Origin of the sequence: Amycolatopsis sp. GA6-003 (assembly GCF_046267895.1) — a bacterium.
Taxonomy (GTDB): Bacteria; Actinomycetota; Actinomycetes; order Mycobacteriales; family Pseudonocardiaceae; genus Amycolatopsis.
In genome coordinates this window covers 7,213,434-7,271,104 of the sequence record NZ_CP176499.1, presented here as the reverse complement: position 1 = coordinate 7,271,104, position 57,671 = coordinate 7,213,434, and the positions used below count along the sequence as shown (strand labels likewise).

The 57,671-nt window shown below is 71.9% G+C and carries 18 protein-coding genes and 1 pseudogene (2 of these 19 cut by a window edge); 8 read left to right on the top strand and 11 right to left on the bottom strand.

The features are described 5' to 3' along the window. The 5 genes and pseudogenes from F9C12_RS33015 to F9C12_RS32995 all read right to left on the bottom strand — a co-directional run. Positions 1-2,646, bottom strand: the start of a protein-coding gene (locus tag F9C12_RS33015; RefSeq protein ID WP_409462973.1) for an SDR family NAD(P)-dependent oxidoreductase. 7,692 nt of this gene lie to the left of the window's left edge; the window shows 2,646 of its 10,338 coding nt (coding positions 1-2,646); the start codon lies at positions 2,644-2,646; its stop codon lies off the left edge, out of view. Positions 2,647-2,679: 33 nt separating this feature from the next. Beyond that, positions 2,680-7,389 (bottom strand): type I polyketide synthase, encoded by a 4,710-nt coding sequence (locus F9C12_RS33010; RefSeq protein ID WP_409467116.1) that lies wholly within the window; start codon positions 7,387-7,389, stop codon positions 2,680-2,682. Positions 7,390-7,430: 41 nt separating this feature from the next. Continuing rightward, positions 7,431-12,668 (bottom strand): annotated as a pseudogene (locus tag F9C12_RS33005) (type I polyketide synthase); the annotation flags it as partial. 265 nt (positions 12,669-12,933) lie between these two features. Further along, on the bottom strand, positions 12,934-13,824 hold the full coding sequence (locus tag F9C12_RS33000; protein WP_409462972.1) for a nucleotide disphospho-sugar-binding domain-containing protein: 891 nt from the start codon (positions 13,822-13,824) through the stop codon (positions 12,934-12,936). A 209-nt stretch (positions 13,825-14,033) separates the two neighbouring features. Continuing rightward, positions 14,034-14,450: a hypothetical protein gene (locus F9C12_RS32995; protein ID WP_409185653.1), complete on the bottom strand. Its 417-nt coding sequence runs from the start codon at positions 14,448-14,450 to the stop codon at positions 14,034-14,036. A gap of 130 nt (positions 14,451-14,580) precedes the next feature. Between F9C12_RS32995 and F9C12_RS32990 the strand changes: the two genes are divergently transcribed. After that, on the top strand, positions 14,581-15,345 hold the full coding sequence (locus F9C12_RS32990) for a TetR/AcrR family transcriptional regulator (RefSeq protein WP_409185652.1): 765 nt from the start codon (positions 14,581-14,583) through the stop codon (positions 15,343-15,345). Positions 15,346-15,611: 266 nt separating this feature from the next. On the opposite strand, the gene F9C12_RS32985 is transcribed toward F9C12_RS32990, so the two are convergent. Next, positions 15,612-24,014 carry a beta-ketoacyl synthase N-terminal-like domain-containing protein gene (locus F9C12_RS32985; RefSeq protein ID WP_409462971.1) on the bottom strand — a complete coding sequence of 2,801 codons (8,403 nt, stop codon included), beginning with the start codon at positions 24,012-24,014 and terminating at the stop codon, positions 15,612-15,614. A 296-nt stretch (positions 24,015-24,310) separates the two neighbouring features. On the opposite strand from F9C12_RS32985, the gene F9C12_RS32980 reads away from it, so the two are divergent. Continuing rightward, entirely contained in the window at positions 24,311-25,126 is an 816-nt protein-coding gene (locus F9C12_RS32980; RefSeq protein WP_409462970.1) for a thioesterase II family protein, read from the top strand. Positions 25,127-25,229: 103 nt separating this feature from the next. After that, positions 25,230-25,493 (top strand): hypothetical protein, encoded by a 264-nt coding sequence (locus tag F9C12_RS32975; protein ID WP_409462969.1) that lies wholly within the window; start codon positions 25,230-25,232, stop codon positions 25,491-25,493. 60 nt (positions 25,494-25,553) lie between these two features. Here the strand turns inward: F9C12_RS32975 and F9C12_RS32970 are convergent, their stop codons facing one another. Beyond that, positions 25,554-30,878, bottom strand: a complete 5,325-nt coding sequence (locus F9C12_RS32970) for an SDR family NAD(P)-dependent oxidoreductase (protein WP_409462968.1) — start codon at positions 30,876-30,878, stop codon at positions 25,554-25,556. A 303-nt stretch (positions 30,879-31,181) separates the two neighbouring features. Between F9C12_RS32970 and F9C12_RS32965 the strand changes: the two genes are divergently transcribed. From F9C12_RS32965 to F9C12_RS32950, 4 genes are all read left to right on the top strand, one after another. Further along, positions 31,182-32,435, top strand: coding sequence for a nucleotide disphospho-sugar-binding domain-containing protein (locus F9C12_RS32965; RefSeq protein WP_409186917.1), 1,254 nt, complete (start codon positions 31,182-31,184; stop codon positions 32,433-32,435). Positions 32,436-32,803: 368 nt separating this feature from the next. Next, positions 32,804-33,487 carry a PIG-L deacetylase family protein gene (locus F9C12_RS32960; RefSeq protein ID WP_409462967.1) on the top strand — a complete coding sequence of 228 codons (684 nt, stop codon included), beginning with the start codon at positions 32,804-32,806 and terminating at the stop codon, positions 33,485-33,487. 64 nt (positions 33,488-33,551) lie between these two features. Beyond that, a complete protein-coding gene (locus tag F9C12_RS32955; protein WP_409185647.1) occupies positions 33,552-34,844 on the top strand; it encodes a nucleotide sugar dehydrogenase in 1,293 nt (430 codons plus the stop codon). 78 nt (positions 34,845-34,922) lie between these two features. Beyond that, positions 34,923-35,882, top strand: a complete 960-nt coding sequence (locus tag F9C12_RS32950; protein WP_409462966.1) for an NAD-dependent epimerase/dehydratase family protein — start codon at positions 34,923-34,925, stop codon at positions 35,880-35,882. A 53-nt stretch (positions 35,883-35,935) separates the two neighbouring features. Here F9C12_RS32950 and F9C12_RS32945 read toward each other — a convergent pair whose 3' ends face one another. Together F9C12_RS32945 and F9C12_RS32940 are read right to left on the bottom strand one after the other, a co-directional pair. Next, positions 35,936-36,100 carry a LuxR C-terminal-related transcriptional regulator gene (locus tag F9C12_RS32945; protein ID WP_409462965.1) on the bottom strand — a complete coding sequence of 55 codons (165 nt, stop codon included), beginning with the start codon at positions 36,098-36,100 and terminating at the stop codon, positions 35,936-35,938. Then, the gene (locus F9C12_RS32940) at positions 36,097-38,685 is read right to left on the bottom strand and encodes a helix-turn-helix transcriptional regulator (RefSeq protein ID WP_409462964.1); all 2,589 of its coding nucleotides are present in this window, start codon (positions 38,683-38,685) and stop codon (positions 36,097-36,099) included. Before F9C12_RS32940 ends, F9C12_RS32945 begins: the two co-directional genes overlap by 4 nt. Before the next feature lie 478 nt (positions 38,686-39,163). Between F9C12_RS32940 and F9C12_RS32935 the strand changes: the two genes are divergently transcribed. Next, positions 39,164-39,433: a hypothetical protein gene (locus tag F9C12_RS32935; protein ID WP_409185643.1), complete on the top strand. Its 270-nt coding sequence runs from the start codon at positions 39,164-39,166 to the stop codon at positions 39,431-39,433. Between the two features lie 1,144 nt (positions 39,434-40,577). Here the strand turns inward: F9C12_RS32935 and F9C12_RS32930 are convergent. Next, positions 40,578-56,405 (bottom strand): SDR family NAD(P)-dependent oxidoreductase, encoded by a 15,828-nt coding sequence (locus F9C12_RS32930; RefSeq protein ID WP_409462963.1) that lies wholly within the window; start codon positions 56,403-56,405, stop codon positions 40,578-40,580. Between the two features lie 96 nt (positions 56,406-56,501). Then, positions 56,502-57,671, bottom strand: partial view of a cytochrome P450 gene (locus tag F9C12_RS32925; RefSeq protein ID WP_409462962.1) — the 3' portion only. Its footprint extends 27 nt past the window's final position; only the last 1,170 of its 1,197 coding nucleotides appear in the window; its start codon lies off the right edge, out of view; it ends in the stop codon at positions 56,502-56,504.

The following is a 57,671-nucleotide window of genomic DNA, read 5'->3' as shown; positions in this document are numbered from 1 at the left end:
ATACGGCGGCAGGTCGACCCGCTGCGCGCCACGGTCGGCGAAGACCGCGGCCCAGTCCGGAGTCAGGCCGCTGACGAACAGCTCGGCCAACGCGGTGAGCGCCGCCCGCGGCTCCGGCCGGTCCTTGCGCAGGACCGGCACGACCACCGCGTCGAAGCTCTGCCGGGCGAGCGCGGACAACACCCCGTCCGGGCCGACCTCGACGAACCGGGAAACGCCCTGCGCGCTCAGCGCGGTCAGCCCGTCGTGGAACCGGACCGCGGCGCGGACGTGCGAGACCCAGTACTCCGGCGTGGCGATCTCCGCCCCGGCGGGTGCGCCGGAAACGTTGGAGAGCAACGGAATCGTGGGCGAGGAGTAGGTGAGCGTGCGGGCGACAGCGGCGAACTCCGCCAGCATCGGCTCCATCAGCGGCGAGTGGAACGCGTGCGAGACCTTCAGCTTCGAGGACTTCCGCCCCTCGAACTCCGCCACCACCGCAGCGACCGCGGCTTCGGTACCAGAAAGCACCACCGAATCCGGACCGTTGATCGCAGCAATGCTGACCTCGGCGGTCAAATGCGGGACGACCTCGTCCTCGGTCGCCTGCAAAGCCACCATCGACCCACCGGACGGAAGCGCCTGCATCAACCGCGCCCGCGCCGCGACGAGAGCACAGGCGTCGGCCAGCGACAACACACCCGCGACGTGCGCGGCGGCCAGTTCGCCGACCGAGTGGCCGAGCAGGAAGTCGGGCTTGATGCCCCACGACGCCAGCAGTCGGAACAGTGCCACCTCGATCGCGAACAGCGCGGGCTGGGTGTAGCCGGTCTGGTCGAGCAAACGCGGCTTCTCGAAGATGACTGTCTTCAGTGGACGGTCGAGGTGCTGGTCCAGTTCCGCGCAGACCTCGTCCAGCGCCTGGGCGAACACCGGGAACGCGGCGGCCAGCTCGGCCCCCATCCCCGCGCGCTGCGCGCCCTGACCGGAGAACAGGAACGCGGTCAGCCCTTCGACCTGCGTGCCGGTAATGACGTCCGGCGAGGCGACGCCGTCCGCGAGGGCGGCGACCCCGGCCTTCCCGTCGAGCACGACGGCGCGGTGGCTGAGCGGCGACCGGGAGGTCGCCAGGGAGAATCCGAGGTCGAGCGGGGTGACACCGTCCACAACGGACAGCAGCTGGGCTGCCTGCGCCTTCAGCGCCGCGGCACCATGCCCGGCGAGCGGCCACGGGACGGGGACGTCTTCGGGCCAGCTCGGCGTCGCCTCGTCCGCTTCGACGGCGGGAGCTTCCTCGACGATCACGTGTGCGTTGGTGCCGCTCACGCCGAACGACGACACCCCGGCGCGGCGCGTCCGCCCATCCGCGGCCCACGGACGCTCCTCCGTGAGCAGCTCGACGTTCCCGGCCGACCAGTCGACCTCAGTGGACGGTTCGGTGATGTGCAGCGTGCGCGGCAGCAGACCGTGTCGCAGCGCCTGCACCATCTTGATCACCCCGCCGACGCCCGCCGCGCCCTGCGCGTGCCCGATGTTCGACTTGATCGAACCGAGCCACAGTGGACGGTCCCGGTCCTGGCCGTAGGTGGCCAGCACGGCCTGCGCCTCGATCGGGTCGCCCAGCGTGGTGCCCGTGCCGTGGCCCTCGACAGCGTCCACATCGGACGCCGACAGCCGCGCGTTGGCCAACGCCTGCCGGATCACCCGCTGCTGCGAAGGACCATTCGGTGCGGTAAGGCCATTCGACGCACCGTCGGAGTTCACCGCCGAACCGCGCACCACCGCGAGCACCGGGTGCCCGTTGCGCTGCGCGTCGGAAAGCCGTTCCAGCAACAGCGTTCCGGCTCCCTCCGCCCAGCCCGTTCCGTCGGCACTGTCGGAGAACGCCTTGCAGCGGCCGTCCGCGGCGAGCCCGCGCTGCCGGCTGAACGCCAGGAACGGCCCGGGGCGCGACATCACCATCACGCCACCGGCCAGCGCCAGCGAGCAGTCGCGCTGCCGCAGGGCCTGCACGGCGAGGTGCAGCGCGACCAGCGACGACGAGCACGCAGTGTCCACGCTCAGGGCCGGGCCTTCCAGACCCAGCGCGTAAGCGATCCGGCCCGAGATCACCGAAGCGGCGTTGCCGGTGCTCAGGTAGTCCGCCACCTCACCCGCGAGCACGGACGGCGGCAACTCGTCGTAATAGTCCTGCTCGCCGCTGCCGACGAACACGCCCACCTGCTGCTTGGCGAGCGAATGCGGGGCGATGCCGGCTCGTTCGAACGTCTCCCACGCCAGCTCCAGCAGCAGCCGCTGCTGCGGGTCCATCGCGAGCGCCTCGCGCGGCGAAACCCCGAAGAACGGCGCGTCGAACTCGCCCACGTCGTGGACGAAGCCGCCTTCGTTCACGTAGCTCGTGCCCGGGCTGTCCGGGTCGGCGTCGAACAGGGTGTCCAGGTTCCAGCCGCGGTCCGTCGGGAACGCGCCGATCGCGTCCCGGCCGTCGGCCACCAGCTCCCACAGGTCTTCCGGCGAGCGCACGCCGCCCGGGTAGCGGCAGCCCATCGCCACGATCGCGATCGGCTCGGCCTCCGCCGCCTCGACCTGACGAAGCCGCTCACGCGTCTCCTGCAGGTTCGCGGTCACCCGCTTCAGGTAGTCGACCAGCTTGCTTTCGTCAGTCATCGCCAGAATCCTCTTGTCGCTGGGTGGGTGCGCTCAGGCGCCGAGTTCGTTGTCGATGAGGGCGAACAGCTCGTCCGTGGTCGCGGTTCGCAGGACGTCGGTGGCCTTGGTGCCGGCCTGGGTCTTGTGCAGGGCGGTCACGATCGCCTGCAGGCGGGCGATGATCCGGGACCGGTCGATCTCCGCGGCGTCCAAAGTGGACGTTACCGCCTCGAGCCGGTCCAGTTCCGTTTCCAGCGGGACCGCCGCTTCGCCGCCGCCCAGCTGCGTCCACAGGTGCTCGGCGAGCGCCCGCGGGTTGACGTGGTCGAAGGCGACGGTGGCCGGGAGCTTGAGCCCGGTGGCGGCGCCGAGCCGGTTGCGCAGGTCGACCGCGGTCACCGAATCGAACCCGAGTTCCTTGAACGCGCGGGCCGGTTCGACCGCCGAGCCGTTGTCGTAGCCGGCGACCACGGCGACCTGGCCGCGGACCAGGTCCAGCAGCGTCCGCTGCTGTTCGGCGGGCGTCAGCGAGGCCAGCTTCCCCTTGAGGTCGCCGGTGTCCTCGGCCGGGCCGGTCTCCTCCTCGGCGACCTCGGCCAGCGCGCGCAGCAGCGGCCGCGGCCGGGCGAGCTGGTACACCGGGGCGAACGTGGCCCAGTCGATGTCGGCGACCACCAGGTGGGCCTCGTCGCGGTCCAGTGCCTGGCCCAGTGCCTCGGCGGCGAGTTCCGGGGCCATCTCGGCCAGGCCGATCCGCCGCAGCAGGTCGCTCGCTTCGGCGCCGACCATGCCCCCGCCGCCCCACGAGCCCCACGCGACCGCGGTCGCGGTGCGTCCGGCGGCGCGGCGACGGCGGGCGAGCGCGTCGAGGTAGGCGTTGCCCGCGGCGTAGGCGGGCTGGCCGGAGGTGCCCCACACGGCAGCGCCGGAGGACATCAGCACGAACGCGTCCAGTTCGGTGTCGCCCAGCAGCTCGTCGAGCAGGGCTGCGCCGGTGATCTTGGCGCGGGTGGCGGCAGCGAACTCCGCGGGCGTGACGTCGGCCAGAGCGGGTTCGTCGGTCAGCACCCCGGCGGCGTGCACCACCGCAGTGGGCGGATGCTCGGCCAGCAGCTTGGACAGTGCCGCCCGGTCGGTGACGTCGCAGGCCGCGACCGTGACGCGCGTGCCGGAAAGCTCCTCCACCAGCTCACTCGCGCCTTCGGCTTCGAGCCCGCGACGACTGGTCAGCACCAGATGCTCCGCACCCCGTCCGGCCAGCAAGCGCGCGACGTGCGCGCCGACCGCGCCGGTGCCGCCGGTGATGAGCACGGTGCCGCGCGGCCTCCATTCCGTTTCGGTCGCCGCCAGCGGCGCGCGCACCATCCGCTTCGCGAACACCCCGGACGGCCGGATCGCGACCTGGTCCTCGTTGTCCGCTCCGGACACCACCGCGGCCAGCCGCGCGGCGTCCGCGGGACCCTCGACGTCGACGAGACCGCCCCAGGTAGCGGGTTGGTCGAGCGCGACGACCGTGCCGAGGCCCCACACCGCCGCGGCGGCCGGGTCGGCGCTGGAGAAGGCGTCCACCGCGACCGCGCCACGGGTGACCACCCAGGCCGGGGCGTCGATCCCGGTGTCGCGCAGGGCTTGCAGCAGCGCGATGGTGGCGGCGACCGCGGTGCTGAGCGCGGGGTGCTCCGGGTGTTCGCGGGTGTCGAGGGCGAGCAGCGACAGCACGCCGTCGAACGACCGCTGCGCTGTCGCCTCGGCGAGCAGCCCGGCCAGTTCCTCGCGGTCCGCCGTCGCGGTCACCCGCACGACGTCGCCCAGCGCGTCGGCCAGTTCGGCCGCCTCGGGAACATCGGCGGGAACGACGACCAGCCAGCTGCCGGACAGCTCGCCCGCGACGCTCACCGGCGCCCACGAGACGCGGTAGCGCCACGATTCTATTGTGGACAGTTCGCTGCGGCGGCTGTGCCAGGCGGCCAGCGCCGGGACGACCTCCGCCAGCGGAGCCGCTTCGATCCCGAGCCGGGCGGCGAGCGCGTCGACGTCGCCGCCGGTCACGTCCTGCCAGAAGTCCTGGTCGGCTGCCGGAGCGGAGGCCGCCGTCGCGGTGCCAGTTTCTTCCTCGTGCCAGAAACGCTTGTGCTGGAACGGATACGTCGGCAGGTCGGCAATCCGGCCGCCGGGGACCAGCGAGAGCCAGTCGACCGAGCCGCCGCGGACCGAGTACTCCGCCATCGACGTCGCGAACCGGGTCAGGTCGCCCTCGTCGCGGCGCAGCGTGCCGACGACCGAGCCGGTGCGGCCCGTTTCGTCCAGCGTCTCCTGGATGCTCATGGCCAGCACCGGATGCGGGCTGATCTCGATGAACCGCGTGTAACCCGCCTCGGCGAGCTGCGCGACCACCGGCGCGAACCGGACCGTCGTGCGCAGGTTGGTGAACCAGTACCGGGCATCCACAGTGGACTCGACCACCGGCTCCCCGGTCACCGTGGAGGTCATCGCGACCGTCCCGGCGCCGGGAGCGACCGGGCCGAGGTCGGCCAGCAGCCGGTCGGCGAGGTGCTCGACGTGCGCGGAGTGCGACGCGTAGTCCACCGGCACCCGCTTGGCGCGGAAGCCCTCGGCGACGAGCTGGTCGCGCAGTTCGTCGAGGGCGTCGCCGTCTCCGGAGAGCACCGCCGAGGTGGCGCCGTTGTCCGCGGCCACCGAGATCCGGCCGTCCCAGGCTTCGAGCCGGGCGCCGAGGCCGGAGGCGGGCAGTCCGACGGCGAGCATCCCGCCGCCCCGGCCGCCGAGGACATCGCCGATCGCCTTGCTGCGCAACGCGACCACCCGGGCACCGTCCTCAAGCGACAGTGCACCCGAGACGCTCGCGGCCGCGATTTCGCCCTGCGAGTGACCGATCACCATGTCCGGCTCGACGCCGTGCGCCCGCCACAGCGCGGCCAGCGAAACCATCACCGCCCACAGCATCGGCTGCACCACGTCCACGCGGTCGGCCGGCGGGGTGCCCGGCTCGCCGCGCAGCACCGCGATGACCGACCAGTCCACGAACTTCCGCAGTTCCGCGTCGCATTCGGCCATCCGCGCGGCGAACACCGGCGACTGCTCCAGCAACGCGGTCGCCATGCCGGTCCACTGCGAGCCTTGGCCGGGGAACACGAACACGGTCTTGCCGCGTACGTCCGCGGTCCCGGTGACGACGTCCGGACGCGATCCGCCGGCGGCCAGCTCGCGCAGCGCCTCGGCGGCCTGCGTGCTGTCTCCGGCGAGCACCACGGCGCGGTGGTCGAACCGGGCTCGCCCGGCGGCGAGGGTGTGCGCGATGTCGGCGAGTTCGGCGGCGTGACCGTCCACATGGGACGCTATCCGGCCGGCGGCCGCGGCCAGCGCGGCCGGGGTTTTCGCCGACAGCACGAGGGGATGGACCACCGGCGCGGGCGGTTCTTCCCGCTCCTCGCTCGGTGCCTGCTCCAGGATCACGTGCGCGTTGGTGCCGCTGACGCCGAACGAGGACACCGCCGCGCGGCGCGGACGGGAGACCTCAGGCCACTCGCGCGCCTCCGTCAGCAGCTCGACCGCACCGGAGGTCCAGTCGACGTGCTTCGACGGCGTACCGACGTGCAGCGTCTTCGGCAGTTTGCCGTGCCGCAGCGCCTGCACCATCTTGATCACGCCCGCGACGCCGGCGGCGGCCTGCGGGTGACCCATGTTCGACTTGATCGACCCGAGCAGCAGCGGCTCCCCCGTCGTGCGCTGCCCGTAGGTCTCCAGCAACGACTGGGCTTCGATCGGGTCGCCCAAAGCGGTTCCGGTGCCGTGCGCCTCGACCGCGTCCACATCGGACACGGACAGTCCAGCGTCGGCCAGCGCCGCCTCGATCACCCGGACCTGCGAAGGACCGTTCGGAGCGGAGAAACCGTTGCTCGCGCCGTCCTGGTTCACCGCGGTCCCCCGCAGCACCGCGAGGATCCGGTGGCCGTTGCGGCGCGCCTCCGAAACGCGCTCCAGCACGAGCACGCCGACGCCCTCGGCCCACGACGTGCCGTCCGCGTCGTCGGAGAACGACTTGCTGCGGCCGTCCGCGGCCAGACCGCGACGGCTGGAGAAGTCGACGAACATCTCCGGCGTGCCCATCACCGCGACGCCGCTGACCAGCGCGAGCGTGCAGTCTCCGCGACGCAGGCCCTGCGCCGCCATGTGCAGTGCCACCAGCGAGGACGAGCACGCGGTGTCCACCGAAACCGACGGTCCCTCAAGGCCGAGCGTGTAGGACACCTGCCCGGAAACCAGGCTGCCCTCGGGGCTGCCGCCGCTGTAATCGTGGTACATCACCCCGGCGTAGACCCCGGTCGAGCTGCCCTTCAGCGCCTGCGGATCGAGCCCGGCGCGCTCGAACGCTTCCCAGGAGGCTTCCAGCAAAATCCGCTGCTGCGGGTCGGCGCGGCGGGCGTCCCGCGGGCTGATGCCGAAGAACTCCGCGTCGAAATTCGCCGCGTCGTAAAGGAAACCGCCGTGCCGGGTGTAGGTCTTGCCGGGCCGCTCGGGCGTCGGGTCGTAAACGCCTTCGATGTCCCAGCCGCGGTCGGCGGGGAACTCGCCGATCACGTCCCGGCCCTCGTCGACCACGTCCCAGAGGTCGTCCGGCGTCGCGATGCCCCCGGGGTAACGGCAGCTCATGCCGATGATCGCGATCGGCTCGGTGTCGCGCGCCTCCAGCGCGTGCAGCTGGCGGCGGGCCTGCTTCAGGTCGGCCGTCGCACGCTTCAGGTAGTCGCGGAGCTTGTCCTCGTTGCTCATGGTCTGCCCGTTCATGAGATGCCCAATTCGTCGTCCAGGACGGCAAACAGCTCGTCGTCGGTGGCCTCGTCCAGATCGGCTTCGGTTTCTGCTCCGGCGTGCGCGTCGGCCCACTTGCGCACCAGGGCGTCCAGCCGCGCGGCGACCTTCGCGGTCGACCCGTTCAGCGTTCCGGCCGCGCCGCCGAGCAGCGTTTCCAGCCGGTCGATCTCGCTCAGCAGCGGTTCGGCCGGACCCCGGCCCGCGCCGAGCAGTTCGTGCAGGCGGCGGGCGAGCGCGGCCGGCGTCGGGTGGTCGAACACGATGGTCGCGGTCAGCTTCAGTCCGATCAGCGCGCCGAGCTGGTTGCGCAGCTCGACGGAGGTGAGCGAGTCGAAACCCATCTCCTGGAAGGCCCGCTCGGGCTCGACCGCCGCGGCCGAAGCGAAGCCCAGCACCGCCGCGACCTGCTCGGCCACCACGGTCAGCAGGTAGGCCTCGCGCTCGGTCTCGGGCAGCGTGCCCAGCCGGGCGGCGACCGCGCCGCCGGACCGGGCGGCCGGGCGGCGGCTCGGTGCGGGCCGGACCAGTCCGCGCAGGACCGGCGGCAGCGCGTCGCCGCGGGCGCGCAGCGCGGTGAGGTCGAGCCGCACCGGCGCGAGCACGGCGTCCTCGGCGGTGAGGGACGCGTCGAGCAGGGCGAGACCTTCGGCGGTCGCCATCGGCGGCGTGCCGAGGCGGCGGAGCCGGCGGAGGTCCGCTTCGGACAGTTCGCCCGCCATGCCGCCCTCTTCGGACCACGCGCCCCAGCACAGCGAAGTCGCCGGAAGTCCTTGTGCCCGACGGTGTTCAGCCAGATCGTCGAGGAACGCGTTGGCTGCCGCATACCCTGCCTGGCCAGCCGCGAGGACGGTGCTCGCGGCCGAGGAGAACAGGACGAACGCGGCCAAGTCGCGGGTCATCTCGTGCAGGTGCCACGCGCCGTCGACCTTGGGGGCGAAGACGCGGTCCAGCTCGTCGTCGGCGAGATCCTCGACCCGGCCGGCGGCGGGGACGCCCGCGGCGTGCAGGACGGCGGTCAGCGGCGCTTCGGCCGGAACCGTGTCGAGCAGCGACCGCACGGACGCCGCGTCGGTGACGTCGCAGCTCGCGATCGTCACCTCGCCGCCCAGTTGCCGGAGTTCTTCGCGCAGTTCGGCCGCGCCGGGCGCGTCGGCACCCCGGCGGCTGGTGAGCAGGAGGCGGCGCACGCCGTGCTGCGTCACCAGGTGCTTCGCCACGACCGCGCCGAGCCCGCCGGTGCCCCCGGTGATGAGGACCGTCCCGTCCGGATTCCAGTTCAGCTCCCCGGCCTGCGAGGTCGCGGGGGTCAGCCGCGGCACGAGGACCTTGCCGCCGCGGACGGCCGACTCGGGTTCGCCGGTGGCCAACGCGGCCTCGACGGTGCCGTCCGCGTCGAGGTCGACGAGCGCGAACCGGCCCGGGTTCTCGGCTTCGGCCGCCCGCACCAAGCCCCAGGCCGGCGCGAGGGCCGGGTCGACGTCCTCGCCTCCGACCGCCACCGCACCCCGCGTGACCACCGCCAAACGGGTCTCGCCGTCCTCGGCGAGCAGTTCCCGCACCGCGGTGAGCACCTGCCGGGCGACCGCGCGAGCCGCGGCGGGCGGCGGACCGTCCGGAGTGAACACTTCCAGCACCTTGGCGGCACCGGCGTTCCCGGTGGCCGAAGCGGGTTCCCAGGCCACGCGGAACAGCGAATCCCGGCTCGGTGCCAGCTTGTCCAGCGAGATCGGCCGCGCGGCCAGTGACTCGACGGACAGCACGGGCGCGCCAGCGTCGTCGGCAATGCGCAGCGTGATGGTGTCCGGGCTGGTCGGCGAGACGTGCACCCGCAGCGCCGCCGCACCCGCGCGGTGCAGGGTGGTGCCGGTGAAGGCGAACGGCAGCATCGGCTTCGCTTCGCCGTCCTCGGGCTCCGGGCCGAGCAACTGGGCGTGCATCGCCGCGTCGAGCAGCGCCGGGTGCAGGCCGTAGCCGACGGCGTCAGCGCTGTCGGGCAGGACGACGTCGGCGTAGATGTCGTCCCCGTGGCGCCACATCGCCCGCAGGCCCTGGAAAGCCGGGCCGTAGTCGTAGCCCAAGGAGGCGAGAGTCGCGTACGGATCGGCCAGCTCGACCTTGGTGGCACCGGACGGCGGCCATTCGGCGAGGTCGAACGACGGCGTTTCCTCCGCCGGGGCAACGAAACCGCTTGCGTGCCGGATCCAGGCGTCCTGGCCGTCGAGTCGCGAGTGGACAGTGAGCTGACGGCGGCCGTCGTCCTCGGCGTCCACCGAAACCTGGATCGCCGCGCCCCCGCCCTCGGGCAAGGTCAGCGGAGCGTGCAGCGTCAGCTCTTCGATCCGGGCGCAACCGGCTTCGTCGGCGGCGCGCTGCGCCAGCTCGAGGAAAGCCGTGCCGGGCAACAGGATCGTGCTGAGGACAACGTGGTCGGCCAGCCACGGCGCGGTGCTGGCGGACAGCCGGCCGGTCAGCACCAGCAGGTCGGAGTCCGGAACTCGCACGACGGCGCTGAGCACGGGGTGTCCGGCGGGCTGCAGGCCGTGGTCCCCGGCGTCCCCGGCGGCGGTGGTGGCGGGCGCCCAGTAGCGGGTGCGGCGGAACGAGTAGGTGGGCAGCGCGACCCGCCGGGCACCAGCGTAGAACGCGGCCCAGTCGACCGGAATCCCCCGGGCGTGCAGGGTCGCGAGCGCGGTGACGACGGTGTGGGCCTCGGCGCGGTCCTTGCGCTGTGCCGGGACGAACGCGAGGGTGTCGTCGTCGAACCCGTTCTGGGCGGCGGCGGTGAGCACCGCGGCCGGTCCAATCTCGACAAACGTCCGAACGCCTTCGTCCACCAGCGTCTGAACCCCGGCGTGGAACCGAACCGCGGCGCGGACTTGACGTACCCAATAGTCCGAAGTGGACAGCTCCTCGCCGGAACCGACCGTGGAGATGATCGGAATCTGCGGCTTCGCGTAGGCGAGTTTCTCCGCGACGACCGCGAATTCGGCGAGCATCGGCTCCATCAGCGGTGAGTGGAACGCATGCGACACCTTCAGCTTCGAGGACTTCCGCCCCTCGAACTCCGCCACCACCGCAGTCACCGCGGCTTCGGTACCGGAAAGCACCACCGAATCCGGGCCATTGATCGCAGCAATGCTGACCTCGGCGGTCAAATGCGGCGCGACCTCGTCCTCGGTCGCCTGCAAAGCCACCATCGACCCACCGGACGGAAGCGCCTGCATCAACCGCGCCCGCGCGCCGACCAGCGCCGCCGCGTCCGGAAGCGAAAGAATCCCGGCGACGTGTGCCGCGGCCAGCTCGCCGATCGAATGGCCGAGCAGGAAGTCGGGCTTGATGCCCCACGACGCCAGCAACCGGAACAGCGCCACCTCCACCGCGAACAACGCGGGCTGGGTGAATCCCGTGCGCTCCAGCTCGGCGGCATCGTCGAGGACTGTCTTCAGTGGACGGTCGAGGTGCGGGTCCAGCTCAGCGCACACCGCGTCGAAAGCCTCGGCGAACACCGGATACTTCGCGGCAAGTTCCGTGCCCATCCCGGCGCGTTGCGCGCCCTGACCGGTGAACAGGAACGCCGTCCGGCCGCTGCCCCGCCGGTCGCGCACCACGCCGGGTACGTCGGTGCCCTCGGCGAGCGCGGTCAGCCCGGCGAGCAGCTCCGCGTGGTCAGCGCCGACGACGACGGCCCGGTGGTCCAGCGCGGAACGGGTGGTGGCGAGCGAGAAACCGAGGTCGGCGGGCGAATCGGCGGTATCGACGTGTTCGGCGAGCCGCTGCGCCTGCGCGGCCAGGGTGTCCGCGGAGTCGGCCGACACCGGCCACGCGAAGACGGGCAGCGCGGGCGGGGTCACCGGCTCCTCCGGGACCGCCTCCGCCTGCTCGACGATCACGTGCGCGTTCGTGCCGCTGATGCCGAAGGACGACACCGCGCCGCGCCGCGGCCGGGACACCGCGGGCCATTCGCGGGACTCGGTGAGCAGCTCGACCCGGCCCGCCGACCAGTCGACGTGCGGCGAAGGTGCGTCCACGTGCAGAGTTTTCGGCAGCACGCCGTGGCGGATGGCCTGCACGACCTTGATCACGCCGCCGACCCCAGCCGCCGCTTGCGCGTGCCCGATGTTCGATTTGAGCGAGCCGAGCCACAGCGGCTCTCCGGCCGCCTCGGGGCGCTGGCCGTAGGTCGCCAGCAGAGCCTGCGCCTCGATCGGGTCGCCCAGCTTCGTTCCGGTGCCGTGCCCTTCGACAAGGTCTACGTCCGATGTGGACAGACCGGCCGCCGCGAGCGCCTGCTGGATGACCCGCTGCTGCGCCGGTCCGTTGGGCACGGTGAGCCCGCTGGAAGCGCCGTCCGAGTTCACCGCGCTGCCGCGCACGACGGCGAGCACGTCGTGGCCGAGCCGACGGGCGTCGGACAGCCGCTCGACGACGAGCACGCCGACGCCCTCGCCCCAGCCGGTGCCGTCGGCGCCCGCGGCGAACGCCTTGCAGCGTCCGTCGTCCGACAGGCCGCGCTGCTCGGCGAAGTCCACGAACGTCCCCGGCGTGGCCATCACCGTGACCCCGCCGACGAGGGCCAGCGAGCAGTCGCCGCGGCGCAGCGCCTGAGCGGCCCAGTGCAGTGCGACGAGCGACGACGAGCACGCGGTGTCCACCGTCACGGCCGGACCCTCCAGCCCGAGCGCGTACGCGACCCGGCCGGAGACGACGCTGCCGGCGGCCTCGTGGCCGAGGTAGTCGTGGTACATCACGCCGGCGAACACACCGGTGCTGCTGCCGCGCAGCGTCTCCGGCACGATGCCGGCCCGCTCCAGCGCGGTCCAGGACGTCTGCAGCAGCAGCCGCTGCTGGGCGTCCATCGCGCGTGCCTCGCGCGGCGAGATGCCGAAGAACTCGGGGTCGAACTCGGCGGCGTCGTAAAGGAATCCGGCCTCGCGGGTGTTCGTGGTGCCGGGCCGCTCGCCCGACGGGTCGTAGAGCGCCTCCAGCGCCCAGCCGCGGTCGACGGGGAACGGGCCGATGGCGTCGGTGCCGGTCGCCACCAGCTCCCACAGGTCCTCCGGGGAGCCGACGCCGCCGGGGTACCGGCAGTCCATGCCGACGATCGCGATCGGCTCGGAGCCGGCCTGCCGCTCGTCGCGCAGAGCCTGCTTCGCCTCGCGCAGTTCGGCGGTGGCGCGCTTGAGGTAACCGAGGAGCTTGCCCTCGTTTTCCGTGCTCACGTCATTGCCCCCAGTTCGGCTCCGGCGTAGCGGGAATTGGCACTCACGTCATCGACCGCCTCGGGAAGTCGCCGCGATTTTCCGGATGATTCCGGGAAAAACGCTATCCAGATGTGTTCTCCCGCCCCACCCCTAACCGGCGGAGTCCGGGTGGGTTCCGGCCCCGGACGCCCGTGAGGGGAACCCCGAGAGACTTTGATTCCCTCCGGGTTCCCCTCACGGACAGTGGTTTCGCGCCGAGAAGACTCCTCAATCAGCGGGTCAGTTCGGCGACGACGGCGCGCGGGGCGGGCAGCGCGGCGATCTCTTCCCGCAACGCCTTCGCGGCGCGACCCAGTTCCTCGTCGGCCGTCAGCGTGCGGGCCCCTTCGGCGGAGCCGGTCTTCCCGGCGCCGACCGCCGCGACGCGCGCGGTGATCGCCGATTCCGCAAGGGAAAGCTGGGGCAAGCCGTTCGCCGCCGCGGCGAGGGCGAGGGCCGCGTCGCCGTCGTGGATGACCGCCGCGCACGTCGACAGCAGCGCTGCCGGTGGCGCGGAGTCGACGAGCCGGACGTTGGCCGGCAACGTGACACCCGCCGGGACGCGGGCCGCGCACACGAGTTCGAAGTCCGCTCCCGCGACCGCGTCGAACAGCGGGGCGAACAGCGTCTCGTCGGTGAGGGAGAGCAGCACGCGGGCGCGCCGGGCCTTGCGGCGCAACCAGTTCGGCACCACCACGGGTCCGAAATAGGGCACGTGCCGCATCGCGCGGACGGAACCGCTCCCGTTCCGCAGCGACGGCGGCACGGTGTCCAAGGTGACGTCCGCGGAGTCGTCCGCGTCCGGCTCGTCCAACGCGCCGAGGACGCGGACCGCGACGGCCCCGACCGCTCGCGCGGCGGCCGTTCCCGCCGGAGCGAGGGCGTCGGAGACCACGACCTGGGGACGCCACAACTCGGCGAACTCGGTTAAGGCGCCGGACTCGGCGAGCGCGGCTTCGCTTTCCAGCTCGACCGCCACGCAACTGGTGCGGAGGATCTCCTCGACGAACGAAGAACTTCCGGCGATTTTCACTTCATGGCCCGCCGTCCGCAATGCCCACGCGAGTGGCGCGAGATTGTGCAGCCGGGCGGGCGAAGACGGGGCGGCCATGAGCACACGCATGGAATCCACTCCAGAAAAAGAAACCGGGGAACCCCGGCGCGAATGTTGATCCGAGATTAACCGGGCCCGAGTCGCCCCCATACCCCTATTGCGGGCCGCGAAGCGCGGTCGTTCGCCCACGCCCGGCGGGGCCCGCGGGGTTCGCCGATACTTTCCGGCATGGAGTCACCCGGCAGCCGCGCTTGGCAGGCATACCTCGGACGACCGTGCTACCCGCCCGCCCCAGCGACCGCGCGCAGACGACGGTCCCACTCACGCGCGGCCCACACACCACCCGCCAGCACCCCACCGCCGAACAGCACCCAAAGCAGCCACGACGGGTCCCATTCCTCCCCGAGCAGACCACCCGTCAGCCAGATGACGACGTGCACGACGCTGACGACCAGCCACAGCGCGGCCGCGATCCGCGGAGCCGCCTCGAGCGCCGGCGGGACGGCGTCCGCGGCCCGGCCGGCGACCGCGACGCGCAGCGCGGCCTGCGTGGTCGCGGTTTGGACCAGCGCCAACCGCCGGGCTGCCTCGGCGACGTCGTATTCGCCCTCCGAACGGGCGTGCTCGATCTCGGTCGCCGCCAGCTTCCGGTCCAGCTCGGTCACCCGGCCCGCGAACCGGCGGGTCGCGCTCACGACAGCGGACCTTCGGCCAGGACGCGTGCTGGGGCAGGCTTGGATGCCGCCACGACCATTTCCCGTAGCCTCTCAGCTTGTTTAGTGTAGGGCTTGCACAGTTTACTCGAAGGACCCCGCGGAGCGAAAGATGACGACCGAGCCCGATAGTGCCGACCTCCGGCAGCTGCCCCCCGGGCTGACCCCCGCCTGGGGCGCCGCGCCGCGCGCCCGCCGCGGCCCGAAGCCCTCGCACAGCGTGGCGCAGGTCGTCGAGGCCGCCGTCGAACTCGCCGACGCCGACGGGCTGGCGGCCGCGTCCCTGCCCAACATCGCCGCTTCGCTCGGCCTGACCACCAACGCGCTGTACCGCTACGTCAGCTCGAAGGACGAACTCCTGGTGCTCCTGGCGGACGCCGGGTTCGGCCCGCCGCCGGACCTGCCGGACGACCTCGGCTGGCGGGCCACCGCGCGGGCCTGGACCCACGCCGCGCTGGAGCGCTACCGGGCCCGCCCGTGGCTGCTCGACGTCCCGGTCCGCGGCGATGCCGTCACCCCTCACCTGCTCGGCTGGACGGAACTGCTGCTGTCTGCGCTGTCCGCCGCCGGTCTGTCCGATGTGGACGCTCTCGGCTGCGCGAGACTGGTGACGGACGTCGCCCGCGGAACGGCCGAACGCCTCCGCGCCGTCGCCGACCCGGACTCGGCCAGTTTCCCCGGCCACGCCGCCGGGGTCCGCGCGTTCCTGCACCCGTTGCTCGCCGACCGCGGCTACCCCCGGGTGGCCGCCCTCACGGCCGAACGGCAGTACCCTGCGGCCGCGGACGCGGACTTCGGGCTGGACCGGGTGCTTGACGGGATCGCTGCTCTTCTCGAAGGGACTCGCTCCGGGCGCCACCACGGCGGGGGTGCCTGACTGTCGGGCACCTCCGCCGCCGGGATTCCGCAACTACCGCCGACCACTCACGAACCGAGCCCACCGCGGCCGCTCTCCTCGAAGGATCCCGCTCCAGGCATCGAAACGGCGAAGGCCCTGACCACCAGACACCCCCGCCGCCCGGGCCCTCATCACCGACCCCGCGCGGACGCCCTCCTCGAAGGGACTCGTTCCGGGCACCGAACCGGCGGAGGCACCTGACCAGACACCCCCGCCGCCGGTATCCCGCAACTACCGCGAACCACTCACGAACCAAGCCACTCCTCGACCGCCCGTGCCGTCGTCTCGGAGCTGTCCTCCACCAGGCTGAAGTGGTCGCCCGGGACCACCGCGGTCTCGTCGGCCAGGCTCCATGCCGTCCGCCACGCTTCCGAGTCCTCGGTTCCGGCCTCGGGCGCGTCGAACCGGTCCTCCGGGCGCACCAGCAGGCTCGGGGCGGCGATCTCCGGCAGGACGACCTCGGGGAGCACCTCCAGGTACCGGGCGAGCGCGGTCAGCTTCGTCCGGTCGTACGGGCCGTACCGGTCCTCGTTCGCGAGCAGTCCGGAGACCAGGCCGAGCGTGGCCTTGTCCCGTTCCTCCTGGTCGCTGCGCTGGATGTCCTCTCCGCTGGCCGCGTAGGTGTCCAGCAGGACGACCCCGGCCGGGCCGGTGCCCGACTTCTCCAGCAGGCCCGCGACGGCGTGCGCGAAAATGCCCGCCGACGAGTACCCCAGCAACGCGAACGGCTCGTCGCCCACGGCCTCGCGGACGCTCTCGGCGAGCACGTCCAGGATGGCCTCGGCCGACTCCGGCAGCAGCTCGCCGGCCAGGAATCCCGGCATCGGCAGTGCCGACAGCGTGCGCACGCCGCGGAAGTGCGCGGCGAACCGCGCGTACTGGTACGCGCCGCCCATCGCCGCCGGGGTGGACAGGCACAGCAGGTGCGTCCGTCCTGGTCCCTCGGCCATCCGGACCGGTACCGGGAGCTGGCCGATGCCCGCCGCCGACTGGAAGGCCGGGCGCAGCCGGGCCGCCGCGCTCAGCAGGCCGAGCCCGTCCTCCGTCTGTCCCGCGCGGACGGCCTCGGAGAACATCTGCTTCAGCCCGTCGGAAGCCGGGTCCTCCGGCGAACCCGCGGCCGCACCGTCCAATTCGGACAGCAGGTGCGCGGTCAGCGCCACCGGGTTCTGGTGGTCGAAGATGACCGTCGGGGACACGGTCAGCCCGGTCGCCTCGTTAAGGCTGTTGCGCAAGCCCACCGCGGACACCGAGTCGAAGCCCGATTCGAGGAAGTGCCGGTTCGGGTCGACCGCGTCGGCGTCCGCGTACCCGAGCACGGCCGCGGTGTGCTCCAGCACGACCTGCAGCAGGATCTTCTCGCGCTGCACCTGGGTGTGCCCGGCCAGCCGCTCGCGCAGCACGTCCGGGTCGGCCGCGACGGCGGTGCTCGCCGTGCGGCGCACCACGACCGGTGCGGCCTTGGCGGTTTCCACCGGCGCGGCAACGGTTTCCGGCGCCTCCGAGACGGGACGCACCGTCACGGCCTCGATCGAGGCCACCGGCTTGCCCGCCTGGTCGGCCAGCGTCACCGCGACCGCGTCCTCGCCGACCGGGGTCATCCGCACGCGCAGCTTCGCCGCCGCGGTGGCGTGCAGTTCGACGCCCGCCCAGGCGACCGCGAGCCCCGCCTCGCCGCCGGGACGCAGGCCGAACGCCTGGATCGCGGCGTCCAGCGCGGCCGGGTGCAACCCGAACCGGCCGGCCTGCGGGCTCGTCTCCTGGCCGAGGCTCACCTCGGCGAACACCTCGTCGCCCCGCAGCCAGCCCGCGCGCAGGCCCTGGAACGCGGGCCCGCGACCGAGCCCCGGCGCCTCGTACCGGCCGTGCACCGGCACCGGTTCGGCTTCGGCGGGCGGCCAGTCCTCGAGCCCCTCCGGCCTGGCCTTCCCGCCGGTCAGCGACCCGCTCGCGTGCCGGATCCACCCGGCGATCGGGTCGTCCGGGCGCGAGTACACCGTCAGCGACCGCGCGCCGGACTCGTCCCGCGCCCCGACCACGGCCTGCACCTGCACCTTCCCGCGCTTCGGCAGCACGAGCGGCGTGTGCACGGTCAACTCCTCGACCCGCGAGCAGCCCGCTTCGTCGCCGGCGCGGACGGCGATCTCGACGAACGCCGCGCCGGGCAGCACGATCTCGCCGCCGACGGTGTGTTCGGCCAGCCAAGGGTGGGTGCCGGCGGAGAGCCGGCCGCTGAGCACGATCCCGTCCGAATCGGCCAGCCACATCGCCGCGCCGACGAGCGGGTGCCCGGTCGATTCAAGCCCGGTGGAGCCCAGATCGCCGCTCGCCCGGATCGCCTCCATGTCGACGTCCGGCCAGTACCGCTTGCGGTGGAACGCGTACGGCGGCACCGGCACCCGCCGCACCTGCAGACCGGCGAACAACCGCGCGCCGTCGAGGGTCAGACCGTCCACATGAGACTGTCCGGCCGCGCGCAGCACCGCGGTGGTCTCGGCGAGATCGCCGGGCAGCACGGGCAGTTCGGTTACGTCCTCGCCCGGCCCAGTCAGACCCGGCCGCACGGCGCGCGCGAGCTCGCCGCCGGGACCGAGGTCCACGAACCGGTTCACCCCCATCGCCTCGAGACCGCGGACCGCGTCGAGGAAGCGGACCGGCTGGCGCAGCGTGGCGACCCAGTGCGCGGGATCGGCCAGTTCGTCCCCGGCCGGGGCGCCGGTGACCGTCGAGAGCACCGGGACGCGCGGGGCGCCGTACGACAGCTCCCCGGCGATCTCGGCGAGTTCCTCCAGGACCTCGTCGACCCGCGGCGAGTGCGCGGCCTGGTGCACCGGCAGCCGCCGGGTCCGGCGTCCGCGTTCCTCCCACTGGGCGGCGATCGCGAGCACCGGTTCCTCGTCGCCGGAAAGGACGACGGAGGCCGGTCCGGCGACCTCGGCGAGCGCCACCCGGCCGGTCAGCAGCGGACGGATTTCCTCCTCGCTCGCTTCGATCTCGACCATCGCGCCGCCGGTCATCTCCTCCAGCAGCTGCGCGCGGGTGGCGACCAGTTTGACCGCGTCAGGCAGCGAAAGCACGCCAGCGACGTGCGCGGCGGCCACCTCGCCGCCGGCCCGGCCCAGCACGCAGTCGGGCCGCTGCCCCCAGAATTCGAGCAGCCGGAACAGCGCGACCTGCACGGTGAACAGCGCCGCTTGGGTGAACGACGTCCGCGCGAGCAGCTGCGCGTCCACCGAATCCTCCTCGGCGAACAGAACGTCCAGCAGCGGCCGGTCCAGATACGCCCCGAACTTCTCGCTCACGTCGGTGAATTCCCGGGCGAACGCGGGGAAAGCCGCGCAGAGGTCCTTGCCGGTGCCGGGCTGGACGACGGCGTGCCCAGCGAACAGGAACGCCGTCTTCGCGCCCGCCCGGACACTGCCGCGCAGCACGGCGACGGCGGGCTCGTCGTTCGCCAGCGCGGCGAGCCCCGCGCGCAGTTCCTCCCGGTCCGCACCGACCACCACCGCGCGATGCGGGGCCGGGGCCCGGAAAGTGGCCAGCGAGTACGCGAGGTCCGGCAGGCCGGGTGCGTCGTCAGCGGTCAGCCGGGACAGCAACCGCTGTGCCTGCAACGGAAGGGCTTCCTTGCTGCGCGCGGAAATCAGCAGCGGCAGCGGCCCGTGCGGCTCGGCGAGCGGCGTGGGTTCGTCCTTCTCCTGCGCGGGCGCCTGCTCGATGATCACGTGCGCGTTGGTCCCGCTGTATCCGAACGAGGAGACCCCGGCGCGGCGCGGACGTCCGGCGTCCGGCCACGGGATCGTCTCCGCCAGCAGCCGGACCTGCCCCGCCGACCAGTCGACCTGCGTGGTGGGGTTGTCTGCGTACCGGGTCATCGGCAGCTGCTCGTGCCGCAGTGCCATCACCATCTTGATGACGCCGGCGACCCCGGAAGCGGCTTGGCTGTGGCCGATGTTCGACTTGACCGAACCCAGCCACAGCGGGCTGTCCTCGGCCCGGTCCTGCCCGTAGACCGAAAGCAGTGCGCGCGCCTCGATCGGGTCGCCGAGGGTGGAGCCGGTCGCGGACGCCTCGACGACGTCCACCTCGGACGGGCGCAGCCCGCCGAGCGCGAGGGCTTTGCGGATCACGCGTTCCTGCGACGACCCGCTCGGCGCGGTCAGCCCGTTGGACGCGCCGTCCTGGCCCACCGCGCTCGACCGGATCACCGCGAGGACCTCGCGGCCGTCGCGCAGGGCGTCCGAAAGCCGCGCGACCACGAGGACGCCGACGCCCTCGGACCAGCCGATGCCGTCCGCGTCCGCGGAGAACGACTTGGACCGGCCGTCGGCGGCGGTGCCGCCTGAATCGAAGTGGGCGAACGGGCTCGGCGAGGTGAGCGCCGAAACCCCGCCGACCAGCGCGAGCGAGCAGTCGCCCTGGTTCAGCGCCTGGCTCGCCGAATGCAGGGCCACCAGGGACGACGAGCAGGCCGTGTCGATCGAGACCGACGGGCCCTCCAGGCCGAACGCGTAGGACACCCGGCCGGACACCACGCTGCCGAGCACGCCGGTGCTGCGGAACAGGCCGTTGGTCTCCAGGTCGCCGCCCGGCCCCGGGTCGTAGTCCGACTTCATCACCCCGGCGAACACGCCGGTGTCGCTGCCCTTGAGCGAGACCGGGTCGATCCCGGCCCGCTCCAGCGCCTCCCAGCAGGTCTCCATCAGCATCCGCTGCTGCGGCTCGATCATCGGGGCCTCGTTGGGGCTGATCCCGAAGAAGGCCGCGTCGAAGCCGGTGAGGTCGGGCACGAATCCGCCTTGCGGCACCCGCCCGCTCGCCTCGACCTGGCCGAGCCAGTAGTCCAGGTCCCACGACCGGTCGGTGGGGAAGTCCGAGATCCCGTCCCCGCCGGAGGACGCGAGCCGCCACAGCTCTTCCGGCGTGCTGACCTGCCCGGGGTAGCGGCAGGCCATCCCGATGATCGCGATCGGCTCGTCGCCGGCCACGGTGGTCAGGGTGACCGGCTCCGGCTTGCCGTCCAGTTCGCCGAGCAGCGACTGGTACAGGTGCTCGGCCAGCTCCGCCGCGGTCGGGAAGTCGAACACGAGGGTGGGCGGAAGGGACAGCCCCGTGGCCGCGCCGAGCTGGTTGCGCAGCTCGACGGCCAGCAGCGAGGTGAACCCGAGGTCGTTGAACGCGCGGTCGACGTCGATGAGGTCCGCCGAGTCCTGGTCGAGCACCGCGGCGACGTTGGCGAGGACGACCCCGCGCACGGCCTTGAGCCGTTCGGTGGCGGGAAGCGCGAGCAGCTTGCCGCGCAAGGAATCGGGATCGGCCTCGGCACCGGCGTGCGCGGCCGTCTCCGGTGCGCTGGCGGCGCGCCGCGCGACCGGTTCCGGCGCGCGGCTGGGCTCGCGGCGCGGCGCGGCGGCCCCGCGGACGGCAGCCAGCTGCTCCTCGGAGAGCTGCCGCAGCGTCAGCGATTCGACCGAGGCAACCGGATTCCCCGCCACGTCGGCGAGTTCCAACGCCACGGTGTCCGGCTCCGTGCGCCGCAACCGCACCCGTGCCGCCGCGGCGCCCGAGGCGAACAGTTCCACGCCGGACCAGGCGTACGGGAACGAGATGCCTTCTCCTTCGCCCGCAAGGCCGATCGCGTGTAGTGCCGCGTCGAGCACGGCGGGGTGCAGCCCGAAACCGGCCCCGTCCCTCCGGGCCCGTTCGGGCAAACTCACCTCGGCGAAGATCTCGTCCGCACCCCGCCACGCGGCCCGCAAGCCGCGGAACACGGGACCGTAGTCCAGACCGCGCTCCGCCATTTCCTCGTACAGGGCCGCGAGTTCCAGCTCTTCGGCCTCGGCGGGCGGCCAAGAAGTCAACGCGAAGGACGCCGCGCCGTTCGCAGCGGCCAACACTCCGCTGGCGTGCCGGGTCCACGTCCCTTCGCCGGTAAGGTCGTCAGTGCGCGAGCTGATCGTGAACGAACGTGCGCCGGACGCGTCCGGAGCGTTGACGCTCACCTGGATCCGGACGCCGCCTTCCGCGGGCAGCGCCAGCGGTGCTTGCAGGGTCAGCTCCCGCAGCCGGGAGCAGTCCACCCGGTCCCCCGCCCGGATCGCGAGCTCCACGAAACCCGTGCCAGGGAAGAGAATCGAGCCGCCTACGGCGTGGTCGGCCAGCCAGGGGTGGGTACCGACGGAGACGCGGCCGGACAGCACGACGCCCTCGGAGTCCGCGAGCACGGTGGCCGCGCCCAGCAACGGGTGGTCCACCGGTTCCAGGCCGAGCGAAACCGGGTCGCCGTAGATTTTGGCCGACTGCAGCCAGTACCGCTGCCGCTGGAAGGCGTAAGTAGGCAGTTCGGCGGGGCGCGCGCCACGGCCGGCGAAGAACGCCGCCCAGTCCGGGGAAACCCCGTGTGCGTGCAGCTCTCCGACCATGGCGGTAAGGGCTTCCGCGTCCTCGCTCGGCGTGGACCCGACAAAAGCGTTCCCGGTCAGGCTTTCCCGCGCGCCCGTCGGGCCGAACTCGACGAACCGGTTCACGCCCTGGGCTTCCAGGTGCCGGATCCCGTCCGCGAAACGTGCCTTCGCGCCGAGCCGCCGGACCCAGTACGCCGGCGAGCGCAGCTCTTCCTCGCTCGCCAGCTCGGTGCCGCCGCCCGGCAGCACCGGGATGCCCGGCTCCGCGTAGCTCACCGATTCGACGGTCTTCTGGAGCGCGTCGGTGCCGGCAGCGGCCACCAGCGCGGCCGCGTCCGCCAGCGACAGAACGCCGGAAACGTGCGCGGCGCTCAGCTCGCCGATCCCTTGCCCGGTAACAAAGTCCGGGGTGATCCCCCATGACTCCAGCAACCGGAACAACGCCACCTCGACGGCGAACGCGGTGCCGTTTTCGCCGTGCTCGGCCAGCTTCGCGCGGGCTTCTTCGTACGCCGTGGCGAACGCGGGGAACGCGGCACTCAGCTGTTGGCCGAGTCCCTTGCCACCGGAGGCGGTGCCGGAGAACAGGAATGCCGTCGACGTCTCGCCGCGGGCCACCCCGTGCACGACCTCGGCGGAGGTCTTGCCGTCGGCGACGGCGTCCAGGCCGCGAAGCAGTTCCTCGCGGCCGGTCCCGGTGACGACGGCCCGGTGCGGGAACGCCGACCGGCCGGTGGCGAGGGAGTAGCCGATGTCCAGCGGGTCGAGATCCGGGTGGTCGCGGACGTGCTCCCGCAGCCGCGCGGCCTGTGCCCGCAGCGATTCGGGGTTCCGGCCGGACAGCACCCACGGGATCGCGCCGCCCGCGGGGGTTTCCCGCTCCGCGACCGCGGTGTCCTCAGGAGCCTCTTCCAGGATGATGTGCGCGTTGGTGCCGCTCATCCCGAACCCCGACACCGCGGCCCGGCGAGGCCGCTCGTCGCGCGGCCAGGCCACCGGTTCGGTGAGCAGCTCGACGGCGCCGGAGGCCCAGTCCACCCGGCGGTTCGGCTCGTCCACGTGCAGCGTCTTGGGCAGGAGGTCGTTGCGCAGCGCGAGCACGACCTTGAGCAGCGAAGCGACCCCGGCCGCCGCCTGGGTGTGGCCGAGGTTCGACTTGACCGAGCCGAGCCGCAGCGGCCGTCCGTCAGGCCGTTCCCGGCCGTAGGTGGCCAGCAATGCCTGCGCCTCCACCGAATCGCCGAGCGGGGTCGCCGTGCCGTGCGCCTCCACGAGGTCGACCTCGTCGCCCGCCACCTGGGCGTTGGCCAGCGCCTGGCGGATCACCCGCTGCTGGGCCGGGCCGCGCGGCGACATCATCCCGTTCGAGGCGCCGTTCTGGTTGACCGCGCTGCCGCGGACGACCGCGAACACCGGGTGCCCGTTGCGGCGCGCGTCCGAAAGCCGTTCCAGCAACAGCATTCCGGCGCCCTCGGACCAGCCGATGCCGTCCGCGCCCTCGGCGAACGACCGGCACCGGCCGTCGACCGACAGCGTGTCGTCGACGCTGAACTCGGCGAAGGTCTGCGGGGAGGACATCACCGTGACCCCGCCGGACAGCGCGAGCGAGCACTCCCCTTGGCGCAGCGCCTGCACCGCCATGTGCAGGGTCACCAGCGAGGACGAGCACGCGGTGTCGACGGTCACCGTGGGCCCTTCGAGACCGAACGCGTAGGCGAGCCGTCCGGACACCACCGCGGAGGAACCGTAGTGGCCCGGGTAGTTGTGGTACATCACCCCGGTGAACACCCCGACCGGGCTGCCCTTCACCGAAGCCGGCGGGATCCCGGCGCGCTCGAACGACTCCCAGGTGGTCTCCAGCAGCAGGCGCTGCTGCGGGTCCATCGTGAGCGCTTCCCGCTCGCCGAAGCCGAAGAACCCGGCGTCGAACTCGGCCGCGTCGTACAGGAATCCGCCGTGCCGGGTGCGGCTGGCGCCCGGCCGCTCGCCGGTCGGGTCGTAGAGCCGCTCGGTGTCCCAGCCGCGGTCGGCCGGGAACTCGCCGACGACGTCCGAGCCGTCGGCCAGCAACCGCCACAGGTCCTCGGGCGTGCGCACGCCGCCGGGAAACCGGCAGGCCATGCCGACGATCGCGATCGGCTCGTGACCGGCCCCGCTGAGCTTCTTGTTCTGCGCGCGAAGCCGCTCGGTCTCCTTCAGGGACGCACGGAGGGCGTGAACCAGCTTGTCGTCGGACTTGTTCATTCAGACCTTCTCCTGAGTCGCGTGGTCGTCGGCGCGGTACGGGCCGGTTCGCCCGGACGCGGCTGCCGGGAGGTCCCGGGAAACGGTTGCGGCGGGAAGGTTTCCGCTCTCGCCCACTACCCCGCCTGAGGCGGTACGTTACGAGCGGCGAGCACGGCGTACCCACCCCTAACCGGCTGCCCGGACCCCTGAGCGGGCCCTCCCGGCGAGGCGGCCGAAGGGCGGCTCGACCGCCCGCGGGCGCTGCGCCGCTAGGGGTTGCCGGTCCCGCGGAGGGACCGGAGACTTCCTGAACTGTGACTGCCCTGAACAAGAACTCGAGCCGATGGCTCCGGCGATTCCACGCGGCCGACGACGCCGCGGTGCGACTGGTGTGCCTGCCGCACGCGGGCGGGTCGGCGACCGCGTACTTCCCGTTCTCGCGGGCAGCCGCCGACGGCGGACTGGACGCCGACGTCATCGCCGTGCAGTACCCGGGCCGCCAGGACCGGCGGGACGAGCCGTGCTGCACCGAACTCGCCGCGATGGCCGACGTGATCGCCGACGACCTCGCCCCCTGGATCGACCGGCCGGTGGCCCTGTTCGGCCACAGCATGGGCGCGACGCTCGGCTACGAGGTCGCGTGGCGGCTCGAGGCGCGGGGCACCCGGCCGCTGGGGCTGTTCGCGTCCGCGTGCCCGGCACCGTCCGTGCCGCGGTCGGAGTACGTCCACGAACTCGGCGACGACGGTCTGCTCGCTGCCCTCAAGGAAATCAGCGGCACCGGCAGCGCCGTGTTCGGCGACGACGAACTGCTGCGCCTGGTGCTGCCCGCGATCCGCGGGGACTACACGGCCGTCGAGACGTATCGCCCCGAACCCGGGCTCGCACTGGACTGCCCAGTCCAGGTTCTGCTGGGCGCGGACGACCCGGTAGTCGACCCCGCCGAGGCCGACCCGTGGCGCGGGCACACCAACGGCCACTGCGCCGTGCAGGTGCTGGAAGGCGGGCATTTCTACCTGAATGCCCAGCTAGCCGCCGTGCTGACTACCGTCGCGGCGTGCCTGCGCGACTGGCGCGCGGAGGCGCTCGCTTCCGCGACCCCGGCCCCCGGGCGGATTGCGGGGGAGTAAACCCCAGGCTGCCTTCAGGTGCCGACCCCCTGGTCTGCCGGGCTCGGATCCGCGAAACTGGTACCGCAAGGAACAGACCGGACCACCGGCCCCGGAGGCAGCCATGACGGCTATTCGAACCGCGCCCGGCGTTACCCAGCGAATGCTCCCCGACGGACACCTCAAGCTGGCCAGCACGAGCCGCGAGGTGGACTGCGAACCGGTGGCCGCGGCCATGCTGGTCGCGCTCAACCAGCACAACGGCGACCTCGACGACGCGAGTGCCGTCCTCGCCGCGCTGTGGGAGACCGACGTCGAAGACCTCCGCTACGACCTGGTGGCCCTGACCGGCTCCCTCTGCTCCCTCGGGCTGCTGACCGAGGGGTGAGCACCACGCGAGTCCCCCGCCGCGCCAGTGAACTAGACGGCGGCGGGGGATTCGCCATGCTCACACCGGTTTAGTGTCCAGTTCCTCGTCCAACAACGCGAAGAGATCCTCCGCGCTGGCGTTCTCGATGTCCGCGGCCTCCTCCGGGGCCGAGAACGACGCCAGCAGCGCGGTCAACCGGCTGACCAGCTTCTCCCGCTCGTCCTCAGCCAAAGCGTTGTCCCGCACCACCGACTCAAGAGCCGCCAGCTGTGAATCCACAATGGACGGTTGATCCGCCAGTCCCGCGCCGAGCAGCCCCGCCACCGCTCCCGGGGACGGGTAGTCGAAGATCAACGTCGCTGGCAAACGCTGCCCGGACACTTCGTCCAGCCGGTTCCGCAGCTCGATCGCCGTCAGGGAGTCGAAGCCGAGTTCGATGAAGCCCTTGCGGGGGTCGATCGCGTCCGGGCGGTCGTGTCCGAGCACCACCGCCGCCGTGCCGCAGACCAGGTCGAGCAGCGCTCGTTCCCGTTCCGCGGCAGGCAGGGTCGCGATCCGGGTCCACGAGTCGTCGGCGAGCGTGGCTCGGCGCCGCGGGGCGCCGCGCACCAAGCCGCGCAACAACGGGGGCACGCGGTCCGCGCCAGAGCGCAGCCCGGCCAGGTCGAGCCGGACCGGGACCAGTGCCGGTTGCGAGGTGCCGAACGTCGCGTCGAACAGCTCGAGCCCGTCGGCGAACGACAGCCCGGCCACGCCGGACCGCGCCATCCGGACCAGGTCGGTGTCGCCGAGCGCGCCCGCCATGCCGCCGGTCCAGAGGCCCCACGACAGCGACACCGCCGGCAAGCCGAGCGCCGTGCGGTGGTGGGCCAGCGCGTCGAGGAACACGTTCCCGGCCGAGTAGTTCGCCTGTCCGGCCGAACCGAACGGGCCGGCGACCGAGGAGAACAGCACGAACGCGGCCAGGTCCAGCTCCGCGGTCAGCTCGTGCAGGTGCCAGGCCGCGTCCAGCTTGGGCCGCAGCACCGCGTCCATCCGCTCCGGGGTCAGCGCGAGCAGCACCCCGTCGTCCAGGACGCCCGCCGTGTGCACGACCGCGGTCAGCGGATGTCCGGACGGCACCCCGGCCACCAGCTCGGCCGCCGCGGTCCGGTCCGCGAGATCGCAGGCCACCACCGAAACCGCGGCGCCCAGCTCCTCCAGCTCCGCTTTCAGCTCCGCCGCTCCCGGTGCCGCTTCGCCGCGCCGGCTGGTGAGCAGCAGGTGGCGCACGTCGTGCTCGGTCACCAGGTGCCGGGCGAGCAACGCGCCCAGCGCACCGGTGCCGCCGGTGATCAGCACGGTTCCGTCCGGGTTCAGCGACGGCGCCGAAGTCTCGGGGGCGAACTTCGCCAGCCGGTGCACCAGCACCGCCCCGTCCCGGACGGCGACCCCGGGCTCCCCGGCGCGGATCGCCCCGAGCACCGTGGCCAGCGGCAGTTCGCCGCCGTCGACGTCGACCGCGGCGAACCGGTCCGGGTACTCCAGCTCGGCCGACCGCACGACGCCCCACAGCGCGGCGTGGACGAGGTCGGCGACGTCCTCCTCGGGACGCGTCGCGATGGCGTGAGAAGCGACCACGACGAGCCGCGAGGCGGCCAGGGCCGGTTCACTGACCCACGCCTGTACCAGTTCCAGCAGCTGATGGGCGGCCTCGCGCGCCAGGGCGGGCGACGCCGTCTCGGGGGCCGCGAACGACACGGTCACTACGTCGGGGACGGCCTTCCCCGCGTCGATCAGCGCGGTAAGGTCCACATAGGACTCCCCGCCGAGGCCGAACGGATCCGCACCGAGCACCGCGTGCGAAACGCCAGAAGCGGCATCACCGGAATACGGCAGCCATTCCACCCGGAACAGCGAGTCGCCAGCAGCCGGACGGGTGACCGCGGCGAACGCGTCGTCGGCGATCGGCCGCAGTGCCAGCGACCCCACGGTGACGATCGGCGCCCCGGCGGGATCGGTGGCGGTGAGCGAAACGGTGTTCTCGACGTCCGAGGAGAGCAGCACGCGCAAGCTCGACGCCCCGCTGGCGTGCAGCGAAACCCCGCTCCACGCGAACGGCAGCGCCGGTTTGTCCTCCGTCAGCCCGGCCAGCCCGATGGTGTGCAGCGCGGCGTCCAGCAGGGCGGGATGCAGCGCGAACGCCGAACCGTCGGTGTGCTCCGGCAACGCGACTTCGGCGGCCAGGGTGTTCCCGTCGCGCCAGACCCGGCGCAGCCCGGCGAACACCGGCCCGTAGTCGAAGCCCTGTGCGGCGAGTTCGTCGTAGCGACTGGTCACGTCGATCTCGACGGCACCGGCCGGGGGCCACTCCGCGGCGGCCACGGGCGCGTCCGCCGTCGGCGACACCCTTCCGCTGGCGTGGTGCGTCCACTCCCCGGTGTCCGCGACCCGCGAGTAGATGCCCACCGCGCGGGCGCCCGACTCGTCCTCCGCGCCCACCGTCACCTGGACCGGGACGGCCCCGTGTTCGGGCAGGATCAACGGGACCGCGAGCGTCAGTTCGTCAAGCCGCCCACAGTTCACCTCGTCGCCCGCCCGCACGGCCAGTTCGACGAAAGCCGTACCGGGGAACAGCGGCACCCCCTGCACGACGTGGTCGCCGAGCCACGGCTGCGCGCGCAGCGAAAGCTGCCCGGTGAGCACAACGCCGCCGGTGTCAGCGGTCGTCACGACCGCGCCCAGCAGCGGATGCCCGGCTTCGACCTGCCCGACCTCGGTTACCCCGCGGACGCGGGCTCCGGTCGGGTTCTCCATCCAGTAACGCTTGCGCTGGAAGGCATACGTCGGCAACTCGACCGGCGCGCCGCCGGCGTAGAACGCGGAAAAGTCCACAGTGGACCCGGTGGTGAACAGCGCGGCCACCGCGGCTGCCGCCGACTCGGCTTCCGGCCGGTCCTTGCGCAGCACCGGGACGAACGTCGCCCGGTCGTCGGCGGTCAGGCACAGCTGCCCCATCGCGGTGAGCACGGCCGACGGGCCGACCTCGACGAACGTCGTGACACCGGCGTCGAGCAGGGTGCGGATGCCGTCGGCGAACCGGACCGCGTCGCGCACCTGGCTCACCCAGTACTCCGGCGAAGTCAGGTCGGCGTCCGGCGAAACCGTCGAGACGATGGGAAGCGCGGGTGCGGAATAGGTCAGGTTTCGGGCGATGAAGGCGAAATCGGCCAACATCGGCTCCATCAGCGCCGAGTGGAACGCGTGCGACACCTTCAGCCGCGAAGTCTTCTCGAACCTAGATGCCACCGCGAGAACCGCGTCCTCGTCGCCAGACAACACCACCGACGACGGCCCGTTGACGGCGGCGATCGACACGCCCTCGGTCAGCAGCGGCACGACCTCGGCCTCGGCAGCCGCGACGGCGACCATCGCCCCGCCAGCGGGAAGGGCCTGCATCAGCTGCGCCCGGGCCGTCACGAGCGTGCACGCGTCTTCGAGCGAGAGCACCCCGGCGACGTGCGCCGCGGCCAGCTCGCCGATCGAATGCCCCAGCAGGTAGTCCGGGGCGACGCCCCACGATTCGAGCAGCCGGAACACCGCGACCTCGACGGCGAACAACGCCGGCTGCGTGTACCCGGTCTCGTCGGAGCCCAGCACGGTCCGCACCGGCACGTCGAGGTGCTTGTCCAGTTCGGCGGCCACCGCGTCGAAAGCCTCGGCGAAAGCTGGGTAGGCCGCGGCCAGTTCCAGGCCCATCCCGGCGCGCTGGGCGCCCTGGCCGGTGAACAGGAACGCCGTGCGCCCGGTGCCGGCCGCCCCTTCGACGACACCCGTCGGGGTGCGGCCGGCCGCGTACTCGGTCAGCGCGCGGATCGCTCCGGCCCGGTCGGCGGCGACGATCCCGGCGCGGTGCTCGGCCTGGGTCCGCGTGGTCGCCAGGGAGAATCCGATGTCCACAGTGGACTCTTCACCGGCGGCCGCGGCGAGTTTGCCCGCCTGCGCCCGCAGCGCGTCCGGGTCGTTGGCCGACAACAGCCAGGTCACCGGCCCGGCGTCCGGAGCCGGGACCGGCACCGGGTCGCCCTGCTCGACGATCACGTGCGCGTTGGTCCCGCTGATGCCGAACGACGAAACGCCCGCGCGACGCGGCCGCCCGGTCTCCGGCCACGGCTTCGGCTCGCTCAGCAGCGAGACGGTGTCGGTCCATTCGACGTGCGGCGACGGCTCGTCGGCGTGCAGCGTGCGCGGGAGCACGCCGCGCCGCAGCGCCTCCACCATCTTGATCACGCCGCCGACCCCGGCCGCGGCCTGCGTGTGGCCGACGTTCGACTTGAACGACCCGACGTACAGCGGCCGTTCCGCCGTCGCCGCCTTGCCGTAGGTGGAAATCAGCGCCTGGGCCTCGATCGGGTCGCCGAGCTTCGTGCCGGTGCCGTGCGCCTCGACAGCGTCCACATCGGACAGTTTCAGCCCGGCGTCGGACAGTGCCGCCCGGATCACGCGCTGCTGCGCCGGGCCGTTCGGGACGGTGATACCGCTGGACGCGCCATCGGAGTTGACCGCGCTGCCGCGGAGCACCGCGAGGACGTGGTGGCCGTTGCGGCGCGCGTCGGAAAGCCGTTCCAACAGGAGCATTCCGGCACCTTCGGAGCAGCCGACACCGTCGGCGCCACTGCCGAACGCCTTGCAGCGACCGTCTGGGGCGAGGCCCTGTTGCTCGCTGAAGTAGACGAACATGTCCGGAGTCACCATCACGGTGACTCCACCGGCCAGTGCCAGCGAGCACTCCCCCCGCCGAAGTGCTTGCGCGGCAAGGTGCATCGCGACCAGCGACGACGAGCACGCGGTATCGACCGACACCGACGGACCTTCCAGCCCGAGCGTGTAGGAGATCCGGCCAGAGACGAGGCTGCCGTCGCTGCTGCCGGCGCCGTAGTCGTGGTACATCACGCCGGCGAAGACGCCGGTCTTGCTGCCCCGCAACGTCGACGGCACGATCCCGGCGCGTTCCACGGCCTCCCACGCGGTCTCCAGCACCACCCGCTGCTGCGGGTCGAGCGTGCGAGCCTCTCGCGGGGAAATGCCGAAGAACTCCGGCTCGAAGTCGGCGGCGTCATAGAGGAAGCCGCCTTCCTTCGAGTACGTCGTGCCGGGACGGCCCGCGGGGTCGAAGATCGCTTCGGTGTCCCAGCCGCGGTCGTCGGGGAACTCGCCAATGGCGTCGGTGCCGCCGGCGACGAGGTCCCAAAGCTGCGCGGGCGTGGCGACCCCGCCGGGGTACCGGCAGCCCATCCCGATGATGGCGATCGGCTCGCTCAGCGCCGCGGTGAGCTTCTGATTGTCCGCCTTGAGCCGCTCGTTGTCCGTCATGGACTGGCGCAGCGCGGCGACGATCTGCTCGGTGGACGGTGTCTGGGTCACTGGGAGTCCCCTCGTTCGTCGGTTACACACTCACGCATTCCGCACTCCGCCACTGCAGCAAGCCAGCAATCCCTGGTCGTCTGGTTCGGATCGTAGGTCGGCGCGCGGCCCGGCCGGACCCCTGAAAACCGGGCTAGGGGCGGGAAAGCGGGTAGCGGGCGGGACGCGGAAGCGCCGGCCCGCGCGGACAGGGGTCCGGCACCCCTACGCCGCATTGCCGGGTCTGCCGCGGGCCCGGCCGCGATTACCGTCTCCCCAGAAGTGTTCCCGGACCCCGGCATCGGAGAGTGCGCTGTGCGAGTCATGTTGATGGTCTTCCCGACGAGGACGCACGTCTACAGCATGGCCCCGGTCGGCTGGGCACTGGCCGCCGCCGGGCACGAGGTGCGGTTCGTCGGCCAGCGCAATCCCCGCGAGGTCCTGCCGTTCGCCGAGACCGGCCTCGACGCGATGTGGTTCGGCGAGGACCTCGACATCGCGCAGCACCGGCGGCTCAGCGCGGGCGGCGACGACACGCTGCACGGCAAGCACCAGCTTTCCGAAAGCCGTCCGGAACGCTACACCGAGGAATACGTGCGCACTGTCTACGACGGCTGGGTCGACGTTTTCCGCTGGAACACGCCGGAACCGCTGCTGAACGAACTCGTCCGGTTCGCCCGGAACTGGCAGCCGGACCTCGTCGTGTGGGACCCGCTGGTCTACGCCGCGCCGATCGTCGCGCAGGCGATCGGCGTCCCGCACCTGCGGATGATGTACGCGGCCGACCAGACGGCACGGATCGGCGCGCAGTACCGGGACCTGCGCGCGAGCAAGCCCGAGGACACCGGCCCGGACCCGTTCGTGGAGTGGATGTCGGCCGAGGTGGGCCGCTACGGCGCGGACTACGACGAGAACCTGCGCTACGGCGTCAAGACCATCGACTGCCACCCGTCGTATCTCCGGTACGACGGCGTCGACGTCGACTACCTCCCGGCGCGGTTCGTGCCGCTGAACAAGGCGATGGCGCTGCCGCGCTGGGTCGTCGAACCCCCGGCCCGCCCGCGCGTGCTGCTGACCCTGGGCATCTCCAACCGGCAGACGCTCGGCGAAGAGGAGACCTCGGTTTCCGCGCTGCTCGACGGCCTTTCCGACCTCGACGTCGAGGTGATCGCGACGCTCAACGCGGAGCAGCTCGCGACGGTGGACAAGATCCCGGACAACGTGCGCGCGGTGGACTTCGTGCCGATGTACGAACTCCTCGCCTCGTGCTCCGCGATCGTGCATCAGGGCGGCGGCGCGACGATCGGCAACGCGGTGGTCAACGGTGTCCCGCAGCTGGTGATCCCGGGCACCACGTGGAGCGAGCGGATCTCCGCGCTCGCCCAGGTGAAGCGCGGCAACGGCCTGATGGTGGACCTCGAGGACGTCACCCCCGGCACCGTCCGAAATGGACTTGAGAGGCTGCTGGAGGAACCGTCCTTTCGCGACTGTTCGCTCGAGGTCCGGGACGAGATGCTGGCCACGCCGACGCTGGACGACCTCGTGCCGGAGCTGGAACGCATCGCGGGATGCCGGTGACGCCACTCCGGATCAGCTGATTCCTCCTCGCTAGCTTTCCCACCTATTGCTCGCGCCCGCGCCTGCGTCGAAAACGCGCGCGCCGGGCGGGCAATTCCTTCGCGCCCCCAGCTCGATCGCGGCCGACCGCCGAATCTCGCGATTCGCGGTATTTTCGCCTGCCCGTATTCATTCCCCACCTGCTTTCCGGTGCGCGGCGCGCCCACCCCTGCGCCGGTCCGCCAGCCCGGCCAAGGTCCGCTTTAGACGGTCTTTAGGGGTTGTCGCAAAGACCCCCCGGATGTCAGATTTTGCTGGCGTTCCAAGCCATTTCGCACGGCTCGCTTCCGCTGGGGGTTTCACCGCCCGGACAAGGACTGGGGAATCGTATGCACACGTTGACACGCAGGCTTCTGGTGGTGGGAGCCCACGGCGACGACGAAACGCTCGGCGCGGGCGGGACCATCGCCCGGCTCGCCGACGAGGGCGTCACCGTTTCGCTTTGCATTCTCACCAACGACGACGGTTCGCGTTCGGCCGCCGGCGCCGAGGTCACCGATCGCACCGACGCGATCGAACTGGCCGCGAAAACGCTCGGCATCGAGCGGGTGCGAGTCCACGAATTCGGCGACAACCGGCTCGACACGGTCAGCCATCTGGAACTGAACCAGGTCGTCGAGCGCGAGGTCCGCGAATTCGAGCCGGACACCGTTTTCGCCACCAGCATGTGCGACCTGAGCACCGACCACGCGCTGGTCAGCCGCGCCGCGCGGGTCGCCGGACGGCCGGGCAAGGGCCCGGTGCGCGAGGTCCGCACGTTCGAGATCCGCTCCGCCACCGACGTCGGAGAGGCCTCCGGGCTGCCGGTCACGTTCCGGCCGAACTGCTGGCAGATTCTCGACCAGAGCCACCTCGACCGCAAAATCGAAGCACTGCGCGCCTACGGGAAAGAACTCGAGACGTGGCCGAACCCGCGCAGCGAACGCGGCGTCCGCGCCTTGGCCGAATACCGCGGCTCGCAGGTCAGCGCCGGCCTCGCCGAGGCCTTCGAAATCGTCCGCTCGGTCCGATGACCGGCTTCCCGTCCGCTTTTCCCGCTCGCTTTTCCACTGCCCATCCAGAAACGGGTGACCAGGAATGACCAGTACTGTCGCTGAATTCGAGGCCCTCGCCGAACGGAACCAACTGACGTCGGTCGCGGTGATCGGGATGGGCTACGTCGGCCTGCCGACCGCGCTCGGCCTGCACGCCGGCGGCGTCGGCGTGATCGGCATCGACCTGTCGCAGAACCGGCTCGACTCGATCCGCTCGGGCGACGTCGACCTCATCGAAGCCGACCACCGGCGGCTCGAGAAAGCCGTGCACCAGGAGGACTTCCAGCTCACCACGGACTCGGCGCGGATGGCCGACGCGGACGCGGTGCTGGTGTGCGTGCCGACCGGGCTCGACGAGTACCTGATGCCCGACCTCGGCCCGCTGGAGGCGGCGTGCGCGGCGCTGGTCGCGAACGCCCGCCGCGGCCAGACGTTCATCCTCACCTCCACCAGCTACGTCGGCACCTCGAACCGGCTGCTGGTGAAACCGCTGGTGGCCAAAGGATTCACGATCGGCCGCGACCTGTTCGTGGCGTCCAGCCCGGAGCGGATCGACCCGGGCAACGTCACCCACACCCAGGCGGAGACGCCGCGCGTGCTGGGCGGCGTGACCCCGGTGTGCACCGCGATGGCGCAGCGCGTGATCAACGTGCTCACCCCGGCCGTGCACTGCGTCAGCTCGCCGGAAGCGGCCGAGATGACGAAGCTGTACGAGAACACCTTCCGCGCGGTGAACATCGCGCTGGCCAACGAGTTCGCCGAGATCAGCGACGGCTTCGCGATCGACCCGATCGAGGTCATCGACGCGGCGGCCAGCAAACCGTACGGCTTCATGGCCTTCCACCCCGGCCCCGGCGTCGGCGGCCACTGCATCCCCTGCGACCCGCACTACCTGCTGTGGCAGCTGCGCGCGACGCAGAGCAACGCACCGCTGGTGACCCAGGCGATGCACGCCATCGCGGAGCGGCCGAAGCAGGTTGTCGACCGCGTACTCAACACACTGTCCCGCGAAGGCAAGGGCATGGCGGGTACGCGCGTGCTGGTGGTCGGCGTGACCTACAAGCCCGGTGTGCAGGACGTGCGTTCGTCGTCCGCGCTCGACATCATCGACCTGCTCGCCGCGAAGGGCGCGAAGGTCGGCTACTACGACCCGCTGGTGCCGAATGTCCGAGTGACCGGCGGTTCGCTCGACACCGTCCCTGAGCCGGACGGCGAGGACTGGGACGTCGCGCTCATCCACACCGTCCAGCCGGGCCACGACTACGAATGGCTCGCCGACTGCCCGACCGTCATCGACGCTACCTACCGCTTCGACCGCGCGCTCTTCGCGAACTGATTCTTCGCGGGGGTTCCGGGCGGCGGAGCCCCCGGCCTGGGGCGAAGCCCCGGATGACACTGAGAAAGGGACACTGACGTGCGTTACCTCATCACCGGAGGCGCCGGGTTCATCGGCTCCCACCTCACCGAGCACCTGCTGGCCCGCGGCGACGAGGTCGTCGCACTGGACAACCTGAGCACCGGCACCCTGGACAACCTCGCCGGCGTCGCCGGGCACCCCGGTTTCCGGTTCGTGCGCGGCTCGATCACCGACCCGAACGCGATCGAATCGTGCATGGCGGGCATCGACGCGGTCTTCCACCTCGCGGCCGCGGTCGGCGTGTTCACCATCCTCGACAAGACGATGGACAGCCTCCGCACCAACCTGCACGGCACCGAGAACATGCTCGACGCGGCGCTGCGGCACGACGTGCCGATCCTCGTCGCGTCCACCAGCGAGATCTACGGCAAGAACACCGCCGACGGCCTGCGCGAGGACGACGACCGGATCATCGGGTCGCCGCTGAAGAACCGCTGGTCCTACGCCGAGGCGAAGGCGCTGGACGAGACGTTCGCCCACCTGTACGCGGTGGAGCACGGCCTGCGCACGGTGATCGTGCGGCCGTTCAACACCGTCGGCCCGCGTCAGACCGGACGCTACGGCATGGTCATCCCGCGGTTCGTCACGCAGGCGCTGGCCGGCGAGCCGATCACGGTGTTCGGCGACGGGCAGCAGACCCGCTGCTTCTGCCACGTGCACGACGTCGTGCCCGCGCTGGCGGACCTGCTCGCCGACGAATCCGCGTACGGCAAGGTGTTCAACCTCGGCAGCAACGAGCAGACCACCATCTCGCAGCTGGCCGAGCGCGTGATCGGCGCGACCGGTTCGAGCAGCACCATCACGAAGGTGCCGTACGAGGAGGCGTACGGCGACGGGTACGAGGACATGCAGCGCCGCATTCCCGACTGCACCCGCGCGTACAACCACATCGGCTTCGTGCCGACGCGCTCCTTGGACGACATCATCGACGCGGTGGTCGCCGACCGCCGGTCCTGACCCGGTTCCGGTTTCGCCGAAGGGCCTCTCGCGGAGTTCGCGCGGGAGGCCCTTCACGCGTTCCGGAGCTTGACGTAGACGGCGGCGAGGTAGCGGGCGGCGGTGTTCGCGGACACTCCCAGTACCTCCGCGATCACCGCCACCGGCATGCCCTGCGCGGCGAGTTCCGCGACCCGCAGCTCGACGTCGGACAGCACCTGCGACCCGCTTTCCGTCACTGCCCGGCACCGGCCAGCTCGCCCGCCAGCGCGCTCCGTCCGGCCACGCCGAGTTTCCGGTACACCCTGGTCAGGTGTTGCTCCACAGTGGACACCGTGATGTAGAGCGTTTCGGCGATCTGGCGGTTGGTCCGCCCGTGCGCCGCCAGCTCCGCGACGCGCAGTTCGGCCTCGCTCAGCGCGGTCGCCGCCGGCCCCTCCGGATCCGCCCGCGGCGGCTCCGGTCTCGACGCCACCGGACGAGGCGTGAGCGGACGCATCGGCTGGCGCGGCACCTGCACCGATTTCACCAGGCCCGCCGAGCGTTCCGCGCGCTGGCCGAGCTGGTTGATCGCGCGGACCGTGCGGGCCAGCTCCAGCCGGTCGCCGGATTCCTTGAACGCCTCCGCCGCCCGGTTCAGCAAGCCCGGCCGCGCGCCGCTGTCCCCGGCGAACGCCAGCACCCGCAGCGCCACTGCCTGCGAGAACGCGTCCTTCGCGTCCGCCAGCTGCTGTTTCGCCAGCTCCACCGCCAGAGTCGGGTTGCGCAGCCGCAGATTCGCCTCGGCGAGATCGGTCCGCCACGGTGCCACCGCGGGCAGGTCGAGGTCGCTGTCCCGGAGAATCCGCTGGCATTGCTGGAAATCGCTCATCGCGGAGAGCCCTCGGTTCGTGGCCAGGTGGAACTGGCCGCGCGCCCGGAGGAACCGTACGCCGCCGAGGGTCGTGTACACGGTTTCGGGCAGAGCGTGGCGCAACACCGCTGCTGCGGCCTTGAACGCGCCCGCTGCGGTGTACGCGGTCAGCATCGTGGCCAACGGGTACGTGATCGCGACGCCCCAGTTTGGCTCGTCAAGCAGCGCGAGCGCACGGCTGGCCGCTTCCGCTGCTTCGGCCGGTTCGCCGCGACGCAGCAGCAGGCTTGCGCCGATAGCGTCGAGCATCGCCTTCCACGTCACCGCGCCGCGATACTCCGCTTCCTCGGCCAGCGAAGTGCACCAGCCTTCGGCACGGTCCGCCTTGCCGTCGTACGCGAGCGCGAGGATAGCCGTGGCCAGTGCTTCCAACGAAGTGTCCGACAGCCGGCAGTTCTGCAGAATCCGCTCCGCGCACACCGAAGTCTCTTCGCTGCCACCGACCCGCCATACCGAGGCGAGGGTGGTGGCGGTGCGCATCCAGGGATCCGAAGCGTCGAAGGGCAACTCCGGCGCCGCGCCGTAATGCCAGTGCGCGGCGAGCGTCAGTTCCGCGGCCATCCGGGGGTGCAGCGGCTCGAGGTCGTCGCCCAGCCGGACCAGTGCGGACTCGAACGTTTCGCGGTCGCCGAACCACAATGACTGGCGTACCAGAGCGATCCGGTCGGATTGGTCGAGCGAATCGGCTTCGCGCAACGCCGCGAGATGCGGTGCGGCCGCCGCCGGATTGACTCGCCAGGTGATCTTGGCCAGCAGCTGCGAGATCATCTGCTGCTCCCATGACGCGGTGGTCGTGGCCGCCGCCAGCTGCAGACAGCGAGTCGCGAAGTCGACATCGTCGCCGAGCATCACCTGCTCCGCCGCCGCGACCAGCACCGGCAGCGCCCACTCCGCCTGAGCTTCGCCCGCCGCCACGAGATGCCGCGCGACCTCCGGTGCCGGCAACCCGCGGGCGTGCTTCACCTCCGCCGCACGGATGTGCAGCTGCACCTTCTCCGACCCGCGCAACCCGCCGACGACCGCCGCCGCGGCCGGCTGCTGCCGGAACCGCACCCCGTCGACCAGGCCGGTCTCCACGAGCACGCCGGCGGACGCCTCGGCTTCGACCGGGTCGACGCCCGCGACGGTCGCCACCGCGTCCGTCGTCACGTCGGTGTCCAGCACCGCGATCGCCGTCGCCACTTCCCGCAGCGGCGAACCGTAACGGTGCAAAAGCCGTTGCACCGCATCGGAATACGCCGCGCTGTCGTCCGCCGAACCGCGGCGAGCGTCGACCAATGCGGCGACCAGCAACGGATTCCCCGCGCTCAGCCCGTAGATCCGCTCGGCCTCGCCGTGGTCGGCGACCAGCCGCGCGATCGCCTCCACGGTGAACGGCGTGAGATGCACGTACCGGTGCGGCTGGGCGGCGAATTCCATGCCCTCGCCGGAATACCAGCCGTCCGGCTGCGTCAGCACCAGCAACATCCCCGCCGACCGCGCCCGCCGCTGCAACCTCAGCAGCAGCCGGGCCGACGTCTCGTCCACGTGCTGCAAATCGTCCACCGCGATCAGCAGCGACCGCTCGCGCGCCAGCCGGTGCAAGGCACTGCACAACGCCGCGATCCGGTCCCCGCCGCACTCCGCGGCCAGCACCTCGCGCGGCAACGCCGGACAGGCCAGCAACTGGTCGAGCACACCTCCGTCGACGTCGCGCTCGTCGGCCGCGCCCGTCGCGGTGAGCGTCAGAACGCCCAGCTCGCGGGCCCGCGCCACCACTTGGTTCTGCACCTGCGTCTTCCCGCTGGCCGGTCCTCCGCCGACCAATACCGTGTCTCCCGCCCCCGCATCGCATTCGATCAGCAGCCCTTCGAGAAGGGACACTGCTTCGTTCGGCTCGGTGCGGCGGTTCTGCCCCCAGTTCACGCCCATCGCAAGCTCCTCGACCCAATGGTCATTCTTCCTGCGTCTGCCACAGTCGCAGCCGCCCCCTAAGCACAGCCAACCGCGATCTAAAGTCACTCAATTAGGTGATCATGATTACCGGGTGTCGCGGTTTTGCGTTTCGCTGGCCGCCGCCTGGGCGCGAGGGGCAGTTCTCTGCCGCTCCGCCTGGGTTTTAGGTCTGGACAGTGATCTTGAGGGTCTGGTTTCGCCAGGACGGGTTGACCGATTCGAGCGATTGCGTAATCGAACGCGCGTTCGATTCACTAGAGGGGTGCCCACGCCGCTCCCCTGTCCAGCCGAACACCGCCACCACAACCCTGCCCCGCTGGCAACCAGGGATCCGCCGGGGATAAGGGTGGGGAAACCCCAGGGAAGCTTCAGGAGCACACCCCATGGCTCCGACGGCCCCGTTCCGAGAAACTAGGTACAGCAAGGAAACACCCCCCTCACCCTGGAGGCCATCATGATGGCGATCACCACCGCCCCCGGCGTCACCCAGCGCATGCTCGCCAGCGGCCACCTGGAACTGACCTGCCGCACGACCAACCGGCACATCGAATGCGAACCGGTGGCCGCCGCGATGTGGATCGCCCTGAAACAGCACAACGGCGACGTAGACCAGGCAGCAAGCACCCTGTCCACCCTGTGGCACACGAACGAAGACGACACCCGCTACGACCTCATCGCCCTGGCCGGTTCCCTCTGCTCCCTGGGCATGGCCACCGAGTCGTAACGGGAACCGGTTGGGGTCGCGCCGGATACCGTGGCCGAGCCGGAGCAGCGCTCACCTGCCTGCGAGTCGTACCGAAGCTGCCTGCGCCCACCCCGGCAACCGTGGCCGAGCCGCAGCAACGCAACCCTGCCGGCGAGTCACAACCGGAACTGCTTGCGCTCACCCTAGGCAACCGTGGCCGAGCCGGAGCAGCGCACCCCTCTCGGCGAGTCGCAGCCGGAGCTGCCTGCGCTCACCCCGGACAACCGTGGCCGAGCCACAGCAGCGCACCCCACCCGCGAGCCGCAACCAGAACGCGCCGCGCCACCCCGCGACCGTCGGCCGAACCGCAGCAGCGCAACCCTGCCCGGGAGTCGCAACCGGAACCGCCCGAGTCCATGCCGGGCAACCGTGGCCGAACCGCAGCAGCGCTCGCCTCCCGGCGAGCCGCAGCCGGGGTTGCCTGCGCCCACCGCGGGCAACCGTGGCCGAACCGGAGCAGCGCCATCCCCCTGGGCCGATTTGCGCGCCAAAGCCCGTCGGCCCGCACGAAACCCTCGGCCGCCCAACGCGCCGCGCGATGTGCTCGGCCGACAGCTCGCCGTTCTCCACCGCGGCAGGTTCGCCCGCAGCTGCTCCCGCAGCGCGACCACCCGCGCGCAGCCGTCGCGATCCCGGCGGCTCCGGCCCCGATATGCCCAACCTTGCACCGGATGGCCACCGAGGTCGTCACGATCGCCCGTCGCGGCGCAGCGGGCCCGGATTCCCGTTCTCTGGCACGGGTTTGGCCGCGTCTCCCCACGGGATCAGCCGACTCGGGAACGGCCGCCTCTTCGCATCTGCCACCCGTGCAGGGCAAGGACTTTCCCGTGGCCGCGACCAGGCAGCCACCCGGCAAGGCGCTTGCGACTCGATCGCGCCTCCCAGTTCGCCTCCCCGCGTCCACAGTGGACATAGCGCGGCATCGGCCTCGGCAGAATCACCCCGGCGATCCAGCCTGATCGCCCCCAAACCCCAGCTCAGACCAGGCCGCGCAAAGCCACCCAGCAGACACACCGGCGGCCCGAGCCGATCGCGACGATCAGCTCGGGCCGCCGGTTGACTAGCCGCTAGTTACCCCTACAGAACCCGCAGTCGTCCTGAGCCGCTGCGCCAAAGGGCCGGGTCACTGGGATTCGCCCCCTTCCTCGGCGCCGCCCATCGCGGAGCGGACCAGGTCGGCCAGGTCCATCGAGGCGACTGCCGCTGCCGCGTCATCGGTGCCGTTCAGTTCTTCGACCGCTTCTTCCGAATCAGCAGGAGCCAGCTCGGTCAGCAGGTGCCGGGCCAGCGGCAGCGGGCTCGGGTAGTCGAAGATCAGCGTCGCGGGCAGCCGCAGGCCGGTCGCGGCGCCTAGCCGGTTGCGCAGCTCCAGTGCGGCCAGCGAGTCGATGCCCAGGTCGGTGAAGCCCTTCTCGACCCCGACCGCTGAAGCGTCGTCGTATCCGAGGACCGCCGCCGTGTGCTCGCACACCAACTGCAGTGCCGCCGAGTCTCGCTCGTCCGCCGGGAGCGTGGCGAGCTTGTCGGCGAACCCGGCCTCCGGTTCTGCCGCCGCGGCGACCGTCGCCCGCCGCGGTGTGGCGGTGGCCAGGCCCTTCAGCAGTGCCGACGCGCGGTCGGCCTCCTTGAGGTCGAGCTTCACCGGCACCAGCACCGCCGAGGAAGCGGACAGTGCGGCGTCGAACAGTTCCAAGCCCTCAGCCGCGGACAGTTCCGCGACCCCGGACCGGGCGATGTGTGCCAGGTCCACCTCGCCGTCGGTGCCTTCCCACGGACCCCACGCGAGCGACGTCGCCGGGAGGCCCAGCGAAGCGCGGTGCTCGGCCAGCGCGTCCAGGAACACGTTCCCAGCCGCGTAGTTCGCCTGTCCCGCCGCGAGCAGCAGGCCGCCCGCCGAGGAGTAGAGGACGAACGCTGCCAGGTTCCGATCAGCCGTCAGCTCGTGCAGGTTCCACGCCGCATCCACCTTGGGCCGCAACACGTTCTCGACCTGCTCCGGCGTCAACGCACTCAGCACCGCGCTGTCCATCTGCCCGGCCGCGTGCACCACGGCGGTCAGCCGCGGCAGCGTGTCGAGCAGTTTCGCCAGCTCGTCCCGGTCGGTGACGTCGCACGCGGCCATCGTCACCTTCGCGCCCTCGCCGGCCAGTTCGTCGACCAGCTCCCGCGCACCCGCCGCGTCGAGACCGCGCCGGCTGGTCAGGACCAGGTCCCGCGCACCGCGAGCGACCAGGTGCCGGGCCAGCAGCCCGCCGAGCAGGCCCGCGCCGCCGGTGATCAGCACCGTGCCGTCCGGATCCCATTCGACCGGCTCGCCGACCTCGGCGACCCGGGTCAGCCGCGGCACGCGCACCTCTCCGTTGCGCACCCGCGCCTCCGGTTCGCCGGACGCGACGACCGCGGGCAGCGCCCGGGCCGATTCCGCCGAAGCGTCGAGGTCCACAACCTGGATCCGGCCGGGGTTCTCCGCCTGCGCGGCCCGCACCAGCCCCCAGACCGGAGCCTGCGCCAGCTCGTCGCGGGTGACCACGACCAGCTTGCCTTCCCCGATCGACAGCCAGTTCTGCAAGTGCCGCAACGTTTCCTGCACGACCTGGTGCACCTGCGCGGGCACCGAACCGGAACCCGAGCCGACCGGCAGCACCAGCACCTCCGCGTCGACCGGCTCCGCCTTCAGCGGCACACCGAGACCGAGGTCGTCGGTGCCGAGCACCGCCCAGCCATCCAGCGAAGGCACCAGCCGGACCCCGGAAGCGGGCTGCCATTCGATCCGGTACAGCGAGTCCGGCACCTTCGCGCCGAGCTGGCCTTCCGACACCGGCCGCGTGACCAGCGAAGCGATCTGAGCCACCGGCGCACCGGCAGTGTCGGCCAGGTCGAGCGACGAACCGCTTTCGGTCTTCCGGACCCGCACCCGCAGCGCGGTCGCACCGCTGGCCCGCAGCGACACCGAGTTCCACGCGAACGGGATGGTCGTCTCGGTCAGCGCCTTCGGACCGCCCGGGATCAGGAAGTCGGTCGCGCCGAGTGCCGAGTCGAGCAGACCCGGGTGCAGGCCGAATTCGTTCGCCGCGGTGCCCTCCGGCAGCGCGACCTCGGCATACACCTCGCCTTCGCGGATCCAGATCGCCCGCAGGTTGCGGAACGTCGGACCGTAGCCGAAGCCGAGACCGGCCAGGTCGTCGTACAGCCCGGTCAGGTCGACCGATTCCGCGTCCGACGGCGGCCACTCAGCCAGCGAGAAGTCCGCGGCCGCACCGTTGGCCAGCGTGCCGGCGGCGTGCTGGACCCAGCCCGCCTCGGTCCGCGAGTGCACCGACAGCTCCCGGCGACCGCTGGCGTCCGGCGCGCTGATGACCACGCGCAGGTCGACCCCGTCTTCCGGCAGCAGCAACGGCGCCTGCTGCGTCAGCTCCTCCAGCAGGGTGCAGCCGACCTGGTCCCCGGCGTGCACCGCCAGCTCGACGTACGCGGTGCCGGGCAGCATCGTCCGCCCCATCACCACGTGGTCGGCCAGCCATGGCTGCGTCGCGACCGACAGCCGTCCGGTCAGCACCGCGCCGCCGTCGGGCAGTTCCACCAGCGCACCCAGCAGCGGGTGTCCGGCGGACTGTGCGCCCAAAGTGCTGACATCGCCGGTCGGCTTCGTCGCGTCGAGCCAGTACGACTTGTTCTGGAACGCGTAGGTCGGCAAGTCCACAGTGGACGCACCCTGGCCGGCGAACAGCGCCTTCCAGTCGATCTTCGCGCCCCGGGAGAACAGCGTCGCCAGCGCGGTGAACACGGTCGGCACCTCGGCCCGGCCGCGGCGCATCGCGGGCACCTGGACGACCCGGTCCGGCCGATCCGCGACCGTGGTGTCGCATTCGCGAGCCATCCCGGTGAGCACCGCGTCCGGCCCCAGTTCCACGAACCGGGTCACGCCCGCGGCGAGCAGCGTGCCGACGCCGTCGGCGAACCGGACGGCCTCCCGCACGTGGCCCACCCAGTACCGCGGCGAGCACAGTTCCGCGGCGGTCGCGATCTTGCCGGTCACGTTCGACACCACCGGGATCGACGGCGCGGAGTAGGTCAGTTTCTCCGCCACCACCGAGAACTCGGCCAGCATCGGCTCCATCAGCGACGAGTGGAACGCGTGCGAGACGACCAGCTGCTTCGTCCGGCGGCCAGCGTCGGAGAAGGTCGCCATGGCGGCGAGCACCGCCTCTTCCGGACCGGAGATGACCACCGACCGCGGCCCGTTCACCGCCGCGACGTCCACCCCGTCCGGAAGCGAGGCACGCACCTCCTCCTCAGTGGCCGCGATCGCCGCCATCGTGCCTCCGGACGGCAGCGCCTGCATGAGCCGGCCGCGGGCGGCGACCAGCGAGCAGGCGTCGGCCAGCGAGAACACTCCGGAAACGTGCGCGGCGGCCAGTTCGCCGATCGAGTGCCCGGCGACGTAATCCGGTGTGACGCCCCAGGATTCGGCCAGCCGGTACAGCGCGACCTCGATCGCGAACAGCGCGCATTGCGTGTACGCGGTCTGGTTGAGCAGCGGCGAGTCTTCCCAGATCACCTGCTTGAGCGGGGTTTCCAGCTCGGTGTCGAAGAGTCCGCAGATCTCGTCGAACGCTCCGGCGAACGCCGGGAACGCCTCGTACAGCCCGCGTCCCATGCCCGGCTGCTGCGCGCCCTGTCCGGTGAACAGGAACGCCGTCAGGTCGGCCGCGCTGACCGTGCCGGCCACGGTGCCCGCCGGGGTCCGGCCGTCGGCCAGTCCGTCGAGCGCCTTCAGCGCCGCTTCGCGGTCGGCCGCCAGGACCACCGCGCGGTGGTCGAGCGCGGCGCGGCCGGTGGCGAGCGAGTAGCCGATGTCGGTCAGGCTGACGTCCGGGTTGGCCCGCAGGTGCGCGGCCAGCCGGGCGGCCTGGTCGGCGAGTGCCGGGGCGACCGAACCAGCCAGCGGCAACGGAATCGCCGGCAGTTCCGGTGCGGTGCGCCGGATTTCGGTGGCCGGGGCGGGCGGGGCCTCCTCGATGATGATGTGCGCGTTGGTGCCGCTGATGCCGAACGACGAGACGCCGGCCCGGCGCGGGTGACCGTTGCGCAGCCACGGCCGCGGTTCGGTGAGCAGCTCGATGTTGCCCGTGGTCCAGTCGACGACCGGCGACGGCGCGTCGACGTGCATCGTCTTCGGCAACAGGTTGTGCCGCAACGCCTGCACGACCTTCATCACGCCTGCCGCGCCGCCGGACGCTTGCGCGTGCCCGATGTTCGACTTCACCGAACCCAGGTACAGCGGCCGGTCGCGGTCCTGGCCGTAGGTGGCCAGCAGTGCCTGCGCCTCGATCGGGTCGCCCAGCTTGGTGCCCGAACCGTGCGCCTCGACCGCGTCCACATCGGACGGCTTCAGCCCGCCCGCGGCGAGGGCCGCGTGGATCACGCGTTCCTGCGACGGGCCGTTCGGGGCGGTCAGGCCGTTGGACGCACCGTCCTGGTTGACCGCGCTCGACCGGACCACCGCGAGCACCTCGTGCCCGTTGCGCTGCGCGTCGGACAGCCGCTCCAGGAGCAGCAGGCCCGCGCCCTCGGCCCAGCCGACCCCGTCGGAAGCCGCGGAGAACGACTTCGACCGGCCGTTGGGCGAAAGCACGCCCTGGCGGCTGGAGTCGACAAAGAGATCCGACTGCGACAGCACGGTCACCCCGCCGGCCAGCGCCATCCCGCATTCCCCGGCCCGCAGCGCCTGCACCGCGAGGTGCAGCGTGACCAGCGAGGACGAGCACGCGGTGTCGACCGTCATGCTCGGGCCCTCGAGGCCGAGCAGGTAGGAGATCCGGCCGGAGACGACCGCGCCGGAGCTGCCGTTGGGGATGTAGGCGGCGACGTCGGCCGGGGCGCCCGGGGCGCGGCTGCCGTAGTCGTCGTACATCGCGCCGGTGAAGACGCCGGTCAGGCTGCCGCGCAGCGCGGTCGGGTCGATCCCGGCGCGCTCGATGGCCTCCCACGCGGTTTCCAGCAGAAGCCGCTGCTGCGGGTCCATCGCCATCGCCTCGCGCGGGCCGATGCCGAAGAACGCCGGGTCGAACTCCGCCGCGTCGTGCAGGAAGCCGCCCTGGTTGGCATACGTCTTGCCGCGTTTGCCGCGCTCCGGGTCGTAGATGCCCTCGATGTCCCAGCCGCGGTTGGTCGGGAAGCCGGACACCGCGTCGACCTCGTCGACCAGCAGCTGCCACAGATCCTCCGGCGACCGGACGCCGCCGGGGTAGCGGCAGGCCATGCCGACGATCGCGATCGGCTCCTGCATCGACGCGTTCGTCCGGGCCGTCGTCGCCGGGGTCTTCGCGACCGCGCCGAGCAGCTTGCCCTTGACGAAGTCCGCGACGGCCTTGGCGGTCGGGTGGTCGAAGATCAGCGTCGCGGGCAGCGTCAGGCCGGTCGCGGTGCCGAGCAGGTTGCGCAGCTCGACCGCGGCGAGCGAGTCGAAGCCCAGCTCCTTGAACGCCCGCGTTCCGTCCACTTCGGACTTGTCGGCGTAGCCGAGCACGGTGGCCACCTGCGTGCGGACCAGGTCGAGCAGCACCCGGTCCCGTTCGCTTTCGACCAGCGCGGCCAGTTCGTCGGCGAGCGCGTTGTCCGCCGCCTTGGCCGCCTTCGCCACGCGACGTGCCTTCGGCGGCACGAAACCACGCAGCAGCGCGGGCAGTTCGTCGGTGCGTGCCCGCAGCGCCGGGACGTCCACGCGCAGCGGCGCGATCACCGCGTCTTCGGTGGCCACGGCGGCGTCGAACAGGGTCAAGCCCTGCTCGGCGGTCACCGCGGGCAGGCCGAGGCGGGCCATCCGGGCGAGGTCGGCTTCGGCGAGGTCGCCGCCGAGTCCGGTGTTTTCCGCCCACAGCCCCCACGCCAGCGCGGTGGCCGGAAGCCCGGCCGCACGCCGGTGTTCGGCGAGCCCGTCGAGGAACGCGTTGGCCGCGGCGTAGTTCGCCTGTCCGGCCGGCAGCACCTGGCCGCCCGCCGAGGAGAACAGGACGAACGCGGACAGCTGCCGGTCGGCGGTCAGCTCGTGCAGGTGCCAGGCCGCGTCGACCTTCGGCCGCAGCACCGCGGCAAGCTGCTCCGCGGTGAGGGAATCGAAGACACCGCTGTCGGCGGTACCGGCGGCGTGCACCACCGCGCCGAGGTCCGGCAGGCCGTTGACCAGCTCCGCGACTGCTTCCCGGTCCGCGACATCGCAAGCCGCCACCTGAACGGTCGCGCCGAGGTCGGTCAGCTCTTCGGCCAGTTGCGCGGCACCCGGTGCCTCGAGACCGCGGCGGCTGGTGAGCACGAGGCTCCGCACGCCGTGCTCGGCCACCAGGTAACGCGCCAGCAGGCTGCCGAGCCCGCCGGTGCCGCCGGTGATCAGGACCGTGCCGTCCCACGCCGTGGCGCCGGTTGATTCGGTGCGGGTGTAGCGCGGGGCAAGGACCGCGCCGGCGCGGATCGCCGACTCCGGCTCGCCCGAGGCGACCACCGCGGCGATCGTCTCGACCTTCGTGTCCGCATCCGCGTCGATCAGGAACGCGCGGCCGGGGTGTTCGGCTTGCGCCGCCCGGGCGAGGCCCCACAGCAGACCCTGCGTGACGTCCACAGTGGACTCACCGGCTGGGACCGCTGCCTCGGTGACGATGGCGAGTTTCGTGTCCGTCAGCCGCGATTCGGCCAGCCACGCCTGAATCTCGGCGAGCAGCCAAGTCGCGTTGGCCCGTGCTGCTTCCGGCACCGCGCCGTCTGTGGCAGGCACCGACAGCGTCACGAGACCCGGCACCGGCTCGCCGCGATCCACGGCACCGAGCAAGTCCGCGAAGCCGCTGTAGGTGGCGGCCACGCCGACCCGGCCCCGGCCGATCGCGACGACGTCGCCCGGCTCCGCGGCCGGGACCGGCACGGACTGCCAGCCGATCTTGAGCAGCGCACCGTCGGTGGTCTCCGCCTGCGCGGCCAGTTCGGTCCGCACCGGCCGCGAGACCAGCGACTCGACCGACGCGACCGGGTTGCCTTCGCCGTCCGCGACCTCGATCGAGGACAGTTCGTCGCCGTCCAGCCGGACAATCCGCACCCGCAGCACCGAAGCGCCGACCGCGTGCAGCGTGACGCCGTTCCAGACGAACGGAAGCAGCGTCGAACCGCTCGGGTCGCCGAGGAGGTCGGCGTGCATCGCGGTGTCGAGCAGCGCCGGGTGCAGGCCGTAGGAACCCGCCGTGGACGCGGCCGGTTCCGGCAGCGCGACCTCGGCGAACACCTCGTTGCCGCGGCGCCACGCGGCCTGCAGGCCCTGGAACGCCGGGCCGTAGCCGTAGCCGCGCTCGTTGAGCAGCTCGTACGCGCCCTCGACCGGGATCGGGGTCGCGCCCGGAGGCGGCCATTCGGTGAGGCCAGCGGGCTCCGGCCGCGCGGTGGCGGACAGCGTGCCCAGCGCGTGCTGAGTCCAGTCGCCGTCCGATTCGACCGGGCGGGAGAACACGGTGACCGGGCGGCGGTCGCCGTTCGCCGGGCCGACCACGACCTGCAGCGCGACCGCGCCGTCCGGCGGCAGGATGAGCGGTGTCTGCAGCGTCAGCTCCTCCACCGTCGGGTGGCCCACCTGGTCGCCGGCGGCGACCGCCAGCTCGACGAACCCGGTGCCGGGCACCAGGATCGCGCCCTTCACCACGTGGTCGGCGACCCACGGCACCGACGACGCGGACAACCGTCCAGTGAGGACAGTGGTGTCCGAACCGGACAGTGCCACGACCGCGCCCAGCATCGGGTGCGCCAGCGGCTGCTGGCCGACCGAGGTGACGTCGCCGGACGGAGTGGCGTCGAGCCAGTAACGCTTGTGCTGGAAGGCATACGTCGGCAGGTCGAGCCGGACCGGGCCGTCGCCAAGCAGCGGGCCGAGCTTTACCGCGCCGCGGACGTGCAGGCGACCGGCCGCGGTGAGCGCGATGCGCACCTCGTCCTGGTCGCGCCGGCCGAACGGGACGAACTCGGCGTCGACATTCAGCGGGCCGAGCGCGGACAGCACGCTGTCCGGACCGATTTCCAGGAAGGTCTGGACGCCGCTCTCCGCCAAAGTCGTGACCGCGGCCCCGAAACGGACAGTCTCGCGGACATGGGTGACCCAGTACTCCGGCGAACGCAGCTCGTCGTCGGTGGCGAGTTTCCCGGTCACCGTCGAGACAATCGGGATCGTCGGCGCGTCGTAGGCCAAGCCAGCGGCGATCTCGCGGAACTCGTCGAGCATCGGCGTCATCAGCGGCGAGTGGAACGCGTGACTCACGCGCAACCGTCGCGTTTGGACATCGCCGGCGGCCCGCTCGATCTCGGCGACCACGTCCGCGTCGCCCGAGACGACGACGGCGGCCGGACCGTTCACCGCGGCGATGCTGACCGCGTCCTCGTGGCCCTGCAACAGCTCGCGAACCGCGTACTCGGTCGCGGCGAGCGAGACCATCGCACCGCGACGGTCGTTCAGCGCGCCCATCAACCGACCCCGTGCGGCGACCAGTTTCGCTGCGTCCTCAAGGGAAAGCACGCCCGCGACGTGGGCCGCGGCCAGCTCGCCGATCGAATGTCCGGCGAGCGCGTCGGGCCGGAAGCCCCACGACTCGGCGAGCCGAAACAGCGCGACCTCGACCGCGAACAGCCCGGTCTGGGTGTACTGCGTCTGGTCGAGCAGGCCGCGGTCGGCGAGTTCGGTGGTGCCGAACACGACGTCCCGCAGCGGCACGTCGACCAGCGGGTCGATCGCCGCGCACACGGCGTCGAACGCCGTCGCGAAGGCCGGGTACGCGTCATACAGCTCGCGTCCCATGCCGACTCGCTGCGCGCCCTGGCCGGAGAACAGGAAGGCGAGCTTCCCGTCCACGACCTGGCCGGTCGGGGCGTCCCCGGCAGCCAGCGCGTCGAGTCCGTCGGCGAGTTCTCCCGCGGTCTCGGCGACCACCACCGCGCGGTGTTCCAGCGAAGCCCGCGTCGCAGCCAGCGAACGCGCGATCTCCGCGACGGAAACGCCCTCGGCGAGCCAAGAACGCAGCCGCGCCGCCTGTCCGCGCACCGCGGCGGCGGACCGGCCGGACAGCGCGACCGGAACGATCGTCTGCGTCTCCGAAGGCCGCTCGACCGGGATCGCCGGCGCCTGCTCCAGGATGACGTGCGCGTTCGTTCCGCTGATGCCGAACGACGACACCGCGGCGCGCCGCGGCCGATCCGGCGACCACTCGCGCGCTTCGGTCAGCAGCCGGACCGCGCCGGTCTCCCAATCGACCACAGTGGACGGACGGTCGACGTGCAGCGTCTGCGGCAACTGGCCGTGCTGCATCGCCATAACCATCTTGATGATGCCCGCGACGCCCGCCGCGGCCTGCGTGTGCCCGATGTTGGACTTGATCGACCCGAGCCACAGCGGCTGGTCCCCGGAACGGTCCTGCCCGTAGGTGGCCAGCAGCGCCTGCGCCTCGATCGGGTCGCCCAGCGTGGTGCCGGTGCCGTGCCCCTCGACAACGTCCACTTCGGACGGCTGCAGACCAGCGTCGGCCAGCGCCTTGGCGATCACCCGCTGCTGCGAAGGACCGTTCGGCGCGGTGAGGCCGTTCGACGCACCGTCGTGGTTCACCGCGGAACCGCGCAGGACCGCGAGCACCGGGTGCCCGTTGCGGCGAGCGTCCGACAGCCGCTCGACGAGCAGCATGCCCGCGCCCTCGCCCCAGCCGGTGCCGTCCGCCGCTTCGGCGAACGCCTTGCACCGGCCGTCGGCGGAAAGCCCGCGCTGACGGCTGAAGTCGATGAAAGTGTCCGGAGTGGACATCACGGTGACACCGCCGGCCAGCGCCAGCGTGCACTCCCCGCGACGCAGCGCCTGCACCGCCCAGTGCAGCGCGACCAGCGACGACGAGCACGCGGTGTCCACGGTGACGGTCGGGCCTTCCAGACCCAGCGCGTACGACACGCGGCCGGACACGACGCTGGCTAGGCTGCCGTTGCCGAGGTAGCCCGCGATGTCGTCGGAAACCGTGCCGAGGCGGGTGCCCCAGTCGTGGTACATCACGCCGGCGAACACGCCGGTCGCGCTGCCGCGAAGGCCGACCGGGTCGATTCCGGCCCGCTCGAAGGCTTCCCAGGACACCTCCAGCAGCAGCCGCTGCTGCGGGTCCATCGCCGCCGCTTCGCGCGGGCTGATCTCGAAGAAGTCCGCGTCGAACTCGGCCGCGTCGTGCAGGAAGGCGCCGTGCTTGACGTAGGAGTGGCCGGGCTTGCCGGGCTCCGGGTCATACAGCGAGTCGACGTTCCAGCCGCGGTCGACCGGGAAGCCGGACAGCGCTTCCTCGCCCTCGGACACGAGCCGCCACAGGTCTTCCGGCGTCTCAACGCCACCCGGGTAGCGGCAAGCGATGCCGACGATGGCGATGGGCTCCTCCGGGTCCACAGTGGTCACCGGGGTGACGGTCCGCGTCGGGGCGAGACCAGCCAGGCGCGAGGCCAGGTACTCGGCGAGCGCACGCGGCGTCGGATAGTCGAACACCAGCGTCGCGGGCAGCCGCATGCCGGTGACCGAGTCGAGGATGTTGCGCAGTTCCACCGCGGCCAGCGAGTCGAACCCGATCTCGCCGAACGGGCGGGCCGGGCTGATCGCGTCCGCGCTGTCGTGGCCGAGAACGGCCGCGACGTGCGTGCGCACCAGGTCGAGCAGCGCGCGGTCGCGGTCGGCCTCGGCGAGGTGCGCGAACCGCTCGGCGAACTGCTGCTCGGGCGTCACTTCCCCGCTGGCGACCGCGATCCGGCGGCGGCCGGCGGGGACGAGCCCGCGCAGCACGGCCGGAACGTCCTCGCCGCGCGACCGCAGTGCCGCGCGGTCGACCCGGGTCGGCACGACCGTCGGAACACCGGTGCCGAGCGCGGCGTCAAGGGCGGCAAGGCTTTCCGACACGGTGAGCGGAGCCAGCCCCAGCCGCGCGATGCGGTTTCGGTCCACTTCGGACAGTGTCGCGCCCATGCCGATCGCCTGCCCGGCGTCGGGCGCCCACAGGCCCCAGGCCAGCGACGTGGCGGGCAGGCCAGCCGCGTGGCGGTGCTCGGCCAGCGCGTCGAGGAAGGTGTTGCCCGCGGCGTAGTTCGCCTGTCCGGCACCGTCGGCAAGACCCGCCGAGGAGGAGAACAGGACGAACGCCGACAGGCCGAGTTCCTCGGTCAGCTCGTGCAGCGCCCACGCCGCGTCAAGCTTCGGAGCCAGCACCGCGTCGAGCTGCTCGGCGGTCAGCGAGCCGATCATCGCGTTGTCGAGCACGCCAGCGGTGTGCACGACCGCGGACAGCGGGTGCTCCGCCTTCTTGATCGCCGTCGACAGCGAACGCTTCTTGCTGACGTCCGCGGCGACCACCTTCGCGGTCGCGCCCAGCTCCGCCAGCTCTTCGACCAGCTCGGCCGCCCCCGGTGCGTTAAGACCGCGACGGCTCAGCAACAGCAAGCTGCGCACGCCGTGCTTCGTGACGAGGTGCTTCGCGACCTGGGCTCCGAGACCACCGGTGCCGCCGGTGATCAGCACCGTGCCGTCCGCACGCCAGGTCGGCTCGCCGGCTTCGGCGGCCAACCGGACCAGCCGACCAGCCGAGACCGTGTCGCCGTCGATCCGCAGCTCCGGCTCGCCCGAGCCGAGCGCAGTGGCCAGGGTCGCCGGGGTGGCCACGCCCTCCACCAGAACCACGCGACCGGGATGCTCGGCCTGCGCCGAACGCACGAGACCGCGGACGGCGGAGTCAGCGAGCGTTCCGCGCGTCAACACCACCAGACGCGCACTGGCGTAGCGGTCGCCTTCCAGCCACTGCTGCAGCACAGTCCGCACGCGGTGCGCGGTCTGCTTCGCAGCGGCGGCGAGGTTCTTGCCCGGAACGGAAACCGGCAGCAGCACGACCTCGGGCACGTCGACCAGCGACACCAGCGAGTCGACCACCGGAACGTCAAACCCGCTGATGGAACCCAGCGAGGCCAGCGCCGGCAGCTCCGCCGAGGCAGTGACCGGCGTCCATTCGACGGTGTACAGCAGGTCGCGCGCCTGGGTGCCGAGGTCGGCCTCGCGGACCGGCCGCGAGCGGAACGACTCGACGGACAGCACCGGCGTACCGGCCACGTCCGTCACGTCGATCGAGACCCCGCCGGTGGCCGGCGAAGTGATCCGCACCCGGACCTCGGTCGCGCCGGAAGCGTGCAGCCGCACGCCGGTCCACGCGAACGGCAGCCGGATCTCGTCCGGCTCGCGCGCCTCGCCAGGAGCGAAGTCGGTGGCGTGCAGGACCGCGTCGAGCAGCGCCGGGTGAACGCCAAACGCCGCGTCACGCCCGGCCGTGGGCAGCGCGACCTCGGCGAACACGACGTCGTCCCGCTTCCACGCGGTGCGCAGGCCTTGGAACAGCGGACCGTAGCCGTAACCCTGTTCGGCCAGTTCGCCGTACAGCTCGTTCGTCGCGACCACCTCGGCACCGGCGGGCGGCCACTCGCCGCGCGGCGCGGGTTCGACCACCGGGCCAGCGGCGAGGACACCGACGGCGTGCCGGGTCCAGGCCGCGTCGGCGTCGTGGTCAGGACGGGAGTGGAACTCGATGGTGCGGCGGCCGTCGACGTCCGGGCCGACCAGCGTCTGCAGCGCCACGCCACCCGTCTCCGGCAGCGCGAGCGGAGCCTGCAGGGTCAGCTCGTCGACCACGCCGTAGCCGACCTGGGCGGCGGCGTGCAAAGCCATCTCGACGAACGCGGTGCCCGGCAGGACCGGCGTGCCGGCGATCGCGTGGTCGGCCAGCCACGGGTGCGTCCGCAGTGCGACGCGCCCGGTGAGGACCAGGCCGTCGTCGCCCGCGAGACCGATCTCGGCGGCGAGCAGCGGATGCCCGGAAGCCAGCTGCCCGAAGTCCGCCGCGTCGCCGTGCCCGGTCGGCGCGGTGAGCCAGTAGTGCTTGTGCTGGAAGGCATACGTCGGCAAGTCGACCGCTTGAGCGGTGCCGAAGAACGCCGTCCAGTCGATCGCCACGCCACGGGTGTGCAGGCGGCCGAGCGCGGTCGCGAGGGTGGCGACCTCGGGCCGGTCGCGGCGCTGCGCGGGAGTGCACGCGATGGCCTCGCTGGTGCCGGCGGCCATCGCCGAGAGCACGGCGTCCGGACCAACCTCGATCGCGGTCGTCACGCCAGCGTCGACCAGCGCCTGAACCCCGTCGGCGAACCGCACCGCGCGGCGGACGTGCCAAAGCCAGTAGCCCGGCGAGCACAGTTCCTCCGCGGTCGCGATCCGGCCGGTCACGTTCGAGACGACCGGGACCGTCGGGGCCGCGTACTCGACCACCTCGAGGATTTCGCGGAACTCGGCCAGCATCGGCTCCATCAGCGGCGAGTGGAACGCGTGCGATACGCGCAGCTCGCTCACCTTGCGGCCCTGCATGCGGAACACCGACACGACGGCATCGACCGCTTCGCGCTCGCCGGAGACGACGACCGACGTCGGACCGTTCACCGCGGCCAGGCTGACCTCGTCGCCGAGAAGCGGCTGCACCTCGTCCTCGGTGGCCGCGATGGCGACCATCGCCCCTCCGCCCTTGCCCCCGCCGCCACCCTCAACGGAGCCGCTCCGCGACGCTGTGTTGTTCCTGGGCAAAGCCTGCATGAGCCGTCCGCGAGCGGCGACCACCAGGCACGCGTCGGCGAGCGACCACACGCCCGCGATGTGCGCGGCAGCCAGCTCGCCGATCGAGTGGCCGAGCAAGATGTCCGGTCGCACGCCCCACGATTCGAGCAGCCGCGCCAACGCGACCTCGACCGCGAACAGCGCGCACTGGGTGTACTGCGTCTCGTTCAGCTCCTCAGCGTTGTCGCCGAAGAGGACGTCGCGCAGCGGAGTCTCCATCTGCACGTCGAGGTGGTCGACGGCCTCGTCGAAGACCTCGGCGAACTTCGGGTACGCCAGGTACAGCTCACGCCCCATCGCGAGCCGCTGCGAACCCTGGCCGGTGAACAGCATCGCGAGCTTGCCCGGCGTGCGCTCGCCGACGACGACGTTCGGGTCCTGCTCCCCCGCCGCCAGCGCCTGCAGTCCGCGCACGGCCTCGGCGACGTCCTCCGCGACCACCACGGCCCGCTGGTCGTGCGCGGCACGCGTGGTGGCCAGCGAGAAGCCGAGGTCGCTCAGGTGCTGAGACTCCACAATGGACAGAAGGGCGGCGGCCTGTGCCTTCAGCGCTTCTTCGCTGCGCGCCGACACCACGAGCGGCACAACCGGCAGCTCATCGCTGGTGGTCTCGACGACCTCGATGGCCGGAGCCTGCTCGATGATGACGTGCGCGTTGGTCCCGCTCACGCCGAACGACGAAACACCAGCGCGGCGCGGACGTTCGTTCTCCGGCCATTCCCGCTGCTCGGTCAGCAGCTCGACGGCGCCCGCGGTCCAGTCGACGTGCGGCGTCGGCTCGTCCACGTGCAGCGTCTTCGGCAGTACGCCGTGCCGCATCGCCTCGACCATCTTGATCACGCCCGCGACGCCCGCGGCGGCCTGCGTGTGGCCGATGTTCGACTTGATCGACCCGAGCAGCAGCGGCGTTTCGCGGTCCTGACCGTAGGTGGACAGCAGCGCCTGCGCCTCGATCGGGTCGCCGAGCCGGGTGCCGGTGCCGTGCGCCTCGACCGCGTCCACCTCGGCCGCTTCCAGACCAGCGTCGGCCAGCGCGCGCTTGATCACGCGCTGCTGCGACGGGCCGTTCGGCGCGGTAAGGCCATTCGACGCGCCATCGGAGTTGATCGCCGAACCGCGCACCACGGCGAGCACGGTGTGTCCATTCGCGACTGCGTCGGAAAGCCGTTCCAGCACCAGGACGCCAACACCCTCGGCGAACCCAGTGCCGTCCGCGGCGGCCGCGAAAGCCTTGCACCGACCGTCTTCCGCAAGACCACGCTGACGGCTGAATGCGGTGAACGTGCCCGGCGCGCCCATCACCGCGACGCCACCGGCGAGCGCGAGCTGGGTTTCCCCACGCCGCAACGCCTGCACCGCCAAGTGCAGCGCGACGAGCGAACCGGAGCAAGCAGTGTCGACGGTCAGCGTCGGCCCTTCGAGACCGAGCGCGTAAGCGACCCGGCCGGAGACGACGCTGGGCGCGTTACCGGTGAGCAGGTAGCCGTCGAGACCGTCGGGAGCTTCGTGCAGCCGAGGGCCGTACTCCTGCGCCTCGGCACCGATGAACACGCCCGCCGGAGTGCCACGCAGCGTGGACGGGTCGATCTTGGCCCGCTCCAACGCTTCCCACGCCGTCTCCAGCACGAGCCGCTGCTGCGGGTCCATCGCGGACGCTTCGCGCGGCGCGATGCCGAAGAACCCGGCGTCGAATTCCCCGGCCCCGGGCAGGAATCCGCCCGAGGCGACATAGCTGCTGCCCGGCTGGTCTGGGTCCGGGTCATACAGGCGGTCGAGGTCCCAGCCGCGGTCGTCCGGAAAGCCGGAGATGGTGTGCACCTCGTCGGCGACCAGCTGCCACAACGCTTCCGGCGACACCGCGCCGCCGGGATAGCGGCAGCCGATGCCGACGATCGCGACCGGCTCGTCGTGGGATCCTCCCGCGGCCAGCGCCGCGACGGATTCCTCCGCGCCGAACACCTCGGCGTGCAGGAACCGGGCGACCGCGGCCGGGGTCGGGTAGTCGAAGGCCAGCGTCACCGGCAGGTCGAGCCCGGTCGCGTCGGTCAGCTGCGCGTGCAGCTCCACCGCCGCCAGCGAGTCGAAACCGTGGTCGGAGAACGCTTTCTCCGGGTCGAGGACGGCGGGAACCTCGGGCAGCGCGGCCCGCAGCGCCGCCCGCGTCGCGTCGTGGACCACGCCGGCGAGGAAGCCCGCGCGGTCCGCCGGCGGCAGAAGCGTCAATCGCTCCGCGAAGCCGGATTCCCGATTCTTTTCACTCTCACGCATTGCGCACTCCACCGCGGTAGCCAGGCAGCATTCATGGGTCGTCGGTCGGATCGTAAGGCGGGCTCGAGCCGCGCCGGATCCCCAGAAAACGTCGTTAGGGGCGGAAAATCACCAGGCGATGCGCAGGAGCGACGGGCCGCGCACGATGACGCCGTACTCCCATTTCACGCCCTCGCGCCCGTCCGCGAGCCGCAATTCCGGAAAACGCTCCAGAATCGCTTTCAGCCCCTCCTGCAGTTCGAGCCGGGCCAGCTGCGCGCCGATGCAGTGGTGCGGGCCGTGCCCGAACGCGACGTGCGGATTCGGGCTGCGGGTCAGGTCGATGACGTCCGGATTCGCGAACACCTCCGGGTCGCGGTTCGCCGCGTGCAGGGCGGGCAGCACCGGATCGCCCGCGCGCACCACGACGTCGCCGATCCGGATGTCCTCGCGGGCATACCGGGCGAACATCGCGGCGGTGTTGATCGGCACCCACCGCAGCAGTTCCTCCACCGCGGTCGGCATGATCTCCGGTTGCGCCCGCAACTGCGCGAGCAGCTCCGGCTGCGTCAGCAGGGTGAAGACGAAGCTCGGCAGCGCCGTGGAAACCGTCTCCACGCCACCGGTGAGCAGGCCCGCGCCGGCGATCGCGATCAGCTCGTTCTCGCTCAGCTTGTCCCCGGCGTCGCGGGCATAGACGAGCGCGCCGAGCAGGTCGTCGGTCGGCTCCTCCCGGCGTTGCGCGACGAGCTGGGCCACGTAGTTGTCCAGCTTGTCGCCGTAGACGTCGAGCACATCGCCCTTCGCCGTCGCGTCCCCGACCAGCGCCTGAGTCCACTCGCTGAAGATCTCGTGGTCCTCTTTGGGCACCCCGAGCAGGTTGCAGATCACCGTGACCGGCAGCGGCCGCGCGAGGTCCTCGACGAGGTCGCCGGGCGCGCCCTTTTCGATCATCGCGTCGATCAGCTCGTGCACCAAAGTGCGGACGCTCTCGCGCATCGCCTCCAGCCGGCGCGCGGTGAACGCCTTCATCACCAGCCGGCGCAGGCGGGTGTGGTCCGGCGGGTCCATCCCCATGATGCCGTCGCCCATCTGCTGACGGCGCATCCGCGGCTGGTCGAGCCCCTGTGCCAGCTCGCGGCTGAACCGCGGGTCGGCGGTCACCAGCTTGACGTCGGCGTACTTCGTCGCCAGCCAAGCCGGTTCGCCGAACGGCAGCTGCACCCGGCTCATCGGCTCGTCGCGCTGCAACTGGTGGTAGGTCTCGGATACGGACGTCTCGTGCATGTCGAACGGATA

What these genes read in the sequence shown, in the direction of transcription:
- F9C12_RS33000 (WP_409462972.1), bottom strand. Translation starts at nt 13,824, where the DNA reads ATGCGTGTGCTCATGGCCGCCCCGTCTTCGCCCGCCCGGCTGCACAAT.
- F9C12_RS32990 (WP_409185652.1), top strand. Translation starts at nt 14,581, where the DNA reads ATGACGACCGAGCCCGATAGTGCCGACCTCCGGCAGCTGCCCCCCGGG.
- F9C12_RS32985 (WP_409462971.1), bottom strand. Translation starts at nt 24,014, where the DNA reads ATGAACAAGTCCGACGACAAGCTGGTTCACGCCCTCCGTGCGTCCCTG.
- F9C12_RS32975 (WP_409462969.1), top strand. Translation starts at nt 25,230, where the DNA reads ATGACGGCTATTCGAACCGCGCCCGGCGTTACCCAGCGAATGCTCCCC.
- F9C12_RS32965 (WP_409186917.1), top strand. Translation starts at nt 31,182, where the DNA reads ATGTTGATGGTCTTCCCGACGAGGACGCACGTCTACAGCATGGCCCCG.
- F9C12_RS32960 (WP_409462967.1), top strand. Translation starts at nt 32,804, where the DNA reads ATGCACACGTTGACACGCAGGCTTCTGGTGGTGGGAGCCCACGGCGAC.
- F9C12_RS32955 (WP_409185647.1), top strand. Translation starts at nt 33,552, where the DNA reads ATGACCAGTACTGTCGCTGAATTCGAGGCCCTCGCCGAACGGAACCAA.
- F9C12_RS32940 (WP_409462964.1), bottom strand. Translation starts at nt 38,685, where the DNA reads ATGGGCGTGAACTGGGGGCAGAACCGCCGCACCGAGCCGAACGAAGCA.
- F9C12_RS32935 (WP_409185643.1), top strand. Translation starts at nt 39,164, where the DNA reads ATGATGGCGATCACCACCGCCCCCGGCGTCACCCAGCGCATGCTCGCC.